Origin of the sequence: Nonomuraea sp. NPDC052634, assembly GCF_040678535.1 — a bacterium.
GTDB lineage: Bacteria > Actinomycetota > Actinomycetes > Streptosporangiales > Streptosporangiaceae > Nonomuraea > Nonomuraea fastidiosa.
The window spans coordinates 1,158,939-1,216,609 of the sequence record NZ_JBFATY010000001.1; the positions used below are offsets into that span (position 1 = coordinate 1,158,939).

The 57,671-nt window shown below is 72.8% G+C and carries 41 protein-coding genes (1 of these 41 only partly in view); 21 read left to right on the plus strand and 20 right to left on the minus strand.

Annotation, left to right across the window (positions count from 1 at the left end; all coding sequences use genetic code 11):
• Positions 1-101: 101 nt before the first annotated feature.
• The 3 genes from AB0K67_RS05445 to AB0K67_RS05455 form a co-directional block, all read right to left on the minus strand.
• Positions 102-1,166, minus strand: a complete 1,065-nt coding sequence (locus AB0K67_RS05445; protein ID WP_364053279.1) for an NAD(P)-binding domain-containing protein — start codon at positions 1,164-1,166, stop codon at positions 102-104.
• 436 nt (positions 1,167-1,602) lie between these two features.
• On the minus strand, positions 1,603-2,622 hold the full coding sequence (locus AB0K67_RS05450) for a LacI family DNA-binding transcriptional regulator (RefSeq protein WP_364053282.1): 1,020 nt from the start codon (positions 2,620-2,622) through the stop codon (positions 1,603-1,605).
• Positions 2,606-5,053, minus strand: a complete 2,448-nt coding sequence (locus AB0K67_RS05455) for a glycoside hydrolase family 3 N-terminal domain-containing protein (RefSeq protein ID WP_364053285.1) — start codon at positions 5,051-5,053, stop codon at positions 2,606-2,608. The genes AB0K67_RS05450 and AB0K67_RS05455 overlap by 17 nt, the downstream gene beginning before the upstream one ends.
• Positions 5,054-5,467: 414 nt before the next feature.
• Here AB0K67_RS05455 and AB0K67_RS05460 point away from each other — a divergent pair, with 414 nt between their 5' ends.
• From AB0K67_RS05460 to AB0K67_RS05470, 3 genes are read left to right on the plus strand one after another with little or no spacing between them, the layout of a single operon-like run.
• Positions 5,468-6,787 carry an extracellular solute-binding protein gene (locus tag AB0K67_RS05460; protein WP_364053288.1) on the plus strand — a complete coding sequence of 440 codons (1,320 nt, stop codon included), beginning with the start codon at positions 5,468-5,470 and terminating at the stop codon, positions 6,785-6,787.
• An 8-nt stretch (positions 6,788-6,795) separates the two neighbouring features.
• The gene (locus tag AB0K67_RS05465; protein ID WP_364053291.1) at positions 6,796-7,695 is read left to right on the plus strand and encodes a sugar ABC transporter permease; all 900 of its coding nucleotides are present in this window, start codon (positions 6,796-6,798) and stop codon (positions 7,693-7,695) included.
• Between the two features lie 3 nt (positions 7,696-7,698).
• Positions 7,699-8,598: a carbohydrate ABC transporter permease gene (locus AB0K67_RS05470; RefSeq protein ID WP_364053294.1), complete on the plus strand. Its 900-nt coding sequence runs from the start codon at positions 7,699-7,701 to the stop codon at positions 8,596-8,598.
• Here the strand turns inward: AB0K67_RS05470 and AB0K67_RS05475 are convergent.
• Positions 8,576-9,364 (minus strand): aminoglycoside phosphotransferase family protein, encoded by a 789-nt coding sequence (locus tag AB0K67_RS05475; RefSeq protein WP_364053297.1) that lies wholly within the window; start codon positions 9,362-9,364, stop codon positions 8,576-8,578. The two genes, AB0K67_RS05470 and AB0K67_RS05475, sit on opposite strands and share 23 nt — an antisense overlap.
• A gap of 82 nt (positions 9,365-9,446) precedes the next feature.
• Here AB0K67_RS05475 and AB0K67_RS05480 point away from each other — a divergent pair, with 82 nt between their 5' ends.
• From AB0K67_RS05480 to AB0K67_RS05500, 5 genes are all read left to right on the plus strand, one after another.
• Entirely contained in the window at positions 9,447-10,160 is a 714-nt protein-coding gene (locus tag AB0K67_RS05480) for a response regulator transcription factor (RefSeq protein WP_364053300.1), read from the plus strand.
• Positions 10,160-11,641, plus strand: a complete 1,482-nt coding sequence (locus AB0K67_RS05485) for a HAMP domain-containing sensor histidine kinase (RefSeq protein WP_364053303.1) — start codon at positions 10,160-10,162, stop codon at positions 11,639-11,641. Before AB0K67_RS05480 ends, AB0K67_RS05485 begins: the two co-directional genes overlap by 1 nt.
• Before the next feature lie 65 nt (positions 11,642-11,706).
• Complete coding sequence (locus AB0K67_RS05490; RefSeq protein WP_364053306.1) at positions 11,707-12,612, plus strand: polyphosphate polymerase domain-containing protein; 906 nt, start codon at positions 11,707-11,709, stop codon at positions 12,610-12,612.
• A gap of 5 nt (positions 12,613-12,617) precedes the next feature.
• Positions 12,618-13,295, plus strand: coding sequence for a DUF4956 domain-containing protein (locus tag AB0K67_RS05495; protein WP_364053309.1), 678 nt, complete (start codon positions 12,618-12,620; stop codon positions 13,293-13,295).
• A gap of 10 nt (positions 13,296-13,305) precedes the next feature.
• Positions 13,306-15,018, plus strand: coding sequence for a CotH kinase family protein (locus tag AB0K67_RS05500; RefSeq protein WP_364053312.1), 1,713 nt, complete (start codon positions 13,306-13,308; stop codon positions 15,016-15,018).
• A gap of 129 nt (positions 15,019-15,147) precedes the next feature.
• Here the strand turns inward: AB0K67_RS05500 and AB0K67_RS05505 are convergent, their stop codons facing one another.
• Both AB0K67_RS05505 and AB0K67_RS05510 read right to left on the minus strand, forming a co-directional pair.
• Entirely contained in the window at positions 15,148-15,831 is a 684-nt protein-coding gene (locus AB0K67_RS05505) for a hypothetical protein (protein ID WP_364053315.1), read from the minus strand.
• Between the two features lie 575 nt (positions 15,832-16,406).
• Positions 16,407-17,189 carry a hypothetical protein gene (locus AB0K67_RS05510; RefSeq protein ID WP_364053318.1) on the minus strand — a complete coding sequence of 261 codons (783 nt, stop codon included), beginning with the start codon at positions 17,187-17,189 and terminating at the stop codon, positions 16,407-16,409.
• A 651-nt stretch (positions 17,190-17,840) separates the two neighbouring features.
• Between AB0K67_RS05510 and AB0K67_RS05515 the strand changes: the two genes are divergently transcribed.
• The gene (locus AB0K67_RS05515; RefSeq protein WP_364053321.1) at positions 17,841-18,185 is read left to right on the plus strand and encodes a hypothetical protein; all 345 of its coding nucleotides are present in this window, start codon (positions 17,841-17,843) and stop codon (positions 18,183-18,185) included.
• A gap of 359 nt (positions 18,186-18,544) precedes the next feature.
• Here AB0K67_RS05515 and AB0K67_RS05520 read toward each other — a convergent pair whose 3' ends face one another.
• Positions 18,545-19,204: an Lrp/AsnC family transcriptional regulator gene (locus AB0K67_RS05520; protein WP_364053324.1), complete on the minus strand. Its 660-nt coding sequence runs from the start codon at positions 19,202-19,204 to the stop codon at positions 18,545-18,547.
• An 89-nt stretch (positions 19,205-19,293) separates the two neighbouring features.
• Between AB0K67_RS05520 and AB0K67_RS05525 the strand changes: the two genes are divergently transcribed.
• The 9 genes from AB0K67_RS05525 to menC all read left to right on the plus strand — a co-directional run bounded on the left by AB0K67_RS05525 (position 19,294) and on the right by menC (position 29,693).
• A complete protein-coding gene (locus AB0K67_RS05525) occupies positions 19,294-20,877 on the plus strand; it encodes an ABC transporter substrate-binding protein (RefSeq protein WP_364053327.1) in 1,584 nt (527 codons plus the stop codon).
• 75 nt (positions 20,878-20,952) lie between these two features.
• On the plus strand, positions 20,953-21,978 hold the full coding sequence (locus tag AB0K67_RS05530; protein WP_364053330.1) for an ABC transporter permease: 1,026 nt from the start codon (positions 20,953-20,955) through the stop codon (positions 21,976-21,978).
• Positions 21,975-22,853, plus strand: a complete 879-nt coding sequence (locus AB0K67_RS05535) for an ABC transporter permease (RefSeq protein WP_364053333.1) — start codon at positions 21,975-21,977, stop codon at positions 22,851-22,853. The genes AB0K67_RS05530 and AB0K67_RS05535 overlap by 4 nt, the downstream gene beginning before the upstream one ends.
• Positions 22,850-23,623 carry an ABC transporter ATP-binding protein gene (locus AB0K67_RS05540; protein ID WP_364053336.1) on the plus strand — a complete coding sequence of 258 codons (774 nt, stop codon included), beginning with the start codon at positions 22,850-22,852 and terminating at the stop codon, positions 23,621-23,623. The genes AB0K67_RS05535 and AB0K67_RS05540 overlap by 4 nt, the downstream gene beginning before the upstream one ends.
• A 2-nt stretch (positions 23,624-23,625) precedes the next feature.
• Positions 23,626-24,528, plus strand: a complete 903-nt coding sequence (locus AB0K67_RS05545) for an ABC transporter ATP-binding protein (protein ID WP_364053339.1) — start codon at positions 23,626-23,628, stop codon at positions 24,526-24,528.
• Positions 24,525-25,709: a M24 family metallopeptidase gene (locus tag AB0K67_RS05550; protein WP_364053342.1), complete on the plus strand. Its 1,185-nt coding sequence runs from the start codon at positions 24,525-24,527 to the stop codon at positions 25,707-25,709. The genes AB0K67_RS05545 and AB0K67_RS05550 overlap by 4 nt, the downstream gene beginning before the upstream one ends.
• A gap of 359 nt (positions 25,710-26,068) precedes the next feature.
• Entirely contained in the window at positions 26,069-27,655 is a 1,587-nt protein-coding gene (locus AB0K67_RS05555) for a Na+/H+ antiporter (RefSeq protein WP_364053345.1), read from the plus strand.
• Between the two features lie 176 nt (positions 27,656-27,831).
• Positions 27,832-28,596 (plus strand): GNAT family N-acetyltransferase, encoded by a 765-nt coding sequence (locus AB0K67_RS05560; RefSeq protein WP_364053348.1) that lies wholly within the window; start codon positions 27,832-27,834, stop codon positions 28,594-28,596.
• Positions 28,593-29,693, plus strand: coding sequence for an o-succinylbenzoate synthase (gene menC, locus AB0K67_RS05565; RefSeq protein WP_364053351.1), 1,101 nt, complete (start codon positions 28,593-28,595; stop codon positions 29,691-29,693). Before AB0K67_RS05560 ends, menC begins: the two co-directional genes overlap by 4 nt.
• Here menC and AB0K67_RS05570 read toward each other — a convergent pair.
• The 7 genes from AB0K67_RS05570 to AB0K67_RS05600 form a co-directional block, all read right to left on the minus strand.
• Positions 29,683-30,348 (minus strand): ATP-binding cassette domain-containing protein, encoded by a 666-nt coding sequence (locus tag AB0K67_RS05570; RefSeq protein ID WP_364053354.1) that lies wholly within the window; start codon positions 30,346-30,348, stop codon positions 29,683-29,685. The two genes, menC and AB0K67_RS05570, sit on opposite strands and share 11 nt — an antisense overlap.
• Positions 30,345-32,168 (minus strand): dipeptide/oligopeptide/nickel ABC transporter permease/ATP-binding protein, encoded by a 1,824-nt coding sequence (locus AB0K67_RS05575; protein ID WP_364053357.1) that lies wholly within the window; start codon positions 32,166-32,168, stop codon positions 30,345-30,347. Before AB0K67_RS05575 ends, AB0K67_RS05570 begins: the two co-directional genes overlap by 4 nt.
• A complete protein-coding gene (locus AB0K67_RS05580) occupies positions 32,168-33,109 on the minus strand; it encodes an ABC transporter permease (RefSeq protein ID WP_364053360.1) in 942 nt (313 codons plus the stop codon). The genes AB0K67_RS05575 and AB0K67_RS05580 overlap by 1 nt, the downstream gene beginning before the upstream one ends.
• A complete protein-coding gene (locus AB0K67_RS05585; RefSeq protein WP_364053363.1) occupies positions 33,106-34,680 on the minus strand; it encodes an ABC transporter substrate-binding protein in 1,575 nt (524 codons plus the stop codon). The genes AB0K67_RS05580 and AB0K67_RS05585 overlap by 4 nt, the downstream gene beginning before the upstream one ends.
• Positions 34,681-34,770: 90 nt before the next feature.
• Positions 34,771-36,405, minus strand: a complete 1,635-nt coding sequence (locus AB0K67_RS05590; protein ID WP_364053366.1) for a helix-turn-helix domain-containing protein — start codon at positions 36,403-36,405, stop codon at positions 34,771-34,773.
• 14 nt (positions 36,406-36,419) lie between these two features.
• Positions 36,420-37,748: a serine hydrolase domain-containing protein gene (locus AB0K67_RS05595; protein WP_364053369.1), complete on the minus strand. Its 1,329-nt coding sequence runs from the start codon at positions 37,746-37,748 to the stop codon at positions 36,420-36,422.
• Positions 37,709-39,577, minus strand: a complete 1,869-nt coding sequence (locus tag AB0K67_RS05600; protein ID WP_364053372.1) for a S9 family peptidase — start codon at positions 39,575-39,577, stop codon at positions 37,709-37,711. The genes AB0K67_RS05595 and AB0K67_RS05600 overlap by 40 nt, the downstream gene beginning before the upstream one ends.
• A gap of 347 nt (positions 39,578-39,924) precedes the next feature.
• Here AB0K67_RS05600 and AB0K67_RS05605 point away from each other — a divergent pair, with 347 nt between their 5' ends.
• The gene (locus AB0K67_RS05605) at positions 39,925-41,220 is read left to right on the plus strand and encodes a UDP-glucose/GDP-mannose dehydrogenase family protein (RefSeq protein ID WP_364053375.1); all 1,296 of its coding nucleotides are present in this window, start codon (positions 39,925-39,927) and stop codon (positions 41,218-41,220) included.
• Positions 41,221-41,490: 270 nt separating this feature from the next.
• Complete coding sequence (gene tuf / locus AB0K67_RS05610) at positions 41,491-42,660, plus strand: elongation factor Tu (protein ID WP_364053378.1); 1,170 nt, start codon at positions 41,491-41,493, stop codon at positions 42,658-42,660.
• Positions 42,661-42,867: 207 nt separating this feature from the next.
• On the opposite strand, the gene AB0K67_RS05615 is transcribed toward tuf, so the two are convergent.
• The 6 genes from AB0K67_RS05615 to AB0K67_RS05640 all read right to left on the minus strand — a co-directional run bounded on the left by AB0K67_RS05615 (position 42,868) and on the right by AB0K67_RS05640 (position 57,197).
• Positions 42,868-45,756, minus strand: coding sequence for a glycoside hydrolase family 2 TIM barrel-domain containing protein (locus AB0K67_RS05615; RefSeq protein ID WP_364053381.1), 2,889 nt, complete (start codon positions 45,754-45,756; stop codon positions 42,868-42,870).
• Positions 45,757-45,924: 168 nt separating this feature from the next.
• Entirely contained in the window at positions 45,925-47,298 is a 1,374-nt protein-coding gene (locus AB0K67_RS05620) for an amidohydrolase (RefSeq protein ID WP_364053384.1), read from the minus strand.
• A gap of 154 nt (positions 47,299-47,452) precedes the next feature.
• Positions 47,453-48,598, minus strand: coding sequence for an amidohydrolase family protein (locus AB0K67_RS05625; protein WP_364053386.1), 1,146 nt, complete (start codon positions 48,596-48,598; stop codon positions 47,453-47,455).
• Positions 48,599-48,848: 250 nt separating this feature from the next.
• Positions 48,849-52,241, minus strand: a complete 3,393-nt coding sequence (locus AB0K67_RS05630; RefSeq protein ID WP_364053389.1) for a phosphodiester glycosidase family protein — start codon at positions 52,239-52,241, stop codon at positions 48,849-48,851.
• Positions 52,242-52,304: 63 nt separating this feature from the next.
• Complete coding sequence (locus AB0K67_RS05635) at positions 52,305-54,542, minus strand: hypothetical protein (protein ID WP_364053392.1); 2,238 nt, start codon at positions 54,540-54,542, stop codon at positions 52,305-52,307.
• 57 nt (positions 54,543-54,599) lie between these two features.
• Positions 54,600-57,197 carry a hypothetical protein gene (locus AB0K67_RS05640; protein ID WP_364053395.1) on the minus strand — a complete coding sequence of 866 codons (2,598 nt, stop codon included), beginning with the start codon at positions 57,195-57,197 and terminating at the stop codon, positions 54,600-54,602.
• An 82-nt stretch (positions 57,198-57,279) separates the two neighbouring features.
• Here AB0K67_RS05640 and pulA point away from each other — a divergent pair, with 82 nt between their 5' ends.
• Positions 57,280-57,671: the 5' portion of a pullulanase-type alpha-1,6-glucosidase gene (pulA, locus tag AB0K67_RS05645; RefSeq protein ID WP_364053398.1), read on the plus strand. 2,479 nt of this gene lie beyond the right edge of the window; the window shows 392 of its 2,871 coding nt (coding positions 1-392); the start codon lies at positions 57,280-57,282; its stop codon lies off the right edge, out of view.

The following is a 57,671-nucleotide window of genomic DNA, read 5'->3' on the forward strand; positions in this document are numbered from 1 at the left end:
GTCGGCGGGGGCTGGTCGGCCGGGAGCGGCGGCCACAAGCGCGCTCGGACGGCGAGGCGCGTGGAATCAGCGGTCCCAAGGCCGCGATGTGGCGAGCGTGCTCAGGCGGCCGGGCGGGCGGAGGCGGCGGTCAGGAGGCGGCGGACGTTGCGGGCGGCGACGCGTCCGGCGCGGTTGGCGCCGATCGTGCTGGCCGAGGGGCCGTAGCCGACGAGCTGGATCCTGGGGTCGCGGACGACCTGGGTGCCGTCCACGCGGACGCCGCCGCCCGGCTCGCGCAGGTGCAGGGGGGTGAGGTGGTCGAGCGCCGCCCGGAATCCGGTGGCCCAGATGATGGTGTCGCAGGCCAGGAACGTGCCGTCGTCCCACTCCACGCCGGTCTCGGTGATGCGGCGGAACATCGGGCGCCGGTGCAGCGCCCCCTTGGCCAGCGCCTCACGTACGACGGCGCTGTAGGTCAGGCCCGTCACGGCGACGACGCTCTGCGGCGGCAGCCCGGCGCGTACGCGCTCCTCCACCATGGCGACGGCCTCCCGCCTGGCGTCCTCGCCGAAGTCGTCGTCCCGGAACTCGGGTGGCCGCCGCGTGACCCACGCGGTCGCGGCGGCCACCCCCGCGATCTCCGACAGCACGTGCACCGCCGACGCGCCGCCGCCCACGACGACCACCCGCCGCCCCGCGAACTCCGCCGGCCCCCGATAGTCGGCGTAGTGCAGCTGGCGGCCGGCGAAGGTGGCGGCGCCCGGGTAGTACGGCCAGTAGGGGCGGGTCCAGGTGCCGGTCGCGTTGACGAGGGCGGCGGCGGACCACTCCCCCGCGTCCGTCTCGATCAGTAACCGTCCCGCTTCGCCCTCGCGTACGGACGTGACCCGTACCGGACGTACAACGTGGAGCCCGGCGGCGCGCTCGTACGCGCCGTAGTACGCGGGAACGACCTCGGCCGCCTGCCGCGACCCGTCACCGCCGGGCGGCTTGGGGAAGCCCGGCAGGTCGAAGACCCCGTGCACCTTGTCCATCGTCAGCGAGGGCGAACGGTGCCGCCACGCCCCGCCCGGGCCCGCGCCCGCGTCCAGCACCACGGGCTCGAACCCGAACCGGCGCAGGAAGTAGGCGCTGGACAGGCCGGCCTGCCCGGCCCCGATGACGACGACCTCGGTCTCCTCCACGCTCACCCTCAACCACCAGGGCCCCGCCCCTCTTCCCACCCGCTCCTTTTGCCGTCGCGTCCATGGCCGTCAGGGCGTCCATCCCCTCTCCACGGCGGGGACGCGCCTGGGGGTGCCGTGGCCTGCGGCGGGGAGGACTCCTGTTCCCGTCCGGCCCCGCCAGGACGGAGGTGCAGCGAAGGACGGCCGCTGAGCCGCCTCCCCCTCCCCCGCCGGAAAGCGCCGACGGGAGAAAGGGCGGCCCGTGGCCGGGAGCGCCCGGTCCGGGCCGGGAACCGGCAGGAGCCCGGACGGCAGGCGGCCAGGACGAAGGGCTGGGCGGCCGGGTGCGGACGGGGACGAGAGGTCGGGGGGTGAGTAGTGGACGGCAACGAAGAGCGTGCGTGACAGACTCCGGGCCGGTACGAGGGGCGGACCCGGGGTGAGCGGTCACACCTCAGGGCTTGCGGACCGGGGCCGTGGAGCCGCGGACGACCAGCTCGGTCGCGAGCTCCACATGATGCGAGTCCACCCGCTCACCTTCCGCCAGCCGCAGCGCGGTCCGCAGCGCGGCCTGCCCCATTTCGCGCAGCGGTTGCCGGACGGTGGTGAGCGGCGGCGAGGTGACCTTGGCGATCTGGGTGTCGTCGAACCCGACGATGCTCAGATCCTCGGGGATGCGCAGCCCGCGCGCCCGCGCCGCCTCCATGATGCCGACGGCCATCTCGTCGCTGCCGGCGAAGATGGCGGTCGGGGCGTGCGGCAGGTCGAGCACGGCGGCTCCGCCTTCGACGCCGTCCTGGTAGTGGAAGTGGCTGGAGCGCACGTAGCCGGGCAGCACGGGCGCCCCTTCGGCCTCCATGGCCGCCCGGTAGCCGTGCAGCCGCGCCTGGTTGCACGCGGCGGTGGCGGGGCCGCCGATGTAGGCGATGCGCCGGTGGCCGAGGGAGAGCAGGTGCTGGGTGGCGGCCAGCCCGCCGGCGAAGTTGGTCGAGCCGATGCTGGTCACGCGGGTGCGCGGCAGGTTGAGCGGGTCGATGAGGACGAGCGGCAGCCGTGCCCTGCTGAGCGCGGCGGGCTGTCCTGCGGTCAGTTCGCTGGTGACGGCGATGAGCGCGCGCCGTCCCGCGGCGACCAGGCTGCGCGCCCAGGCGGTGGTGCGGGCCTCGCCTCTCCTGATGCTGACGACGACGCCGACGCCGGCCTCGGCCCCCGCCTCGATCACGCCTTGGATGATCTCGGTGGAGTAGGCGTTGAGGTCGGTGTCGAACTGCACCTCGACGGTGCCGAGCCCGGCCTGCTCGCGGCGCGGTGCGGGGGCGACGTAGTCGTGCTGCTGGAGCAGCTCCTGCACCAGGGAGCGAGTGGCCGGGGAGACGTCGCTGCGGCCGTTGAGCACTTTGGAGACGGTCGCGACGGACACTCCTGCGGAGGCCGCGACCGTGGCGAGTGTGGCCCGTCTAGAGCTGGGCGGCATCTGCACCCCCTTGCCGAGACTGCCCCGCGGCCGTGCCGGCGCTCACCTCGACGGGTGTGACGAGGCGCCGGTCGTGGCCGACGTGGCGGGCCTGGCCGGTCAATCGTACGACGGCGCGGCACGGCAGGTCGGCGGCCGAGGTGCCGACGAGCACCTCGATGTCGCCGGGTTCGACGACGCGGCGCAGGTCGCGCCCGGTGAAGGAGGTGCGGTCCGCGTGTATCCGGAAGGTGACCTCGGCGTCGGCGCCTGGTTCGAGCGGGACGCGGGCGTATCCGATGAGTTGTTTGACGGGTCTGGTGACCTGGGCGACGAGGTCGTTGATGTAGAGCTGGACGACCTCCGCGCCGGCCCGCGCTCCGGTGTTGCGCACGGTGACGGTGGCGGTGAACTCGCCGTCGGTGGGCACCTCGGCGGAGCTGAGCCGCAGGTCCGACACCTCGAAGGTGGTGTAGGAGGCGCCGTAACCGAAGGGGAACAGCGGGGTCGGGTCGAGGTTGCTGATGCCGTGGCTGTCGGTGCCGAGCGGCGGCTGCAGGTAGGTGGCGGGCTGGCCGCCGGGCGTGCGCGGGATCTGCACGGGCAGCTTGCCGGTGGGCTGGACGCGGCCGGTCAGCACGCCGGCGATGGCGGCGCCGCCCTCCTCGCCGGGCATGAACGCCTGGACGAGCCCGGCGGCGCGGTCGCGGACCTCGCCCAGCGCGTACGGGCGCCCGGAGACCACGACGACGACCACGGGCGTGCCCGTGCCGGCCAGTTCGGCGAGCAGGTCGGCCTGGACCCCGGGCAGCCGCAGGTCCTCGGCGTCGCAGCCCTCGCCGGACGTGCCCTGCCCGAACAGCCCGGCCAGGTCGCCGACGACGGCCACGCACACGTCCGCCTCGCGGGCGGCCGCCACGGCGGCGGCGAAGCCGGAGCGGTCGTCGCCGCGCACCTCGCAGCCCTTCTCGTAGCGCACCTCGGCGTCGGGCAGCTCGGCGGTGAGCGCGTCGAGCACGCTGGGCGCCTCGATGCCGAGGCCGAGGCCGGGGTGGCGGGGCAGCACGTGGTTGGGGAAGGCGTAGCAGCCCATGAACGTGCGCGGGTCGTGCGCGGCGGGCCCGACGACGGCGACGCGGCGGGGCGCGGTGCGGCCCTCGCCGAGCAGCGGCAGCGCGGTGCCGGCGTCGAGCAGGATGATCGAGCGTTCGGCCAGCTCTCTGGCGAGGGCGCGGTTGGCGGGCGAGTCGAGGTCGACGTCGGCGGCGCCGGCGACGGACTTCTCGGGCGTCCAGTCGTGGTCGAGCAGGCCGAGCTCGACCTTCTGGGTGAGCAGGCGGCGCACGGCCCTGTCGATGATCTCCTCGGGCACTTCGCCGCTGCGCACGCGCTCGGCGAGGTGCGCGCCGAAGCCGAGCGTGTCGGGCAGCTCGACGTCGACGCCGGCGGTGAGCGCGTGGACGCCCGCCTCCTCGGTGCCGGCGGCGATGCGGTGCATGGTGGCGAGGAACGGAACGGCCCAGTAGTCGGAGACGACGGTGCCGGTGAAGCCCCACTCATCGCGCAGCACCTCGGTCAGCAGCCACGGGTCGGCGCCCGCGGGGACGCCGTCGACCTCGGAGTAGGAGTGCATGACCGAGCGGGCGCCGCCGAGCGCGATCGCGGTCTCGAAGGGCGGCAGGATCATGTCGAGCAGCTCGCGGCGGCCCATCGGCACGGGGCCGTGGTTGCGGGCGGCGCGGGAGGCGGAGTAGCCGGCGAAGTGCTTGAGCGTGGCGATGACGCCGGCGTTCTCCAGGCCGCGGACGTAGGCGGCGCCGAGCGTCGCCACCAGGTACGGGTCTTCGCCCATGGTCTCCTCGACCCGTCCCCACCGGTAGTCGCGGACGACGTCGAGCACCGGCGACAGGCCCTGGTGCGCGCCGACGGCCCGCATGTCGCGGCCGATGGCGGCGGCCATGCGCTCGACCAGGTCGGGGTCGAACGTGGCGGCCCAGGCGATGGCGGCGGGGTAGACGGTGGCGCCGAAGGCGGTGAAGCCGGTCAGGCACTCCTCGTGCACGATGGCGGGGATGCCGAGCCTGGAGCCTTCCATCACGATCCGCTGCTGGCGGACGACCTCGGCCGCGCCCTCCTCCGGGGTGACGGGTGCGCTGCCGTGGACGCGGGTCAGGTGGCCGAGGCCGTGCCGGGCCGCCTCCTCCAGCGGGATGGTGCCGGAGGCGGCGAAGACGTCTTGCATGGGTGCCACGTTCAGCGGCTCGGCGCCCGGTTCCGGTTCCTCGGCCTGACTCATGTCGTTGCCGACCCACCGGCTGCCGAGCTGGCCGATCTTCTCCTCCAGGGTCATCTCGGCAAGGAGGGCTTCGACTCGGTCGGCCACGGCGAGCGCCGGGTCCTGCCACGGGCGCAGTGCCCGATCCGCCGTCGGGGTCCGATCTAGAGCCGTCATGTACTGCGCTCCTTAAGAAGGTGCGGTCTTCACGTAACTTTTCGAAAATGTTTCGACAGCGGTGCCGATCTCCGCGCGCGGCCTTCGCCGTCCCAGACCTCCAGCTAAGAGCACGCGCGCTGCTACCTTACACGCGCCACATCAGATAGCCAGATGTTTCCCTGATCGACAAGGTCTTGACACCACTATTTTCGAAACCTAGATTGGCGACCCCCGCGGTCATGTCGAAAATGTTTCGATGAGCTGACACTAGGAGGAGTGGAAGAGTGGCACTAGGGTGCCAATCCACGACCGCCGGTCATCGCATCCATTGATCAACGAGCCGCGACCCCCAGCCCGCGGCACTCAAGTACGGAGATCAGCGTGGAGTCCAGGACAACCACCTCTCGCCGCAACTTTCTCAGCCTCGTCTCCATGGGTGTCCCCCTAGGAGCAGCACTCGCCGCCTGCGGCGGCACAGGACCCACCCAGACCGGCGCCGGTGGCGGCACGGGCAACGCGACCACCGGTGGTGGCGGTGCCAACAGCGCCACGTACTGGTACCTGTCGACGCAGCCACAGGAGGGTGTGCGCACCCGGACGATCGAGCGCCACAACAAGGCCAACCCCAACGGGACGATCGTCGGCACGACCTTCCAGAACGACGCCTACAAGACCAAGATCAAGACGGCCATCGGCGCCGGCCAGGCCCCCACCCTCATCTGGGGCTGGGGCGGCGGCACCCTGCGCAGCTACGTGCAGGCCGGCCAGGTCGACGACCTGACCGAGTGGTTCGACCAGAACCCGGCCGTCAAGGACAAGCTGTTCCCCTCGTCCTTCGGCGCGGCGACGATCGACGGCAAGATCTACGCGATGCCGTGCGAGACCCTGCAGCCGATCGTGCTCTACTACGACAAGCGGGCCTTCGACAAGATCGGCGCCCAGCCGCCGCAGACGTGGGGCGACATCCTCGACCTGGTGCCGAAGTTCAACGCCAAGGGCATCGCGCCGTTCTCGCTGGGCGGCCAGTCGCGCTGGACGAACATGATGTGGCTGGAGTTCCTCTTCGACCGCATGGGCGGTCCGGAGATCTTCCAGGCCGTGTTCGACGGTGAGAAGGACGCCTGGTCCAACCCGACCGCGATCAAGGCGCTGGAAGAGATCCAGAAGCTGGTCAAGATGAACGGCTTCGTCAAGGGCTTCTCCTCCATCACCGCCGACTCCAACGCCGACCAGGCGCTGCTCTACACCGGCAAGGCCGCGATGATGCTGCACGGCGGCTGGACGTACGGCAGCATGAAGGCCGACGGCGGCGACTTCGTCTCCGGCGGCAACCTCGGCTACATGAACTTCCCGCCGATCGACGGCGGCAAGGGCGACCCCGGCAACACCGTGGGCAACCCCGGCCAGTACATCTCGATCTCCTCCAAGGCGACGCCCGAGCAGAAGGAGATCGCCAAGAAGTTCTTCGCCGGCGCGCTCATCGACGACACGGCCGTCAAGGAGTGGGTGGGCACCGGCGCCGTGCCGATCATCAAGGGCGCGGACAAGGAGTTCGCCAACTCCGAGGACAAGGACTTCCTGACCTTCGTCTACAACATCGCCGTCAACGCCAAGTCCTTCGCCCAGTCGTGGGACCAGGCGCTCAGCCCGACGGCCGCCGAGGTGCTGCTGGACAACATCGCCAAGCTGTTCCAGCTGAGCATCTCGCCGCAGCAGTTCGCCACCAACATGAATGCGGTCATCGGCAAGTGAGCGCTGTGATGACGACCGCCCGGCCCGCCTCCAGGGCGGGCCGGCGCGGCTCCCTCGGGTGGATGACCATCCCGGCCTTGGTGTTCTTCGTCGGTTTCGCTCTCATTCCGCTGGTGGGGGTGCTCGCCCTCAGCTTCGCGCAGTGGGACGGGCTCGGGGAGATCGGTGTCGCCGGGTTCAGCAACTGGACCGCGATCCTCTCGGATCCCGGCCTGCCGCACGCGCTGTGGATCACCTTCCTCGTCATGGCGATCTCGTGGGCGGTGCAGACGCCCGCGAGCATCCTGATGGGCACCTTCCTGGCCGGTCACCAGCGGTACCGGGCGGTGCTGTCGGTGATCTTCTTCATTCCGCTGCTGCTCAGCTCGGCGGCGCTGGCCATCACGTACAAGGCGCTGCTCGACCCGAACTTCGGTCTCGGCGCCGGCCTGGGGATCCCCTTCCTCGTGCAGGACTGGCTCGGTGAGCCGGTGCTCGCCTTCGGCGTGGTGATCTTCGTGGTGTCCTGGCAGTACATCCCGTTCCACGCGCTGATCTACCAGGGCGGCGTGCGCCAGATCCCGCGTTCGATGTACGAGGCCGCGGAGCTCGACGGCGCCGGCCGGGTGCGCAGGTTCTTCAGCATCACGCTGCCGCAGCTCAAGTACACGATCATCACGTCGTCGACGCTGATGGTGGTCGGTTCGCTGACCCTGTTCGACCTGATCTTCGTGCTGACCGCCGGCGGTCCCGGCGACGCCACCAGGGTGCTCGCGCTCGACATGTACAAGCGCGGTTTCCAGGCCAACCTCATGGGACCGGCCAGCGTGATCGCGGTCATCCTCGTCCTCGTCGGCCTCGCCCTGTCGCTGTTCCTGCGCCGGCTCGGCGGCCGAGACCAAAGCCACAGCCAGCTTGAAGGGGCCTGACGCATGACCACCGCCCCCACCAGGGCTCAAAGGCGCGAGACGCTCGCGGCGGGACCGGCTCACCGCCGCCGGGTCTCGCGCAGCCAGGAACGACCCAACTGGATGGCCGGCCTGACCAGCATCCTGTGGCTGGTGATCGTCGTCGTGCCGATCTACTGGATCGTCATCACCAGCTTCAAGTCGCAGTCGAACTACTACCAGGAGAACCCGTTCGCCCCGCCGGCCGAGCCGACGCTGGCGAACTACCGCCTGGTCATCGAGGCCGACTTCATCCAGTACTTCATCAACAGCGTCATCGCGACCGTCGGCGCCGTGGTGCCGGCCGTGCTGGTCAGCTTCATGGCGGCGTACGCGATCGTCCGCGGCGGCAGGAGCCGCCTGCTGCGCTGGACGAACTCGATGTTCCTCATGGGCCTTGCGATCCCGCTGCAGGCCGTGGTGATCCCGATCTACCTGATCATCATCCAGCTCGGCCTGTACGACTCGCTGATGGCGCTGATCCTGCCGTCGATCGCGTTCGCGATCCCGCTGTCGGTGCTCGTCCTGTCGAACTTCATCAGGGACGTGCCCAAGGAGCTGTTCGACTCCATGCGGATCGACGGCGCCACCGAGAGCGAGATGCTCTGGAAGCTCGCGTTCCCGCTCACCCGCCCCGCCGTGGTGACGGTGACGATCTACAACGCGCTGCAGATCTGGAACGGCTTCCTGCTGCCGCTCGTGCTCACCCAGAGCCCCGACAAGCGCACGCTGCCGCTGGCGCTCTGGTCGTTCCAGGGCCAGTACAGCATCAACGTGCCCGCAGTGCTCGCCTCGGTCGTGCTCACCACCCTGCCCATCCTGGTGCTGTACGTGGTGGGCCGCCGCCAGCTCCTCGCCGGCCTCACCGCCGGGTTCGGCAAGTGAGCTCGCCGGCGTGCCTGGCCAGGTGCGCCATGTCCCTCTCATAGAGACGGTCGTCCCCGCGGGCGACGTGGCCGGCGAAGGCCGCGTCGCCCGCGGCGGCGCGTTCGCGCATGAAGGCGACCAGGCGCTCCAGCCTGGTCACCGCCATATCGGGCAGCGCCTTCAGCGCGTCGTCGCCGAGCCCGTACGCGCCGGCGAACAGCCCCAGCCTGCGCGCCTGTTCCGCCACCGGCGCCCCGCCCGCGTGACCGGGATCGGTGAGCGGCACGAACCGGTAGGCGGCGTAGGCCACGTCCCACAGCCGGGGTCCCGGGTGCGCGGTGTCGAAGTCGATGAACGCGACCGGCTCGCCGTCCCTGAACACGGTGTTGTACGTCGCCACGTCGCCGTGGCAGATCACCTCGGCCGGCTCGACCGGCGGAAGGTACCAGACGGCGCCGGGCGGCGGCGTGAAACCGGCGGTGGCGTCGTGGTAGCGGCGCAGCAGCCGGGCCGCGCCGGTCAGCGCCTCGTCCGTACGCGCCCACGCCGGCAGCGGGTGGTCGGCGGTCTCCCCCGCCACGAAGCCGAGCACCTCGCGTCCTTGCTCGTCCACGCCGTGGACCCGGGGAGCGCCGGTGAAGCCGCGTCCGGCCAGGTGGCGCAGCAGCGCGTGCACGGCGGGCGTCCACGGGCCGGTGGGCCGGCGTACGGTGCCCGCGACGCGGACCACGTGGTTGACGCCGCCGCCCGTCAGGATCTCCTCGCCGTCCTCGCTTCTCCGCACGCCCTCCCTTCTACCGTCCGGCGAGTCCGCGATACCAGCGGTTTTATCCCGGTCTTCCCGGGCGCGCGGTAGAACAGGCGGCATGAACCCAGCACCGGTGGTGCTCGTCGTGGACGACGAGCCCAACATCCGCGAGCTGCTGCTCGACGCCCTGGAGGTCAACGGGTTCCGCGTCCGCACGGCCGCGTCGGGCACACAGGCGCTCAGGAGCGTCGGCAGGCAGCGGCCCGACCTGGTCCTGCTCGACGTGATGCTGCCCGACCTCGACGGCTTCGCGGTGGCGCAGCGGCTGCGCCCGGACGGCGGCGGTCCCCCGGTGCTGTTCCTGACCGCCCGCGACACGGTCGAGGACCGCATCGCGGGGCTGACGGCGGGCGGCGACGACTATGTGGCCAAGCCGTTCAGCCTGGAGGAGGTGGTGCTGCGCATCCGCGCCATCCTGCGCCGTACGGGGTCGCGCGAGGAGTCCTTCGACGACGGCCTGCTGCGCTACGCCGACCTGGAGCTGGACGAGGAGACCCACGCCGTGCGCCGCTCGGGACGGCACATCCACCTGTCGCCGACGGAGTTCGCGCTGCTGCGCTACCTGATGATCAACGCCGAGCGGGTGGTGAGCAAGTCCCAGATCCTCGACCGCGTCTGGGACCACGGCTTCGGCGCCGACAGCCGCATCGTGGAGTCGTACATCAGCTATCTGCGCCGCAAGATCGACGCCGTGGGAACGCCGCTGATCCACACGCTGCGCGGGGTGGGCTACTCGCTGCGCGACCAGGCGCTGATGGACCGGAAACGCTGATGGAAGCCTCTCACGGCGACGCTCCGCGCCGGCGCGGCCGGGCATGGCCGCTGCGGCACCGGCTGCTCGCCGCGCTGCTCGGGCTGTCGGCGGCGGCGCTGGCGGTGTTCGCGGCGGCGGGGGTGCTGCTGCTCGACCGCTCGCTGCTCGCCCGCGTGGACGCCCAGCTCACCGCGTTCGCCACCTCGTTCGGCAACGGCCCGCCGCCCGGCGCTCCGCCGCCGCCCCCGCGCCGCGGCGGCGAGGTGGAGCTGCCCACCCAGTTCCGGGTCACGGTGTTCGCCGGGTCGGGCGCGGTCGTGCGGCGGCTGCCCGGCACGGGCGACGGCCCCGACGTGCCGCCCGAGCTGCTCGAACACCCGCCCGCCGCCCCGTTCACCGTGCCCGACAGGTCGGGTGACGGCGAGTGGCGCACGATGATCGTCCGCATGCACGACGGGAACCGGGCCGCCGTCTCGCTCTCGCTCGAGTCCCACCGGAGCACCGTGCGCCAGCTCCTGCTCATCGAGGCGGCGGCGGGCGCCCTGGTGCTGGTCCTGCTGGGCGCGGTGGCGCTGGTCGTGGTACGCATCGGGCTGCGCCCGCTCACCCGGATGGAGCGCACGGCCGCCGCCATCGCGGCCGGCGAGCTGGACCGGCGGGTCTCCGACAGCGACCCGCGCACCGAGACGGGCCAGCTCGGCCACGCGCTCAACGTCATGCTCGGCCGCCTCAGCGAGGCCCTGCGCCAGCGCGAGCGCTCCGAGCAGCGGCTGCGCCGCTTCCTCGCCGACGCCTCCCACGAGCTGCGCACGCCGCTCACCTCCATTCGCGGCTTCGCCGAGCTGTACCGGCACGGCAGGCCGGACCCCGACCCCGCCGTGGCCCGCATCCTGAGCCGCATCGAGGGTGAGGCCGAGCGGATGGGCGTGCTGGTGGAGGACCTGCTGCTGCTCGCCCGCCTCGACGAGGAGCGCGCGCTCGACATGACCGAAGTGGATCTGCCCGTCATCGCGGGCGACGTGGTGCACGGGGCGCGGGCGCGCGACCCCGGGCGCGAGGTGGAGCTGGTGCTGGGCGACGGTCCGGTACGCGTGCTCGGCGACGAGCACCGGCTGCACCGCGTCCTCGCCAACCTGGTGGGCAACGCCATCACCCACACGCCGCCGGGCACGCCCGTCCACGTGGTGCTCGGTCAGGCCGGAGCATGTGATGATGCGGCGGCCGTGGTGCACGCCGGGGCCGATCACGTGCGGGAGCCGGTCGCCGTGATCGAGGTGCGCGACGAGGGGCCGGGGATCGACCCCGAGCATCTGCCGCGCATCTTCGACCGCTTCTATCGCGCCGGCCCGTCGCGCAAGCGTCGCGGCGGCGGCACCGGGCTGGGGCTCGCGATCGCGGCCGCCCTGGTGGGGGCGCACGGCGGCCGCATCGAGGCGCGCAGCCGCCCCGGCCGTGGCACGGCCTTCCGCGTGCTGCTCCCGGCCGTCCCGCAGCGGTAAGGCGGCGTTCACACATTATTCCCAGCTTGTTGCGGTCCCATATGGGCTGACACGGAAGGAGAGACATGCTGGGAAGATTCCGCAGACCTACCGTCTCCGCAGGTCAGCCCGCCAGTCCCGGCCCTCCCCACGACGAGGCGGGACACGCGCTGCGCGCCCCCAGCAAGCTGCACGCGTTCAACCGATACGAGATCAAGTACCTCGTGGACGCCGCCACGGCCGGCGAACTGCGGGCCGAGATCGAGAAGCTGCTCGACCGCGACCGGCACAGCGGTGACAACGGGTACGGCATCTGGAGCGTCTACTACGACACCCGGCATCTGCGCTTCTACTGGGAGAAGATCGAGGGCCTCAAGTTCCGCAGGAAGCTGCGCATCCGCCACTACGGCGACCGGTTCCAGGTCACCGGCGGCACCCCGGTCTTCGTGGAGATCAAGCAGCGGGTCAACCGGGTCACCCAGAAGCGCCGGGTGCGGCTGCCGTACCGTGACGCGATCGCGCTGTGCGACGGGCGCGCGATGGTCGCGCACGAGCCGTCCGAGCGGGCCTTCCTCGAAGAGGTGCTCGACCTGGTCTGCCGTCTCGACCTGCGGGCCACCGCGATGACCGGCTACCAGCGGCACGCGTACGTGGGCCGCGGCGCCGACGTGGGCCTGCGGGTGACGTTCGACCACCGGGTGCGCGGGCGCGACCGGGACTTCCACCTGGGCGCCGACGCGGAGAACCGGTTCATCATCCCGCCCGGCAAAGTGATCATGGAGGTCAAGGCCAACGAGCGGGTGCCGTACTGGCTCACCGACCTGACGGCCAAGCGGAACCTCCAGGTGGTCCGGGTCTCCAAGTACTGCCAGAGCGTGGAGGCGTACGGGCTGGCGCCCCGTTCGCTCTTCCACATCCCCGGCCACGACCTCGACCTCGACTGCCCCGCCCCCGGCCGCGCTCCGGCCATGACCATCGCCAAGGAGGCGTGACTCCCATGGACTTCTCTTTCCAGGACCTGTCGGGCACGTTCAGCGTCGCCGACATCGCGCTCGCGATGGCCCTGTCGTTCGTGCTCAGCGCCATGATCGGCTGGGTGTACCGGGCGACGCACCGCAACGTCTCCTACAGCCAGTCGTACGTGCAGACGCTCGTCATCCTCGGCATGCTGATCTCGCTCATCATGCTGGTCGTCGGCTCCAACATCGCCCGCGCGTTCGCCCTGGTCGGCGCGCTGTCGGTGGTGCGGTTCCGCAACGCGATCAAGGAGACGCGGGACGTCGGCTTCATCTTCCTGGTGATGGGCGTCGGCATGGCCGTCGGCACCCGGTTCTACCTGCTGGCCGTGGTCGCCGCCGTGGCGATCTCGCTGATCATCATGATCATGCACCGGTTCAACTGGTTCCAGCTCAACGTGCGCCGGCAGGTCGTCAAGGTGCAGGTGCCGTCCGACGACGACTACACGCACGTCATCCAGGACGTGCTCATCCGCCACACCGACGAGTTCGAGCTGGTCAGCATGGAGTCGATCAGGGGCGGCGCGCTGCTCGAGCTCATGTACACGGTCAAGATCAAGAAGGGCAGCGAGCCCGCGGACGTCATCGCCGCGCTGCGCGAGCGCAACCACGGCCAGAACGTCACCGTCCTGACCGGGTACGACCAGACCGACCTGTGAGGGCCCCGTCATGGCACAGCCGCATCGGCTCAAGCACCGCATCCCCGTCAAGCTCCGGCACAACTGGAAGCTCGTCGCGCTGTGCACGGCGTTCCTGGCGGCGTGCTGGGGGGTGTTCGGCAGCGGGACCATCCGGCCGTACGTCACCACCTCCGGCACCGTACGGACCGGCGACGTCGTCCAGGACCTCACCGGCACCCGCGAGCTGTTCGACACCTCCGTGCCGCACGAGGTGACGCTCACCTTCCGCGACGAGGGCTACCAGGACATGCTGACCGAGTACTTCAAGGACGGCGAGAAGAAGTACGTCGAGGCGGACCTGACCATCGACGGCACCAGGATCCCGAGCGTGGGGATCCGGCTCAAGGGCAACTCGACGCTGCAGGGGCTGACCTGGAAGGGGCGGACCCGCCCGCGCACCGGGCCCGGCGGCCGGCAACAGCGGAACGGCCGGCCCCCGGCCGATGGGCAGCCCCCGGCCAACGGGCAGCCCCCGGCCGATGGGCAGCCGCCCGCCGACGGACAGCCCCCGGCCAACGGCCAGCCACCCGCCGACGGACAGCCGCCCGCCGATGAGCAGCCACCGGCCGATGGGCAGACGCAGCAGAACGGCCAGGAGCAGCACAACGCGCAACCCCCGGCGAACGGGGAGGCACAGGAGAACGGGCGGGGCCGCCGCAACGACGCGCCTCCCGGCAACGGGCGGCCCCCTGAGCTGAAGGCCGAGGAGCCGGAGAACCTGCCGTGGCTGATCAGCTTCGACGAGTTCGTGGCGGGCCGCCGCTACCAGGGCCACAGCCAGATCGCCGTACGCCCGGCCATGCAGCAGTCGTCGGCCCTGCTCAACGAGGCGCTGGCCATCGCCATGGTGGGGGCGGCGGGCGAGCCCACCCAGCGCTCGGCGTACGCCTCGTTCTCCGTCAACGGCCGCGCATCGAAGCCGCGCCTGCTGGTCGAGTACCTGGACGAGGGGTACGCCGAGCGCCTCGGCGAGGGCGTCCTGTACAAGTCGCTGGCCTCCAGCCAGTTCACCTACCAGGGCGAGGACCAGACCGCGTACGTCGACGACTTCAAGCAGATCAACCTCAAGGGCCAGCGCGACCTCCAGCCGGTCATCGACTTCATCAAGTGGGTGGACGAGGCCTCGGACGAGGAGTTCTCCAAGGGATTGGCCGAGCGGATGGACGTGGAGTCGTTCGCCCGTTACGCCGCTCTGCAGAACCTGATGCTGAACTTCGACGACATGGCGGGGCCTGGGCGCAACTACTACCTCTGGTACGACCTGCGCACCTCCAAGTTCCAGGTGATCAGCTGGGACCTCAACTTCGCGTTCAGCGGCGACGCCACGGCCGGGCCGAACGACACGGTCGGCATGCGGTTCGGCGGCCGTCGCGCCCGCGCCGGTGCGCCCGACCAGCAGGAGCAGCAGGGCCGGGAGGCTCAGGTGCCCCCTGAGCGCCGAGGCGTCGGTATGCGTCCCGGGCACACGTTGAAGGACCGCTTCCTCAAGGACGCCGGTTTCCAGCGGCTCTACCTGCGCGAGTACGCCGCTCTGTACCGCGAGCTGCTGGCGGGCGGCACCGCCACGAAGCTCCTCGACGAGGCGCTGGCGGCCTACAACCGCAACGCCGGGGCCGACACCGCGAAGGCGGCCCAGGAGGCGACCGCCCTCCGCAAGACCCTCACCACCCGCACGGAGGCCCTGAAGTCGCTGATCTCCTGACCCGGTGTGTGACGTGCGGCGGGCACTCCCGCCCTGCGTGCCCACCGCACGAGCTGCGGCTGCCCGGTGCGATCACCGCTCGGCTCTTCGATGCCCGCACCCGCCGACGGGCGCGTCGAGTGAGCAGGCTCAGCGGGCTCTGAAGGCGACGGCGGTGGTCGAGGTGATCGCGGTCACCAGGGCGACCGTGAGCAGCACGGTGCCCAGCGGGTTGGGGCGCCGCTCCGCAGGCTTGATCTGCAGGGCGTGCGACCGGGCCGACGGGGTCGGGGACGGAGTGGGAGTGGGCGTTCGGGTCGGGGCGGGCGCAGGCACCCGGACCGGTGCAGGAGGAGCCGGCACGGCCCTCGGCACCGGCCCCGGCCTGCCGCGCGGGCACTCCCCGAGGTGGACGTCGCCCGCGCACAGCCCGTCCGGATAGACCGTCACCTGAGGCACCGTGACCTGCGGGGCGGCGTTCCGCTTCGCGCGCGGCATCGAGATCGACACCCTGGGACGGGGCGAGCTCTGCACCCACACGCGGGGCACCCGGACCTTCGGCCCGACGGTGACCCGCTTGGGCGGCGCCGGTGGGCGTACGGACGTCTTCGGCACCGGACGGGGCTTCATCACCGGCTGGGTGGAGGTGGGACGGGGCAGCCGCACCCGTCCAGGATCCGGAACGGGACGCGACACCCGCACAGGCTGTGCCGCCCCCGCTCGCAGCGGCACCTGCACCGCTGCGGCCGCTCTCCCCCGCACCGGCACCTGCGCGACCCCGGCTGCCCGCACCCGCGCCGCGTCGTCCGCGCCCCGCGCCGTGCCATCCGCCACTCGCGCCGCACCTTCTGCCGCTCGCACCGCGTCATCCGCGTCCCGCGCACGCCGCGAACCGCGTTCCCACGACGCCCCGCTGCCGGCTGCGACCGAGCCCTTCGCCCGAGGAACCGCGCGGGGGCCTTGTGCCTGAGGCAGCGTCCCCGCGCCTTGCGGCTGCGCAGCCGGCCGCGCACCCTGGGTGTCGGCAACCGTCCCTGCGCCCTGCACCTGGGAGACCGCCCACCCGCCCCGCGATCGAGGGGCTACCCCGGCAGCCTGCGACCCGCGACCCACCACGCCCCCCTGCGACCCGCGAGCCGCCGCCCCTGAGGCGCGAGCCGCCACAGCCTCCTGCGAGGCGTGAGCCACCGCGGCACCTTGCGGGGCGTGAGCCGCCACGGCACCTTGCGGGGCGTGAGCCGCCGCAGCGCCCTGTGAGGCGCGAGATGCCGCAACGGCATCCTGCGTCCGAGAAGTGGTGGCGGCATTCTGCGTCCGAGAGGTGTGGAGTCCGGCGGTGGCCGGGCCGGTCACGGTGGCGGTGATCAGGGCAGTGGCCAGCAGGAGCGGCGCGCGCCTGGCTCCCACGGTCACATACCTCCGGCGATCCGGGCGAACTCATCGAGCGCGCTCCTGAACGCATCAGGCCCGACCGCCAAAGGCCCGTCGAAGGCACGGGAGATGTCCCACGTCAAGTAGGTGCCGAAGCCGATCAGCGCGGCGGTCGCCACCAGGGGCAGGATCGCGAGCCCCCGCGGCCTGGCCCCGGCGAGGAACGGGAAGATGATCACCAGGACACCGGTGAGGATCGTGAGGAAGAGCAGGCCGTCCGGCGGCCGGGCGGCGGCGTCGGCGGTGCGCTGGGCGCGGGCGGTGGAGAGTGCGCTGAGGTGTTCGAGCACGTTGGCCTTGGCGTCGGTCTCTTCGTCGTCGCGGGTTTCGAGTGCGGTGACCCGGGCGCGCAGGTTGTCCAAGCGCTCGCCGCCGACCGGATGCATCCTGCCTTCCGCCATGAGCGGCCACTCGTCCCTGACCACGAAGGCGACGTACTCCCGCAGCGACCGGCGCACCTCCTCCGACGCGCTGCCGGGCAGCTCGGCGGCGGCCCAGTAGGCGTCGACGGCGGCCTGGCTCTCGGCGTGGGTGTTGAGCCTGGCGGCGTCGGCGGTCGTCCAGGGCACGATGATCGCGATGGCGAACACGAGCAGGAACATCGCCGACAGCATCGCCCCGGCGTGCGAGGCCGAAGGGCCGCCGGGATCGCGGTCCTCGCCGGCTCTCTTGACCCGCCTGAACACCAGCGCCGTGAGCGCCACAGCGCCCACTGCCGCCAAGATCGATAGCGTGTACGCCACCATGAAGATCTCCCGCACCTCTTTCGGATACGCAGTGTCACATTACTATCACACAGTGCAATGATGGCGTCAGGCGCGCAAAGGTAAAGTCCAGGGCAAGCCCATACCCCCGGCGAGCCGCCAGGAAGGGCCCACAGTAAAGGCCCCGGGGACGTGCCCCGGGGTGATCCCTGGGCCAGACCCTGAGCCGCAATCGTACGGAAAATCCGGCTAAGTGATCATCTCGGGGGTGGGGTGGAGGTGGGAGCGTCCGGGCCGTTCGCGGTGCGAGAGCGAAGTGGCCTGCGAAGGGGACACAAGGGGCGTGCGGTCGGCCGAGGTGGCGCGCGGCCGGCACCGGCCTCAGCGGAGGTACGGAGCCCGTGGGAGAGGTGACGACGGAGAGCGCAGTGGAGTGGTGGACAGGAGTGCGCGGCGAAGCGGCGGACGGAAGGTGCCGTGGATGGGCGGGCTCGAAAAGCGCCATGGAAGGGCGCGCTGGAGGGTGTGGCGGAGCGGCGGGCTTGAAAGTGCCGTGGGGTGGCGGGTTCGAAGATGCGGCGGGTGGTGGACTGGGAGTGTGGCAGGGTGGAGGTTGGTCGGGGGCGGGCTGGACGGATTGTTCGGGTGGTGACTGGATCGCTCACTAGATGTCCAGCCGGATGATGAAATTTCGGAAATCTCGGGACCATGGACCGTGTGAAGCTCAACGGTCGTAAATTCGTCATGGTCAGCTCGACGGCCAGCAAGGTCAACCCCGATGGTCCCACGCGGTTCGAGTACTGGGAGGACGACGGGCTGGTGTGGGGCAGCTACACCGGCGACACCGTGACCCAGGGCCGCTTCGTCGGGACGCGCGACGGCGACCAGGTGACGATCTCCTACGTGCACGCCCTGGTGGCCGGGGGCAAGGCGGCGGGAAAGAGCACCAGCCGCATCGAGACCGGCGATGACGGGCGGCTGCGGCTGGTGGAGGAGTTCAGCTTCGAGGGCGACGACACGCCCCATGTCAGCGTGTGCGTCGAGGTGCCCTGACGCCCTGGCTTCAGGCCATGTGATGTTTCTGGCCTACCGGAACCTGATCCGGGAGGCTCAGGCACTCACCCCGGCGGTACTTGGGTTTGTGGCGGCATCGTCGGAGCCGAGGTGGCCGGCCCGGCCCTGAAGAGGCCGGTGGACACTTCAGCGGTGCCGGCAACGGTCCCGAAGAGGCCGGTGGCCACCTCGGCAGGGCCGGCAGCGGTCCGCTCCGTGACGCGGCAGGACCGCGTAAGGAGGTGCGGGCCGGAGCGTGCGGGCCGGAGCGAGCGGGCCGGAGCGAGCGGGCCGGAGCGAGCGGGCAGGTTCGACGTGGGGCGGCCGGCGTGGGGCCGCCCCAGGCGTCCATGCGAGGGTCAGGTGTCCTTGCGGAGGGCGGCGCGGCCTTCGGCGGCGCCGACGAAGCGCATCTTGCCCAGCGGCACGTCCCCTTGCGCCTCCGGAGCGGGCCGCCGCTGGGCGCGGGCGGCGTGGTCGCGGTCGCTGGGCAGCACGTACGGCCGCTTGAGCACCTCGTCCAGGATGAACACCGTCTCGGTGGCCTTGACGGCGGGGATGTTGGCGAGCCGGTCGGTCACCATGGAGTGCACGGCGGCCACGTCGGCGACGCGCACCTGGATCATGGCGTCGTGCTGGCCGGTGGTGATCGCGCAGTACTCGACCTCGGGCATCCGTGCCAGCTCGGCCCTGAACTGCTTCCACATCTGCTGGCGTACGGTGACGAAGATCAGCGCGGTGATGCCGAGCCCGGCTCTGACGTGGTCGATCTCGGCGGTGAAGCGCTTGATGGCGCCGTCGGCGCGCAGCGCCTCGAAGCGCGTGTAGGCGTTGGCGCGGGAGATGCCGACGCGTTCGGCGAGGGCGGAGACGGAGATGCGGCCGTTCTCGCGGAGCACTTCGAGGATCTTCATGTGGATCTCGTCCAGTTCGAGACCGATTCCGATCCGTCCAGGCTGACCGCCACCGGCGACCCCATTTCTGGAAATTTCACTCATTAGTACCTCACCGCTGTTCATAGACGTCTCGCCGACCGCACAGAGCCTGGACGTTCTGCCGCACAATCCTCGACATCCTTCTGCCGAACGTCCAATCTTGGAGGACTTACATGGCGACCCGCTCGCAGACGGCGGCTGTGCTGCTCGCCGGTGCACTCGCCCTGGCCGCCTGCGGAAGCGGCGGCACCACTCCCACCTCCGGGGCCTCGGGGGCCGCCGGGGGCAAGACCCTCGTCATCGACACCTCCTTCGACCTGAAGACCGCGGACCCCGGCCGCACGTACGAGCCGACGGGGCTCATCGTGGGCAAGGCGGTCTACGAGACGCTGCTGACGTTCGACGGTGCCGATGTGACCAAGCCGGTGCCGGCGCTGGCCGAGTCGTACGAGCTGTCGAAAGACGGCAAGACGCTGACGCTCAAGCTGAAGCAGGGCGCCACGTTCGCCGACGGGTCTGCGGTGACCGCCGACGACGTGGTGTTCTCGCTCACGCGGGTGCGTGACATGAAGGGTACGCCGTCGTTCCTGCTGGACGGTGTCGAGGTGGCCAAGGAGGACGACTCGACGATCACGCTGACGTCGAAGTCACCGAACCCGGCGCTGCCGTACATCCTGCCGAACCCGGCGCTCGGCATCATCAACAGCAAGGTCGCCAAGGAGCACGGCGCGACCACGGACCCGCAGGACAAGGCCGAGCAGTACCTGAACAACTCCTCGGCCGGCTCGGGCCCGTACCAGATCGAGTCCTTCAACGTCAGCAGCCAGGTGACGCTGAAGGCGAACCCCAAGTACTACGGCGCCAAGCCCGCCTACGACCGGGTGGTCATCCGCAACGTCGAGGCCGCCACGCAGAAGCTGAACGTGCAGCGCGGCGACAGCCAGATCGCGCTCAACCTGTCGGGCGACCAGGTCACCGGCATGCCGCCGACGCTGCAGGTGAAGAAGACGCCGTCGGCGAACGTGCTGTTCCTGCTCGCCAACCAGGACCCGGCGATCAGCAAGACCACCACGAACCCGAAGTTCGTCGAGGCCGTGCGCAAGGGCGTGGACTACGCGGGCCTGCTGGAGCTGGCCGGTGAGGGCTCGGCGCAGGCGCCGGGCGTCATCCCGTCGCAGCTCCTGGGCGCGCTGCCGGCCGGCCAGGCCGCGAAGCGGGACGTCGAGGGCGCCAAGGCGGCGCTGGCCGAGAGCGGCCTGTCGAACCCGGCCGTGAAGCTGGAGTACCCGAGCGAGCTGACCGTGAACGGCCTGTCGTTCCAGCCGCTTGCCGAGCGCATCCAGGCCAACCTCAAGGAGGTCGGCATCACGGTGGACCTGCAGCCGGCCCCGGTGACGACGGCGCTGGACAACTACCGCAACGGCAAGGAGGAGATGGGGCTGTGGTACTGGGGCCCCGACTACCCCGACCCGAGCGACTACCTGGCGTTCCTGCCCGGCAAGACCGTGGGGCTGCGGGCCGGCTGGAAGGAGGGCGCGGCCAAGGAGCTGGAGTCCCTCGGTGAGAAGGCCGCCGCGGCGATCGGTGACGACGCCCGCAAGGCCGCGTACGTGGACGTGCAGACGAAGCTGAACGAGGCCGGCCCGTTCGTCCCGCTGATCCAGCCGAGCCAGAACATCGTGGCCGCCGCGTCGGTGACCGGCATCGAGTACCACCCGGTGTGGACGGTGGACATCGCCGACCTCGGCGTGAAGTAGGGGACGTCGCAGGTGTCGGAGACCCCGGAGCCGGCGGCGGGCCGAAGCGCCGCCGGCTCCAAGGAGAAAGGGCGCGTGCGGCATCCGCTGGCGCGGTTCCTCGTGCGGCGCGTGCTGCTCGCCGTGCTCATGGCGTGGGGCATCACGCTGGTGACGTTCGTGCTGACGAACCTCGTGCCGGGCGACCCCGTGGCGGCGAACCTCGGCCAGCGGGCGCTCGGCGACCCCGCCATCGTGGCGCAGTGGCGGGCCGATCACGGCCTGGACAAGCCGCTGTGGCAGCAGTACCTGCTCCACCTGCAGGGCCTGGTGCAGGGCGACCTGGGCACCAGCCAGCAGAGCCACCGCCCGGTCAGCCAGGACCTCGCCGAGTACGTCCCGGCGACGCTCGAGCTGGCGGGCGCGGCGATCCTGGTCTCGCTGGTGCTGGGCGTGGCGTTCGGGGTGATCGCGGCGCTGCGCAGGGACCGGCTGCCGGACCACACGCTGCGGGTGCTGAGCCTGATCGGCATCTCGGTGCCGACGTTCTGGCTGGCGCTGGTGGCGTTCTACGTCTTCTTCTACCGGCTGCAGCTCACCCCGGGCAGCGGCCGGGTGGACGCGGCGCTCGGCGCGGCCCCGCCGGTGACCGGCCTTGCGACCGTGGACGCGCTGCTGGCCGGACGCTGGGACATCTTCACCTCCGCCGTCGGCCACCTGATCACGCCGGCGCTGGTGCTCGCGCTCTACACGATCGGCCTGCTGACCCGCTTCACCCGCTCGGCGGTGCTGGAGGTGCTGGGCCAGGACTACGTGCGCGCGGCCAGGGCGAAGGGCCTGCCGGGGCGGACGATCCTGTTCCGTTACGTGCTGCGCTCGGCGCTCGTGCCCGTGATCACGGTGGCGGGCCTGGCGTTCGGCAGCCTGCTGTCCGGCACGGTGCTGGTGGAGGCCATCTTCGCCTGGCCCGGCATCGGCCAGTACGCGTACAAGAGCGCCACCACCCTCGACCTGCCCGCCGTGATGGGCGTCGGCCTGGTCGTGGGCGTGGTCTACCTGGTGATCAACCTGATCGTGGACGTCCTGTACGGCGTCATCGATCCCCGAGTGAGGCTGCAATGAGACGCCGTGACCCCCTGGCCCGAGGGGGACTGCTGCGGCGGCTGCCCCAGGCGTGGCGGCAGCCGCTGGCCGTGACCGGCGCCGTGCTGGCGGTGGCCTGGCTGGTGATCGCGCTCGTGGCGCCGGTGCTGGCGCCGCACGATCCGCTGGCGCAGGACCTGCCGCGGCTGGCCGCGCCCGGGCCCGGCCACTGGTTCGGCACCGACCAGCTCGGCCGCGACATCCTCAGCCGCGTCATGTACGGCGCGCGCGTGTCGATCCCGCTGACGCTGCTGCTGGTGGCGCTGTCGGTGCTGATCGGCGGGCTGCTGGGCGCGTGCGCCGGCTACTTCGGCCGCTGGGTGGACGAGACGATCATGCGGGTGGCGGACCTGGTGTTCGCGTTCCCCACGGTGATCCTGGCCATGGTGGTGGCGGCGGCGCTGGGCGCGAGCCTGACGAACGCGGTGCTGGCCGTGCTGGTCGTGGCCTGGCCGGCGTACGCGCGGGTGACGCGCGGCCTGGTGCTGGGCGTGCGGGAGCGGGAGTTCGTGCTGAGCGGGCGGCTGCTGGGCTTTTCGGTGTGGCGGTCGCTGCGCGTGGACGTGCTGCCGAACGTGACCGGCCCCGTGCTGGTGCTCGCCACCCTCGACATCGGCACGGCGTTGCTGCTGCTGTCGGGCCTGTCGTTCCTCGGCCTGGGCGCCAAGCCGCCGTCGCCGGAGTGGGGCGCGATGGTGGCGTCGGGCGTGGAGGTGTTCGACAGCTGGTGGGTGGCGACGTTCCCGGGTCTTGCGATCCTGACCGTGGTGCTGGCGTTCAACTTCCTCGGCGACACGCTGCGCGACGCGCTCGACCCCCGTACGGCCCGCGCGATCAAGGAGCGTGCCCTGTGACGCTGGACATCGCCGGCCTGAAGGTGACGATCGGCGGCAAGGACATCCTGCGCGGCGTGGACCTGCGGCTGGAGGCCGGCAAGGTGCACGGGCTGGCCGGGGAGAGCGGCTCGGGCAAGACGATGACCGGGCTGGCCGTGCTCGGCCTGCTGCCGCACGGCGCGAAGGCGTCGGGCTCCATCACGCTCGGCGAGCGCGACCTGCTGCGGCTGCCGCCCAAGGAGCTGAACCGGGTGCGCGGCGGCGAGGTCGCCATGGTGTTCCAGGACCCGGCGACCAGCCTGCACCCGATGCTGACCATCGGCACCCAGCTCACCGAGCACATGCGCCACCACCTGCGGCTGGGCAAGGCGGAGGCGCGGGAGCGGGCGATCGAGCTGCTCGGCAAGGTCCGCATCCCCGGGCCCGCCGAGGCGTACGGGCGCTTTCCGCACCAGTTCTCCGGCGGGATGCGGCAGCGCATCGCGATCGCCATCGCGCTGGCCTGCTCCCCCAAGGTGCTGATCGCGGACGAGCCGACCACGGCGCTGGACGTGACCGTGCAGGCGGGCGTGCTGCGGCTGCTGCGCGGTCTGTGCGACGAGCTGGGGCTGGCCGTGCTGCTGGTGACGCACGACCTGGGCGTCATGTCGGCGGTGGCCGACGAGGTGAGCGTGATGAAGGACGGCCTGGTGGTGGAGTCGGGCCCGCGCGGGCGGGTGCTGCGCGAGCCCGAGCACGCCTACACGCGCGCGCTGCTGGACTCGCTGCCCGACACGGAGGTGCGCTGAGCATGCTGACCATCGACGACGTGGTGGTGGAGCACCGCTCGCCCGGACGTGCCGTGGTGCGGGCCGTGGCGGGGGCCAGCCTGCAGGTGCGGCCGGGCGAGGTGGTCGGGCTCGTCGGCGAGTCCGGCTGTGGCAAGTCGACGCTGGCCCGCGCGGTCTGCGGGCTGAACCCGATCACGTCGGGCTCGGTCTCCTTCGAGGGGCAGCCGGTGACGCCGCTCGGGCTGCGCCGCAGGAGGCTGACCGGCATCCAGATGGTGTTCCAGGATCCGTACGCGTCGCTGAACCCCCGGCGGCGGGTGGGCGACCAGATCGCCGACGGGCTGCGCACCTCGGGCGACACCTCGACCACGCCCGCCGACCTGCTCGAACGCGTCGGCCTGCCGCGCGACTTCGCCGGGCGGCACCCGCACGAGTTCTCCGGCGGGCAGCGGCAGCGCATCGCGATCGCCAGGGCGCTGGCCGCGCGGCCCCGGCTGCTCATCGGCGACGAGCCGATCTCCGCGCTGGACGCCTCCGCGCAGTCGCAGGTGGCCAGGCTCATGCGGGATCTCGCCGTGGAGTCGGGCGCTGGGCTGCTGTTCATCAGCCACGACCTGTCGGTGGTGCGGCTGATCGCGGATCGGATCGCGGTCATGTACCTCGGCAAGATCGTCGAGGTGGGCGGCACGGCCGAGGTGTGGGCGCGGCCGCGGCATCCGTACACGGAGGCGCTGCTCGCGGCCGTTCCGAAGCCGGACGGGCGCGGCGTGCTGCCCGCCGAGCTGCCCGGCGACGTGCCCGATCCGGCGTCACCGCCGTCCGGGTGCCGGTTCCACCCGAGGTGTCCGAAGGTGATGGACGTGTGCAGGGAGAAGTCGCCGGACTTCGGGCCGGTCGCCTGCTGGCTGCACGAGCCGAAGTGACCCCGGCACCGTACGAGGGGCCGCCGTCCGGCGGCCGGGCGGCTTCCGGCGGGGAGCCCGCGCCCGGCGACCCGCCCGCCCTCAACTGGGAGCCCGCGCCCGGCGACCTGCCCGCTCTCGATCGGAAGCCCGCGCCCGGCCTGGGCGCTGGGCCGGTGGGCGAGTCCGGGGCCGGGGCGGCGGGCGCGCCTGCCGGCGAGGACGCGGCGCGGCTGGTGGCCGGGCGGGTGGCGGCGGTGCGGGAGCGGATGGCGGCGGCCGGGATGGACGCGCTGGTGCTGCGGCCCTCGCCCGACTACCGGTTCCTGGGCGGCGGCGAGGGGGCGTTCCTCGTGGTGACGGCCGACGTGGCGGCCGAGACCCGCGACCCGGCCCTGCTGGTGCCGCCGGACGCGCGGCGGGTCGGGGTGGACGCCGAGATGCGGGTGCGGGAGCTGTTCGGGCTGGCGATCGAGGCGGAGTTCGTACCGGCGTCGCCGGTGCTCGCACCGCTGCGGCTGCGCAAGGAGCCCGGCGAGGTGGCCGCCATCGGGCGCGCGGTGGCCGCCGCGGAGGGCGTGCTCGCGCGGGTCAAGGAGCTGTCGTGGTTCGGGGCGACCGAGCGGGAGATGGCGCGCCGGCTGCGGCTGCTGCTGGCCGAGTCGGGGTGCGAGGAGGTGGTGGCGCTGCGGGTGGCGGCGGGCGAGCACACGGCCAGGCCCTGCCACGTGCCCGGCGGGCGGATCATCAACCCCGGGGACGCGGTGACCGTGTCGGTGTGCGGGCGGTGGGGCGGCTACTGCGCGGAGGCGGCCCGGGTCTTCGTGGTGGCCGAGCCGCCCGAGGACTTCGAGGCGATGTACTCGGTGGTGCGGGAGGCGCACCGGGCGGGGCTGGCGGCCGTACGGCCCGGCGTGCCCGTGTCGGAGGTGGCGGCGGCGGTCGGCGAGGTGATCGACGGCAGCGGGTACGGCCGCTTCGCCTCCCCGCACGTCGGCCGGGGCGTCGGGCTGGGTCCCGACGAGGGGCCGCGGCCCGGCGAGGACACCGTGCTGTCGGACGGGATGACCTTCTGCTTGGAGCCGGCCATCTACGTGCCGGATCTCTTCGGGGCCCGGGTGGCCGACGTGGTCGCCTGCACCGCCTCCGGGCCCCTGCCTCTGGGGGTTCTCCCCCACACCCTCGAAACCCTCGGCCACTGACCTCCGGGGGACGGGTCGAGGTCCTTCGGGGGTGAGAGGGGTTTCGGGCCGGAGGTCCGTCGTGGGCCGAGGTGGGCGAGCGCCCTCCCTGCCGCACCGGCTGGGGTCCTTTCGGAGAGTGGGGGTTACGGGCTGAGGTCCCTCCGGAGAGCGAAGAGCGTAACGAGCCGAGGTCCCTTCGGAGAGCGAAGAGCGTAACGGACCGAGGTCCACTCGGAGAGCGGGCCGAGGTCCTCTTCGGAGTGAGGGGTCGCGTGCTGAGGCCCTCCCAGGGTGAGGGGGTGCGAGGGCGGCAGGGGGTGCGGAGTGGGCGGAAGGGACTGGATTAGGCTGGGGCGGGCGATCATTTGGGGGCGTTCGTGGACCAGTTGGTGCTGCTCATGCTGGTGCTCCTGGGGGCGCTGCTCATGGTGCCGCTCGGCGACCGCCTGGGGCTGCCGCCGCCGGTGCTGATGACGTTGCTGGGCATCCTGATGGCCGTCCTGCCGTTCGTGCCGAACGTGGACGTGCCGCCCGGCATCGTGCTGCCCCTCCTGCTGCCGCCGCTGCTCTACGCGGCCGTGCAGCGCACATCGTGGCGGCAGTTCGCGGCCAACTGGCAGCCGATCTTCCTGCTCGCGGTGGCGCTGGTGTTCGTGACGACGGCGGCAGTGGCGGCGGTGGCGCACGCGCTGGTGCCCGGGCTGCCGCTGGCGGCTGCGGTGGCGCTGGGCGCGCTGGTGGCGCCGCCCGACCCGGTGGCGGCGACGGCGGTCGCGGGCCGGCTGGGGCTGCCCCGGCGCATGGTGTCGCTGCTGGAGGGCGAGGGCCTGTTCAACGACGTGACGGCGATCGTGCTGTACCACGTGGCGATCGCGGCGGCGGTGACGGGCACGTTCTCATGGCCGGGCGCGCTGACGGAGCTCGTGCTGTCGGCCGTGGTGGCCGTGGTCGTGGGCCTGGCGCTGGGCTGGGTCGGCGGGCGGCTGATGGAGTGGCTCGGCGACGCCACGCTGCGGGTGGGGGTCTCGCTGCTGGTGCCGTTCGTGTCGTACGCGCTGGCGGACGAGCTGCGCGGCTCGGGCGTGCTGGCGGTGCTGACGACGTCGTTCTACCTGAGCGAGCGGATGGCCGACGCCGACGACGTGCTGGGCAGGTTCGCATCGACGACGTTCTGGCAGGTCGTGGACACGCTGGTGGTCGGGGTGGCGTTCGGGCTGATCGGCCTGGAGCTGCACGCGGTGTTCGGCACCGTGCACGGCCAGGTGGGCGAGGTGCTGTGGTGGAGCGCCGCCGTGGTGGGCGTCGTGGTCCTCGTACGTCTGGTGTGGCTGCTGCCCGCGGCCTGGCTGGCGAAGAAGACGCGCGGGCCCGGCCACGAGGACACCGAGATCCCGCTGAGCTGGCGGGAGACGGTGGTGATGTGGTGGTCAGGCATGCGCGGGGTGGCGTCGGTGGCGCTGGCGCTGGCCATCCCGCTTCAGACGGAGAGCGGTCAGGCGTTCCCGCAGCGGCCGATCATCGTGTTCATCGCGTTCGCGGTCATCCTGACGACGCTGATCGTGCAGGGCATGTCGCTGCCGTGGCTGGTGAACAGGCTCGGGGTGAAGGCGGACACGGCGGCCGAGCGGGCGCTGGAGAGGCGGCTGGCGACGGAGGCGGCGAAGGCGGCCAAGCGGCGGCTGCGGGAGATCAACGAGGCCGAGGAGCTGCCGGAGGAGGTGCTGGAGGCGCTGAAGCGGCGGCTGATGGACATGAACGTGCGGCTCAGCCCCGAGGCCGCCGACGAGGAGCGGCGTGAGGCGTACGAGCAGCGGGTGCGGCGGCTGAAGCTGCTGCGGCGGGTGCAGGGCGAGATGATGTCGGCGGCCCGCCAGGCGGTGCTGGAGGCGCGGCGCGACCCGAACACCGACCCGGCGATCATCTCGCGCATCCTGCGCCAGCTCGACGCCCGCAGCCTGCGCTGAACCCGGCGAGATCGCGGGCCGGCGCGGGCCGCCGGGCCTCCTCTGCCGGGCGGCGCCGGCCCGCTGAGCTTCCGCTACGAAAGACCGCTCCCCTCTTGGTGGTCCCGGACGAATCCCGGGCGGCCCCGCATGGCATAACGTCGCCATGGAACCTCAGTGAGGGGAAAGGTGAGACGTTGATCGAGGTCAGGGAGCTCCACGAGATGCCGGAGTTGGAGCGCGTCTACGCGCTGTTCGACGACATCTGGCATTTCGGCTCCGGAGACCCGCCCATCACGATGGAGCTGATGCGGGCGCTGTCGCACGCGGGCGGCTATGTCGCCGGCGCGTTCGACGGCGGGCGCATGGTCGGCGCCTCCGTGGGGTTCCTGGCGGCCGGTGGCGCCCTGCACTCCCACGTCACCGGCTCGATCGCGGGGCGGGGCATCGGGTTCGAGCTGAAGCAGCACCAGCGCCGCTGGGCGCTGGAGCGCGGCCTGACCCGCATCACCTGGACCTACGATCCGCTGGTCCGCCGCAACGCCCACTTCAACCTCGCCAAGCTGGGCGCGCGGCCGGTGGAGTACCTGCCGTGCTTCTACGGCGTCATGGAGGACGCGATCAACCAGGGCGACGAGTCGGACCGGCTGCTGGCCTCGTGGCCGCTGACCGCGCCGCACGTCGAGGCGCTGGCCAGGCGGGAGCCGGGCGAGAGGCCGTTGCCGGACGGCGCGGTGGTGGCGCTGGCCGACGAGGGCGGGCGGCCGGTGCCGGGCCCGGTGGACGCGCCGGTGGTGCTGGTCGCGGTGCCGCCCGACATCGAGGGGCTGCGCCGGGCCGATCGCGGTGCGGGCAAGGCGTGGCGGCACGCCGTCCGTGATGTGCTGGGAGGGCTGATGGCGGAGGGCCGCGAGGTGACGGGGTTCGCCGCGAAGTCGTACTACGTAGTGGAGAGACTGTGAAGATCACCGGAGTGGAGCTGCGCAGGATCGCGATGCCGCTGGTGTCGCCGTTCCGCACCTCGTTCGGCACCGAGACGGCGCGTGACGTGCTGCTGGTCAGGGTGGTGACGCCGGAGGCCGAGGGCTGGGGCGAGTGCGTGGCGATGAGCGAGCCGCTCTACTCCTCCGAGTACGTCGACGGCTCCGCCGAGGTGATCCGCCGCTTCCTGCTGCCCGCGCTGCCGCAGAACGTGGACGCCAACCAGGTGGCCCGCGCGCTGGAGCCGATCAAGGGGCACCGGATGGCCAAGGCGGCGGTGGAGACGGCGATCCTGGACGCGCAGCTGCGGGCGGCGGGCGAGTCGTTCGGCCGGTTCCTGGGAGCGTCGAAGCCGCGGGTGCCGTGCGGGGTGTCGGTCGGCATCATGGACTCGATCCCGCAGCTTCTCGACGCCGTGGCGGGCTACATCGACGAGGGGTACGTCCGGGTCAAGCTGAAGATCCAGCCCGGCTGGGACGTCGAGCCGGTGCGCGCGGTGCGCGAGCGGTTCGGCGACGACCTGCTGCTGCAGGTGGACGCGAACGCCGCGTACGCGCTGTCGGACGCGCCCCGCCTGGCCCGGCTCGACGCGTTCGACCTGCTGCTGATCGAGCAGCCGCTGGCCAACGACGACCTGGTGCAGCACGCGAAGCTGGCGCAGCGGCTGCGCACGCCGATCTGCCTGGACGAGTCGATCGAGTCGGCCGAGCACGCCGCCGCGGCGATCGCGCTCGGCTCGTGCTCGATCGTCAACATCAAGCCCGGCCGGGTCGGCGGCTACCTGGAGGCGCGGCGCATCCACGACCTGTGCCGGGCCAACGGCGTGGCGGTGTGGTGCGGCGGCATGCTGGAGACGGGCCTCGGCCGGGCGGCGAACGTGGCGCTGGCGGCGCTGCCCGGCTTCACGCTGCCCGGCGACACCTCCGGCTCGCGCCGCTACTTCGCCACCGACATCACCGAGCCGTTCGAGCTGGTGGACGGGCATCTGGAGGTGCCGACGGGGCCGGGTCTCGGGGTCGAGCCGATCGCGGACGTGCTGGACGAGGTCACCACCGCCACGGAGTGGATCACTCTCTGAGCCGCGGCACCGCGGCCAGCAGGGCGCGGGTGTAGTCGTGCGCGGGCTCGCCGACGACCTGCTCGGTGGGCCCGACCTCGACCAGCCTGCCTCGGTGCATGACGGCGACCACGTCGGCGACGTAGCGCACAACGGCCAGGTTGTGCGAGATGAACAGCATCGACAGGCCGAGCTCGTCGCGCAGCCCGCGCACGAGGTTGAGCACCGCGCCCTGCACCGACACGTCGAGCGCGCTGGTGATCTCGTCGGCCACCAGCAGCTCGGGGTCGCCGCCGAGCGCGCGGGCGATGGCGACGCGCTGCCGCTGCCCGCCGGACAGCTCGCGCGGGTAGCGGCCGGCCAGCTCGGCGGGCAGCCTGACGAGGCCGAGCAGCCGCTCCACCGCGCCGGGGCCGCAGCCCTCTGCGATGGTGCGGCCGACGGTCATGCGCGGGTTCAGGGACGCGTACGGGTCCTGGAAGACCATCTGCACCCGCCGCGCCCCCTCGATCGTCCCGGTGTGGGGGACGAGCCCGCACACGGCCCTGGCGAGCGTGGACTTGCCCGAGCCCGACTCGCCGACGAGGCCGACCACCCGGCCGTCGGGGATCTCCAGCGTGACGTCGTCCACGGCGGTGAAGGAGCCGTAGCGCACGCTCAGGTTCTTGATGATCACTTGACCTCCCAGCAGGCGGCCCTGCGGCCGGGGCCGAGGTCGGCGAGTTCGGGGCGCTCGCTTGCGCAGCGGGCGGTGGCCAGCTCGCAGCGCGGGGCGAACGCGCAGCCGGGCCCGACGTCGGCGGGGGCGGGCTGGGTGCCGGGGATGCCGGCCAGCGGCGTGTCGCGGTCTGTGTCCAGGTCCGGCAGTGACGCGATGAGCGCCTTGGTGTACGGGTGCGCGGCCCCGTCCGCGAGCCGGTCGGCGGGCAGCTCCTCGACGACGCGGCCGGCGTACATGACGACGACCCGGTCGCACAGCTCGCCCACGACCGCGATGTCGTGCGAGATGAACAGCGTGGCCGCGCCCGTCTCCTCGACGACCTCGCGCAGCAGCTTGAGTATCTGCCGCTGCACGGTGACGTCGAGCGCCGTGGTGGGCTCGTCGGCGACGATCAGGCGGGGCGTGCCCATGAGGCCCATGGCGATGACGGCGCGCTGCCGCATGCCGCCCGACAGCTCGTGCGGGTGCTGCGCGGCGCGCTTCTCCGGGCCGGGCAGGTGCACCTGGGCGAGCCGGTCCACGGCGCGGCGGCGGGCCTGCTCGCGGGTGGCGCCCTCGTGCACGATGGCCACCTCGGCGAGCTGGCCGCCGATCTTGAGCGCGGGGTTGAGCGCGGCCAGCGGGTCCTGGAACACCATCGCCAGCGTGGTGCCGAGCTCCTTGTCCGACAGGGCGGCGACGTCCTTGCCGCCGAGCCGCAGCGCCGCGTACGTGACGACGCCCGGGTAGGGCACGAGGCCGCCGATCGCGGCGGCGGTCATGCTCTTGCCGCTGCCGGACTCCCCCACCAGGCCGACGATCTCGCCGGGCGCGACGGTGAGCGACAGGTTCCGTACGGGGGACGCCCCGCCGGGGAAGGTCACGGTCAGGTCGCGCACCTCCAGCACCGCCTCGGGGTCGGGCTCGGGCGGCGGCCCGGACGGCGCGGGGGCCACGGCGCGCCCGCGCGGCACGGCGGTGCGGGCCGCGGCCTTGGCCAGGGCGTCGCCGAGCAGGTTGAAGCCGATGCCGGCCAGCGCGATGGCGGCGGCGGGCCCGAGCGCCACCTCGGGGGTGACGTAGATGCGCGGGAACCCGTCGAACAGCAGCCGTCCCCAGTCGAAGTCCGGCGGCTGCACGCCGAGCCCGAGGAACGACAGCCCGGCCAGGCCCAGCAGGGCGCTGCCGAGCGCCTGGGTGAGGTGCAGGATGAGCGGTTCTGCGATGTTGGGCAGCACGTGCCGGGTGAGGATGCGGCTGCGGGGCACGCCCAGCATGCGGGCGGCGGAGACGTAGTCGGAGCCGGCGACGGTGGCGGCGAGGTTCTGGGTGAGCCGGGCGAAGCCGGGGGCGATGGCCGCGCCGATGCCGAGCACCGCGCCGCGCGCGCCGAGCCCGGTGACGACGGCGGTGAACATGGCGAGCAGCAGCCCGGGGAAGGCGACGAGCGCGTTGACGGTGCCGGCGACCAGGCGGGCGGCGCGCCTGGGCAGCACCGAGGGCAGCGTGCCGAGCACGAGCCCGGCCAGCGCGCCGATCAGCGTGGCGGCCAGCGCCAGCAGCAGCGAGTAGCGTCCCGCGACCAGGACGCGGGCCAGCAGGTCGCGGCCGAGGTTGTCGGTGCCCAGCGGGTGGCCCGGCGAGGCGCCCTGGAGGATGGCGGCGGCGTCGATGCGCTCGGCCTCCGCGCCCCACATGATCGGCCCGATCACGGCCAGCACGGCCATGGCGGCGACGATGACGGCGCCCGCCGCGCCGGGCACGTTGCGCCGCAGCCGCCCCATCAGCGAGGTCATCAGGTCTCCTTGATCGCGGACGTCGGGTCGAGCATGCCGAGCAGCAGGTCGACGGCCAGGTTCACGACGAGCACGATCGCCCCGTAGACGAGGACCACGCCCTGCGCCACCGGGTAGTCCTTCTGCGTGACCGACTCGACGATCTTCAGGCCGAGCCCCGGCCAGGCGAAGACGTACTCGACCAGCACGCCGCCCGCGATGAGCGAGGTCAGCAGCAGGCCGCCGACGGTGAGGGTGGCCGTGAGCGTGTTGGGCAGCACGTGCCGCAGGTGCAGCCGGGCGGCGGGCAGCCGTTTGGCGCGGGCCAGCCGCACGTAGTCCTTGCCCAGCTCGCGCAGGGTCTCGACGCGGGAGATGCGGGCGATCATGGCGGCGGGCCCGATCGCGAGCGCGGCGACCGGCAGCACGTACGTGATCGCGCCCGCCTTGCCCGCGGGCGGGAACCAGCCGAGCCCGATGGCGAACACGGCCACCAGACCGATCGAGTACAGGAACTCCGGCACCGCCACCGCCGCCCCTGTGGTGGCGCTGAAGGTGAGCTCGGTGCCCCGGTTGCGGCCGTTCTCGGTGCGGATGGCGGTCCACATGCCGAGCGGCACCGCGACCAGCATGGCGACGAGGACGGCGAGCAGGGCCAGGCTGAGCGTGTTGGGCAGGCGGGCCATGATGACCTCGCCGACCGGCTCGCCGGTGACGAACGAGGTGCCGAAGTCGCCGGAGAAGACGTTCGCGACGTAGGTGAGGAGCTGTTCTGGCAGCGGCCGGTCCAGGCCGAGCGCCGCCCACCGCGCCTCCACCAGCTCCACCGGCGCGGCGGGGCCGAGCGCGGAGCGCACGGGGTCGCCGGGGATGAGGTGGATCATCGCGAACGTCGCCACCACGAGCACGGCCAGCGAGACCAGGAAGCGGACCAGCCGCCGCAGGCCGGTGCGACGGCTCATTCAGCCCCCTGGGTGAGGCGGATGGAGGTGGTCACGAACATCCCGGCGACCATCTCGTACGTGGCGCCCTTGGCGGCCTCCAGCACGGTCGTCTCGACCACCGGCACCATGTCGGCGGCCTCGAACAGCGCCGACTCGGCCTGCAGCCACTTGTCGCAGCCCTCGGCGGCGGGCACCTGCGAGGCCTCGTCGACGAGCGACTGGTACTGCTTGTTCGACAGGTGCGCGAAGTTGGCGCCCTTGGGCGCGGCGGGGCCGGACAGGAAGCCGACGAGCTGGCTGGGCAGGGTGACGCCGATGGGCAGCCAGACGACGTCCCAGTCCTGGGTGGTGTTGAGCGACTCCGACAGCTTGGTGTCGATGGCGCCGTTCAGCTTCACCTCGGCGCCGATCGCGCCCCAGGCGGTGGCCAGGTATTCGGCGGCGGCCTGGACGCCGGCGCCGCGCGTGGTGGCGTACAGGTAGCGCAGGGTGAGCCGCTTGCCGTCCTTGACGCGCACCCCGTCGGGGCCCGGCTTCCACCCGGCCGCGTCCAGCGCGGCTGCGGCGGCCGCCGGGTCGTGGGCGGGCACGTGGCCGGTGACGGTGTCGCCCTGGCAGGGGCGCGGGTGCAGGACGAGGCCGGTGGGCGGCTTGCCGGTGCCGCTGGAGGCGATGCCGGCCAGCTCCTTGAGATCGACGGCCTGGGTGAGCGCCTTGCGGACGGCGGGGTCGTGGGTGGGCCGGTCCTCGCCCTGGTGGTAGAAGAACTGGCCGTTGGCGACCGGCGTGATCGTCTTGGTGACGCCGGGCGCGGCCTCGACGCGGGTGCGGTCGGGGCCGTAGAGGGTGATGCCGTTGAGCGCGCCGGAGACGAGCAGGTTGGCGGCGGTCTGCTCGTTCGGCACGATCTTCAGTACGACGGTCTCGGGCGCGTCCTTGATGGAGGTGCCGGGCGCGCCCCAGGCGTACTCCCTGCGCACCTTGAACGTGTAGTGGTCGCCGGGCACCGCCTCGGTGAGCCGGTACGCGCCGCTGCCGGAGGTGGAGCGGGCGAGGATCGAGCGGTCCTCGACGCCCTTGCCGCAGACGACGAAGATCGCCCGGCCGGTCTCCAGGATGAAGCTGAACGGCTTCGGCATCGACAGCGTGACGGTGCCCGCCGCGTCGTCGGCCTCGGCCTTCATGCCGGTGGGGATGAGCACGCCGTAGATGGGCGACTTGGTGTCCGGGTCGGTGATGTGGTTGACGCTGGCGGCCACGTCGGAGGGGGTGACGGGGGCTCCGTCGGAGCAGGTGGCGTCCTTGCGCAGGGTGAAGGTGACCTTGTCGGGCTCGACCGTCCAGCGCTCGGCGAGGGCGGGGACGATCTCGCCTTGCGCGTCGATGCCGACGAGCGTGTCGTAGGCGAGCGAGAGCGTGGTGTTGGTGACGTTGAGTACGCCCATGGCGGGGTCGAGCACGCCCGGGTCGGCGGGGAGCGCGTAGGTGAACGTGCCGCCCCCGGCCGTCCCGCCCTCCGCCCCCGTCCCTCCGCAGCCGGCCGCGAGCAGGGCGAGCGCGGCGAGGCCCGCCGCTAATGGTGTTCTCATGGGTACTCCAGACGAGCGTGGGGGTGAGCTCCACCTTCGCGGCTCGCCGGTGCCCGTTCTTCGGCGCCGGGCACGAAAAAGCGCGGCCGTCTAGTGCCGTCGTCCGAAGATGCGCATCTGGAGTTGGACGGTGAGCCGGGCGTCGGGGTCGCTCAGGTCGAGGCCGCCGATCTCGGTCAGCCGCTTGAGCCGGTAGCGGAAGGTGTTGGGGTGCACGTGGACGCGGGCGGCGGCCAGGTTGACGTCGCCGAACGCGTCGAGGTACGCGCCCAGCGTGGCGGCCAGCTCGGTGCCGTGTTCGGCGTCGTGCTCGAGCAGCCGCTGGTAGGGGCCGGTGGGCGCCTGCTCCTCGGCGGCGGCCACGTCGGCGACCTGGAGCAGCAGCGACTCGAAGTGCACGGCGGTGTAGCCGGCGGCCTGCCCGGTGACGCCCCGGTGGCGCAGCACGCGCAGGGCGCGGTCGGCGTCGGCGCGGGAGCGGGCGACCTGGGCGAGGTTGTGCGCGAGGCGGCCGACGCCGACGTTGGCGGCGTGGCGGGGCCCGACCCTGGCGAGGAAGCTCTCGGCGACGCGGACGGCGCGCTCCTCCTCACCGCCTCCGGGGGTGAGGGGCAGCACGGCGTAGGCGACGGAGCCGGCGAGCGCGGCGGCGGCCTTGGGGTGGATGGCGGCGACGTGCAGGGCGAGCGCGTCGCAGAAGCGCTGCCGCTCGCTCTCGCTGCGCACGTGGTCGGCCGCGTGATCCGTGGCGGCGTTTGCTGCGCGGCCGCCGGGATCGGCTGCCGGGCCGGTCAGCTCGGCGGCGAGCACGCACAGCCTGCCGGTCGCGATGCCCAGCCGGCCCGCGGCCTCGGCGGCGTCGGCGCCGCCGGCGAGGACGGTGGACAGCAGGTCGGCGCGCAGCCGCCGCTGGGTGTCGGCGCCGGCCCGCTCGTGCAGCAGCCGCAGCGCGACGACCTTGGCGGCGTCGGCGAGCGCGCGCTGCCGCTGCGGGGTGAGCGGCTCGCGCACGGCGACCCAGATGGAGCCGAGGATATCGTCGCCCGCGCGGACCGCCACGGCGACCCTGTTGATCACGCTGTCGTCGGGGAGCTCGATGTAGACGGGCTCGCGGCTCTGGTAGAGCCGTTTGAACGCGCCCTGCTCGTCGAGCAGGCGCAGGTAGCGCTCGGGCACCTGGCGGCCGAGCACGGTCTCGACGCGGCCCTGGTCGGCCTCCTCCTGCCGGCCGGAGAACGCGAGCACCCGCGAGGACCTGTCCTCGATGGTGACGGGCGCGTCGAGCAGCGCGCACACGGCGTTGGCCAGGGCGAACAGGTCGCCGTGCCCCCCTTCCCCGGGTTCGGCCAGGTCGCCTTCCGCCAGCAGCGAGCGCAGCAGCGCCGCCACCTGCGCCCAGGAGGCGGCCCTGGTCAGGCCGAGCACGGCCACGCCGGTCTCCAGCACGGCGGCGCGTACCCGCTCGTCCACGTCGACGGGCAGCTTGACCACGACGCCCGCCGCGTGGGGGACGCGGGCGAGCAGCGCGCGGATCTCGGCCGCGCCCTGCACCCCGACCGCGAGCACCATCGCGCCCTCGGCCACGATCAGCTCGTCGAGGGGGTCGTAGATGTGCACGCCCGTGACCTCGGCGTCGAGATGCCCTGGCGAGGCGGCGACGTCGAGCACGGTGGTGCCGAGATCGTCGAGGATCCGCCCGAGGCTGGCGCGCGGGCGGATTCTCATGGGGTCACGATAGTTCACTCCGTCTTGGGGGTGGCGCGGGCGCCCACGTGGACGTACGGGGAGCCGTCGGCCAGCGTGTAGAAGACGACCGTGACCCAGTCGGGGGCGTCGGGCGCCTTGCAGACGAACAACGGCCGGTCGCCGCCGTGCACGGCGATGAGGCGGTGCTCCTCCGCCTCCGGCTGGAGGGCGGCGAGCGCGCCGGTGGCCTCCATCCTGATCCACGGCCCGTCGTCCTTGGCCGTGACCGTGATGCGGGCGCCGGCCCGCTCGTAGACGCCGGCGTACGGGGTGGCGTCCACCTCGACCGGGGTCTCCGGCGGCGTGGGCATCTGCGGCACGGCCAGGCCGTCGAGCTCGGCGAACAGCTCGGTGGCCACGGCGCGGGTGAAGGCGCCGGAGTGGCCGCCGTTGGCGGCGACGCAGACGACGGTGCCGGTTCCGGGCACGGCCCAGAGCATGGCGTGCTGGCCGATGGTGTTGCCGCCGTGCGAGAGCACGCGTTGCCCGCTCCACTCGTCGAGGATCCAGCCGATTCCCCACTGGCGGCCGAGTCCGTGCGGGTTGGGCACGTCCACCTGCGGCTCCCACATGGCCTGCGGGTCGTCGAGCAGGCCGCCCTCCAGGTGGGCCCGCGCGAACGCGACCACGTCGGCGGGGCGGGCGCAGATGAGCCCGGCGGGGCCCATGCCGCGCATCAGCCCCCACACCGGGGCCGGCGCGCCGCCCTCCACGTGGCCCATCGCGGCGCGGAAGCGCAACACGTCCTCGGGCAGCGTCCAGGTGTGGGTGAGGCCGAGCGGTTCGGCGATCTCCTCGCGCAGCAGGTCGTCCCAGCGCTTGCCGCCCAGCCGTTCGGCGACGCGGCCGGCGATGACGAAGCCGGAGTTGCAGTAGGACTGGGTGACGCCGATGGGGTGGTTCTGCGCCAGGTCGGCGCAGGCCTCGACGTACTTGGCCACGCAGTCGTCGCCACGGCCGGTGTCGAGGAACAGGTCGCCGTCGATGCCGCTGGTGTGGGAGAGCAGGTGGCGGATCGTGACGGCCTTGGTGACCTCGGGGTCGGCCACCTTGAACTCCGGCAGCACCTCGGACACCGGGGTGTCCGGCGTCAGCCTGCCCCGCTCGACCTGCAGCATGAGCAGGGTGGCCGTCCATACCTTGGTGACCGAGCCGATCTGGAAGAGCGAGTCGGGGGTGGCCTCGACGCCGGTGGCGGTGTTGAGCGTGCCCGCGGCGGCCTCGTGCAGCTCTCCGTCGTGCAGGTACGCCAGCGCCGCGCCGGGCACCTCGAACCGGGCGATCAGCTCGGCGAGCCGCCGCTGATCCATTGCTCCAGCCACGCGATGATCCTTTCGTTGTAGTCGTACCGGTGTGAGGGCCGGCCGTTCAGGATGAACAGGTGGGAGGCCCCCGGGTAGCGCACGAGCCGGACCGGCACGCGGCGCTCGCGCAGCGCGGCGAACCACTGCTCGGCCTGCCCGACGGGGCAGCGGTCGTCGTCCTCGCCGTGCAGCAGGAGTGTGGGGGCGGTGACCTCGCCGGCGCGGGTGATCGGCGACTGGGCGGCGAGGTCGCCCGCGCACTCGTACGTCTTGATCAGCATCCCCAGGTCGGAGGTGCCCGACAGGCTGGTCAGGTCGGTGACCGCGCCGCCGGCGATCGCCGCCTTGAACCTTCCTGTCGCCCCGGTCAGCCAGCACGTCATGTAGCCGCCGTAGCTGTAGCCGGTGACGGCGAGCCGTTCGCGGTCGGCGAGGCCCGCCGCGACCAGGTCGTCCACGGCGGCCAGGAAGTCCTGGGCGTCGGACAGGCCCCACGCGCCGGCCGTCGCCGTGTAGAACGCCTCCCCGTAGCCGTCGCTGGCGCGCGGGTTGAGCGTGAGCACCGTCCAGCCGCGCGCGGCCAGCACCTGGTGGTAGAGGTGGAAGCCGTCGAGCACGGGCGCCCAGGCGTTGTGCGGGCCGCCGTGCACGTCGAGCAGCAGCGGGCCCGGCTCCGTGACGCTCTCGTCGCGCAGCACGAAGCCCTCGACCTCGGTGCCGTCGGGGGCGGTGAAGGTGCGGCTGACCGGCACGTACGGGTCGATGTCCGCCGGCGTGTGCCGGGTCAGCCGCTCGGGGGCGGATCCGGCGAGGTCCAGGAGGAAGACCTCGCCGGGGCTGCGGGGCGTGGCGGCGACGTACGCCACCTTGCCCGCCGCGACGCTCGCGCCCGCCACGCTGACGTCGTCCGGCACGAGCTTGTGCGCGGGGGCGCGGTAGAGGCGGGTCAGGCCGCGGTCGCGGGCGCAGAACAGCAGGTCGCCGCCGTGCACGGCGGGGTTCGCCCCGGGGTAGCCGGGGTGGCCGAGCATGACGTTGCGGTCGAGCCCGGTCTCCACCTCGGCGGCGCCGCCGGAGCCGAGCGTGAACAGCCGGACGTGCCCGACCGGCTCGCCCTTCTGCGCGGCCACCACCAGCCGGTCGCCGAGCCACCAGGCTCCGGCGCAGAGCAGCTCGGGGTCGGTCAGCCGCTCCGGGGTGCCGCCGGCGGCGGGCACCTCGTACACTCCGGCGTCCGGCCGCAGGTCGCGCTCGGGGTCCGTGGACGCGACGAACGCCAGGCGGGTGCCGTCGGGCCGCCATGACGGCTCGCCCGCGTGGAAGTCGCCTTCGGTGAGCCGCGTCGCCTCCCCCGATGCGACGTCCACGACGAACACGTGCGCGGTGACCCCGCGCAGCAGCCCCGCGCCGTCTGCCTTGTAGTCGAGCCGCTCGGCCACCACGGGCGCGTGCGGGTCGGGCGGCCCGCCGTCGCCGGGCCCGACCGGCCCCGCGTACGCGATCGTGGTGCCGTCGGGAGACCAGACGGCCGGGCCCGCGCCGAGCGGCGCGGAGGTGAGCTTCACCGGCTCGCCGCCGTCCATGGGCAGCAGGTGGAGCTGCGGCACACCGTCCACCGGGCGCAGGAACGCCAGCGTGCGCCCGTCGGGCGACCAGCGCGGCGCGCTCCCCTCGGCCAGGCGGCGCGGCTCCGCCCCCGGCGCGGCCAGCCACACCTCGGAGCGGTTCGCGTCGGACTCGCGGTCGGCGGTGGTCAGCGTGTACGCCACCGCGCCGCCGTCGGGGCGCAGGGCCGGGCCGGAGGGGACGGCGAAGCCGTACAGATCGTCCAGGGTGAGACGTCGCATATGCGAACCGTAGGGCACCGGCATCGGCCCTGCTTCGGCCGCCTGGACGAACGCCGGGCCCGCCGTTGTGCCCCGACACAACTGCGCCTGACATAGCCGCGCCTGACATGACTGGGCCCGACAGGACTGGGCCCGACATGACCGCGCCTGACTTGACCGGGCCCGACATGACCGCGCCTGACTTGACCGGCCCGGCACGACTGCGCCCGGCAATAGTGGGCCTGACACGACCGGGCCGGGCTCCAGGCCGCCTCGCCCGTCCGGGAGAATGACCCGCGGACGTTAAGGTGAAGGTCCCCCCGCCGGTCCCCGGCATGTCATCTCCCCCGAGAAATGGATGGTCAAGCATGGTACGCACGCCGGAACGGCAGGTGGCCGTGTTCGGTGCCGGATACATCGGTCTGGTGACCGGTGCCTGTCTCGCGGAGCTCGGTCATCGGGTCGTGGTCCGCGACATCGACCCCGACAAGGTCGCCCTGCTGCGCTCCGGAGACGTGCCGATCTACGAGCCCGACCTGGGCGACATGATCGCCAGGAACAAGGAGCGCCTCTCCTTCACCACCGACCTCGCCGAGACGCTCGACGGCGCCGAGATCGTGTACGTGTGCGTCGACACCCCGCCGTCCGCCTCCGGCGACGCCGACCTGTCGCGCGTGTGGTCGGTCGTGCGCTCCCTTGAGGGCGCCACCCACCTGCGGGCGGTCGTCATGAAGTCCACCGTGCCCGTCGGCACCGGCAGCCGCGTGCGCGCCGCGCTCGACGAGGCGGGCCTGTCCCATGTCGGGTACGCCGCCAACCCCGAGTTCACCGCCGAGGGCACCGCGGTGCGCGACTTCATGCACCCCGACCGCATCGTCATCGGCGCCGAGGACGACGCCACCGCCAACCTGGTCGCCGAGCTGCACCACGGCATCGAGGGCCCGGTCGTCGTCATGGACGTGCGCTCGGCCGAGATGGTCAAGCTGGCGTCCAACGCGCTGCTCGCCACGAAGATCAGCTTCATCAACGAGATCGCCACACTGTGCGAGAAGACCGGCGCCGACGTCGAGGAGGTCGCCCGCGCCGTCGGCCTCGACCACCGGCTCGGCCCCCACTTCCTGCGGCCCGGCATCGGCTGGGGCGGCTCCTGCTTCCCGAAGGACTCCGAGGCACTGCGCCAGCTCGCCAGCAACACCGGCTACCACCTGCAGCTGCTGTCGGCCGTCATCGAGGTCAACAACCTGCAGAAGCGCCGCGCGATCCAGAAGCTGAAGGACGAGCTGGGCACGCTCACCGGCATGCGGGTGGCGCTGCTCGGGCTGACGTTCAAGCCCGGCACCGACGACATGCGCGAGGCCACCAGCACCGTGCTGGCCGGGCGGCTGCTCGCCGAGGGCGCCGAGGTGCGCTGCTGGGACCCGATGGCCAGGCCCGCCGAGGTCGAGCCGTGGATCTCCACCACCCGCCACGCCACTCCCGAGGAGGCCGTCGAGGGCGCCGACGCGGCCATCGTGGTCACCGAGTGGCCGCAGCTCAAGGAGGCCGACTGGGCGGGCATGGCCGCCTCCATGCGGCGGCCGGTGCTGTTCGACGGGCGCAACCTGCTCGACCCGAAGGAGATGCGCCGGCTCGGCTACACGTACATGGGGGTCGGGCGCCCCTGACCTGAGGGCCGGCCGCCCCCATGTCAGGGGCGGCCTCCGCCCTGGCCCCTGGGGAATAATCCGTTGCGGCGCGGTGCTGATCACCGCACTATGGTCGTCATGTTCCCGCTCGCCCACCTCGCGACGCCCGCACTGCCGGGCGCGTTCGGGCGTGCCTGCGACGGCCTGGAGCGCTGACCTCTTCCCGTTAGTTCCTGAAGTGACCCGGCGGGGGGAGGTCGAACCGGCCCTGACGGGTCACTGAGTCTCCAGGTTCTAGGGAAGGGAACCATGGCCAAGCAGGCCTACGTACGCAACAAGCCGCATCTCAACATCGGCACGATGGGCCACGTCGACCACGGCAAGACGACGCTGACCGCCGCGATCACGAAGGTGCTGGCGCAGCGCGGGCAGGCGACGTACACGCCGTTCGAGCGGATCGACCGCACCCCGGAGGAGGCCGCCAGGGGCATCACGATCAACATTTCGCACGTCGAGTACGAGACCGGCACCCGGCACTACGCCCACGTCGACATGCCGGGCCACGCCGACTACGTGAAGAACATGATCACGGGGGCGGCGCAGCTCGACGGCGCGATCCTGGTCGTGTCCGCGCACGACGGCATCATGCCGCAGACCAGGGAGCACGTGCTGCTGGCCAAGCGGGTCGGCGTCGAGCACCTGGTCGTCGCGGTCAACAAGGCCGACGGCGCCGACCCGGAGCTGATCGACCTGGTCGAGCTGGAGCTGCAGGAGCTGCTCGCCGAGCACGGCTACCGCGACGTGCCGATGGTGCGGGTGTCCGGGCTGCGCGCCCTGGAGGGCGACCCGGCCTGGACGGCCTCCATCGACGAGCTGCTGCGGGCGGTGGACGAGCACATCCCCGTGCCCATCAGGTACGTGGACGCGCCGTTCCTCATGCCGGTCGAGAACGTGCTCACGGTCACCGGCCGGGGCACGGTCGTCACCGGCGCCATCGAGCGCGGCACCGTCCGGGTCGGCGACACCGTCGAGGTGGTCGGGTTCGGCGACGGGTTCACCACCGTCGTCACCGGCGTCGAGACGTTCGGCAAGACGATGGAGCGGGGCGAGGCCGGCGACAACGCCGCCGTGCTGCTGCGCGGGGTCCGCCGCGAGCAGGTGCGGCGCGGGATGGTGCTGGCCGCGCCGGGCAGCCAGCGGGCGCTCGGTGCGTTCACCGCCCGGGTCTACCTGCTGACCCCGGAGGAGGGCGGCCGGCGCAAGCCGATCTCCTCCGGCTACCGGCCGCAGTTCTACCTGCGCACGACGGACGTGCCGGGCGAGCTGGTCCTGCCGGACGGCGTCGAGAGCGCCGCGCCCGGCGAGACGGTGGAGGTGTCGGTGAGGCTGGGCAAGGCGGTCGCGCTGGAGGAGGGGCTCGGCTTCGCCATCCGCGAGGGCGGCCTCACGGTCGGCGCCGGCACCGTACTCGCGGCCTGACCACCGCCGATCCGTGGGGGCCTCCCCTCACGGATCGGCACCGGCGCCGCACTCGCCCTCCGGCCGTCCCGGTCCGGCCGGGGCGGCCGTCGAGGTGTCCGCTGCGGGGCGGTCCCCCACCTGAGAGGTGTAGGGACCGTGCCCGTCACGACGCCCGCGACCGGGGCTCACCCGGCGGCGCTCACCCGGCGCGCGGGGCCGGGCTCCTCACGCCGGAGTGAAGCGGAGGCGGAGGGTGGCCGGGCGGGCGAGGAGGTGGTAGGCGGGCAGCGGGCCTGGGCCGCAGGTGGCGGTGCCGATGCCCTGGTGTGCGAGGTCGAGGTGGAGGTGGAGCCGGTCGCCCGGCACCAGGTCGGGGCGGTGCCTGGCGGCGGTCAGCTCGGCGGTGCTCCAGCGACGGGCGGTCAGCCCGAACGCCGGCTCGCCCGACACTCTGATCCCGCCCCGCGCGCCGGTGAGCGTGGCCCATCGGACGTTCGCGCGGTGGCCGTTCTCCTGCGGGTAGACGTACGGCGTCTGAAGCTCCTCCACCGTGGCCGACCAGCGGCCGATGCGGGCGGCCATCCCGGTATCCGGGTACGACTCCCCCGGGCCCGGGCCGAACCAGGTCACCCGGTCCACGGCTTCTCCAGGCAGCGTCATGTCCACCCCGAGCCTCGGGATGGGATCGGGCCACTCGCCCTCCGGTTCGATGTCCAGCTCCAGGCGCAGCCCGCCGTCGTACGTCCACCGGTACGTCGCCCGCATCCCGAGGTCGGTCGCGGCCGGCGCGACCCGGGTCCGCACGACCAGCTCGTCACCCACGCTGACCTCGTCCACCCGGTGGGTGAGCCGGTACAGGCCGAGCGCGCGCCAGCGGCCTTCGAGCCCGCCGTACCGTTCGTTGTCGGTGGGCGCCCGCCACAGGTCGAGCCTGGGCCCCTCCACCTCCAGCCCGAACAGCCGCACCAGCCGCCCGGAGGCGTCGAACGCGCACTCGCCGGCGATGATCAGCCCGTCCTCGCCGCGGGTGAACGCCTGCGGTCCGCCCGCGACGCCGGGCGCTGGGTCCTGCGGGGCAGCGGTCGTTGCGGCGGTCGCGAGGCCCTGAGCGACAGCGGTCGTTGCGGCGGTCGCCGGATCCTGAGGGACAGCGGTCCCAGGGGCGGGGGCGAGTTGCGTCTGGCCCCAGGCGACCTCGTGCCCGGCCGGAGCCCACGGCTGGTCCTCGGCCAGCTCGGCCCGTACGGTGAGCCACCGCTCGCCCTCGGGCCCACCGTCCGTGACGGGCAGCGCGACCTCGCCGCCGCCCGGCGGCACGTCGAGGACGTGCTCGGTCACCGTCTCGCCCGCCACCTGCACGGTCGCCACGAACCGCAGGTGGGACAGGTCGCGGAAGCCGTAACCGTTCACGATCCGGACGGAGCCGCCGTCGAAGTCGAAGCGGACCGGCTCGAACACCTTCTTCAGGTCGATCAGGCCGGGCGACGGCGTCCTGTCGGGGAAGACCAGCCCGTCGATGACGAAGTTCGAGTCGTGCACGGGCTCGCCGAAGTCGCCGCCGTAGGCGTACTCGAACTCCGGGTGGGCGATGCCGTGGTCGATCCACTCCCAGACGAACCCGCCGGCCAGCCGGGGGTAGCGCTCGAACAGCTCCTGGTACTCGGCCAGCCCGCCGGGCCCGTTGCCCATGGCGTGGGCGTACTCGCACTGCAGGAACGGCATGCCGCGCCGCCGCGCGTCCAGCTCGGGGTCGTCGAGCGGGTCCTCCTCGCGCTTGCCGATGGCCTCGACCTCGGCGTGTGATGCGTACATGCGCGAGTAGACGTCGGTGTGGGCGCAGGAGCGGTCGCCCTCGTAGTGCAGCGGCCTGGACGGGTCGCGCTCGCGCGTCCAGCCGGCCATGACGGCCAGGTTACGGCCGACGCCGGCCTCGTTGCCGAGCGACCACATGATGACGCTGGGGTGGTTCTTGTCGCGTTCGACCATGCGGCGCATACGGTCGAGCAGCGCGTCGGCGTAGCGGGGGTCGTCGGTGGGGTTGCCGCGCCAGCCGACCTCGCCGAAGCCGTGCGTCTCCAGGTCGCACTCGTCGATGACCCACAGGCCCAGTTCGTCGCACAGGTCGAGGAAGCGCGGGTGCGGCGGATAGTGGCTGGTCCTGACCGCGTTGACGTTGTGCCGCTTCATCAGCAGCACGTCCTCGCGCATGGTCTCGTACGGCACCGCCCGGCCGTGCTCCGGGTGGAACTCGTGCCTGTTGACGCCCTTGAGCAGCAGCGGCCTGCCGTTGGCCAGCAGCACGCCGTCCTCGATGGAGATGGTCCTGAACCCGATCCGCAGCCGCACGGTCTCGCCGTCACCGGTTATGACGGCCTGGTACAGGCGGGGCGTCTCGGCCGTCCACGGCTCCACCTCGGCCGTGATCTCGGAGCCCGGCTCCAGGCCGGTCACGCCCAGCTCGGGGACGCTCAGCGGGCCGGGGCCTTCGAGGTAGGCGAGGGTGCCGCGGCCGTCCCGGTAGTCCGCGCGGACGTACACGTCGGCGGTGGATCGGGTGAGCGTGACGTCGCGGAAGATGCCGGGCAGCCACCACATGTCCTGGTCCTCCAGGTACGTGGCGGCCGACCACTGGTGCACCCGCACGGCCAGCACGTTGCGTCCCGGCCGCAGGTAGGGAGCGGCGTCGTACTCGACCGGCAGCCGGCTGCCGGTGGAGAAGCCCAGCTCGTGGCCGTTGAGCCAGACGCGGGCGAACGACTCGGCGCCCTCGAACCGCAGCCGCCCGCCCTGCCAGCCCTCGGGCAGGTCGAAGACGCGGCGGTAGTCGCCGGTCGGGTTCTCGTCCGGCACGTGGGGCGGGTCGATCGGGATGGGGAAGGCCACGTTGGTGTAGGCGGGGGCGCCGTGGCCGTGCAGGTTCCAGTGGGACGGGACGGGCAGCTCGTCCCAGCCGGAGTCGTCGTAGCCGGGGTCGGCGAAGTCCTCTGGGATACCGGCGGTGGGTGACAGGCGGAAGCGCCACGTGCCGTTGAGGCTGAGCGCGGGGGCGTCGGACTGGAGGGCCGCGCGCGGGGCGAGCCGGCCCGAGCCGGGGGTGAATGTTTCGAGATCCATCGCCGCTGAGCCTAGAGGTTCGCACCTGTTTCGTCAGCGATGCGTCCATTGTCCGGACTGTACGCTGACGCGCCGTCTTCCTGACCTGACCGACACCCGTCCGCCCAGCCGTCCAGCGCCGCTTCCCGGTCCTGGAGCGCGGCCCTTCAGAGCATCGTTCGCGGCCGCTCAGGGGTGCGAGGCGGCCAGGTAGCCCGCCAGCAGCGCCTCCGCGACCGCCGCCACCGCCTCGTCGTCCGGCAGGAAGCGAGGGCTGTGCAGCCCGGCCTCGGTGTCCACGCCCACGAACATCATCAGCGACGCCGCCACGCTGCCGTACCTGGCGAAGTCGTCGGCCCCGCAGGAGCGCAGCTCGTCCGACACCGTCCAGCCCTGCTCGCGCAGCCGCTCCCCCGCCCGCAGCGCCAGGTCGTGGTCGTTGATGAGGATCGGCTCGCCGGGCAGGATCTCGACGTCGGCCGTGCAGCCGTACGCGCGGGCGGTGTCCCTGACCACCTGCCTGAACCGGCCGTGCAGCTCCTCGCGCCAGCGCTGCGACATCGTCCGCAGCGTGCCGGTGGCCACCGCCTCGCCGGGGACCGCGTTGGGGGTGGTGCCCGCCGCGACCGTGCCGAACGTGACCACGGTCGGCACCATCGGGTCTGCGGCGCGGCTGACGAGCTGCTGCGCCGCCACGATCACCTGCGCCATCGCCAGGACGGGGTCGCGGGTGAGATGCGGGTACGCCGCGTGCCCCTCGGCCCCGGTGACGACCACCCGGAACTCGTCGGAGGACGCGTTGACCGGCCCCGGCGTGCAGGCGATCGTGCCCTCAGCCAGCACCGGCTGCACGTGCGCGCCGACCATCGCCCGCAGGCCGTGCCGGGTCAGCACGCCCGACCGTACGACGTCCTGCGCCCCGGACGGGAACGTCTCCTCGCGCGGCTGCAGCACCACGAGCAGCGGCGCCGGCGATGGCGGCCCGCCCGCCACCTCCGCCACCGCCTCAGTGACGGTCCCAGCGGCGGCCCCAGCGGCGGCTTCAGCGGCGGCCCCAGCGGCGGCTTCAGTGGCGGCTTCAGTGGCGGCGGCCGCGGCGCCTTGGGCGGCGGCCTCGGCCACGACCTCTCCCGCCGTCTCGTCCGCGCCGCCCGAGGCGACGGCGGTGACGGCGGCGACCGCGCGGGCCAGCGCGACCACCGCCGCCAGGTGCACGTCGTGGCCGCAGGCGTGCATGGCGCCGTTCGTGGCGGCCCACGGCACGCCGGTGCGCTCGACGATCGGCAGTGCGTCCAGCTCACCCCGTACGCCTATGGCGGCTCCTGGACCGCCGACGCGAAGCACGGCCCCGGTGCCGGCCACGTACTCGACGTGCCCGGCGGGCAGCGCGTCGAGCATCCGTTTGAGCGTCGGCTCCTCATGCCCGGATACGCGGGGCATCGCGTGCAGCTCGCGGCGCAGCACGACGGCGGAGGGCAGCTCTTTCCGCAGGGCGGCGCGCAGCGCGGCCTCCATCCCGGCCGTTCGATGCCCGTCTCCGCCCGCTCGTACTGCCCCCGTCACCGTCTCTCCTCACCTGCGACTCACCTGCGACACACCTGCGACACTGACGACCCTTGCCTGCGGCGTTCCCTCGGAGGCCCGTCCCGGGGCAACGTCCGCATGCGTCCCTTACGGACGTCCCATATGAGACCCGTCCACGCGGAGATCCCGGCGATCATCCGCCGAGTCCGTAGACGCGGCGCGCGTTCTCCGCGCCGATCATGGTGGCGACGCGTACCGCCTGCGGCACCGACCACTCCTCCTCGGCCACGAACTCGCCGAGCACCCGCGCCATCCCCCGCCGCCACAGCAGCGCGCCGAGGTAGTGCAGCTCGGCCGGTCCCCACGCGTCGGACGAGTAGAGGATCTTGGCGAACGGCGCCACCTCCAGGCTCTCGGCCAGCAGCGCCGCGGCGCGCGCCCCTGCGTGGTTGACCGCCAGCCCCACGTCGAAGAAGACGGTCGGGTACGCCTGCGCCAGGTACCCCGCGTTCCGGTGGAACGGGTAGCAGTGCAGCAGCAGCAACGGCACCCCGGTCGGTTCGGCCAGCTCGATGAGGCCGCGCAGCAGCAGCGGGTCGGAGCGCCTGAGATCGACGTCGGGGTCGCCGTAGCCGATGTGGAACTGCAGCGGCAGCCCCCGGTCGATCCCGGTCCAGATGAGGTGCCTGACGAGCACGGGGTCGCGCAGCCGCCCGCCCTCCTCGAACCACCGCCCGGCCGCCTCCGCCACCTCGGTGGCTGTCGGCCGCGCCGGGTCGAAGTCGAGCCCGCACCGGTAGGCGGCGACGGTCTTGAGCCCGCGAGCCGAGCGCGTACGCTCCCACAGGGCCTCGGCGAACCGCTCAGCGAAGTCGGCCGCCGCGCACCCCGACCCGGCGAGCTGCTCGGCCACCATCTCCAGCCGCACGATCTCGTCGGCGGGCGCCCCGCTCGCCTGCGCCATCCCGGACGGCCCCAGCAGCTCCTCGGCGCGGTAGCCGGTCTCCACCAGGAAGTGGCCGACGCCGCAGGCGCCGAGCAGCAGCCTGTTGACCTCCTTCGCGCCGATCCTGGCCCGCCTGGCGAGGTACTCCTCCGGCGGGCAGAACGGTTCGAGGCCGAGCACCGGCGCGCAGTGACGCAGCACGGCGAACCCGAGCTGGGAGTCGAAGCGGGTCATCCAGTCGGGCACCGGCCGGTCGGACTCGCCGAGCAGGTCCTCGAACGCGGTGCGCGACAGGTCGTGCGAGGTGGCCCCGTGCACGTGGTGATCGACCAGCAGCAGGTCCTCAAGGGCATGGGCCAGCCCGGCGGGCACGAGTTCGAGCTCCATCGACATCGGCGGTCCTCTCGATCAGACGGCGCCAAAACGATCTCGTACCCGCTCTGCGCAGGCGGACACGCGGACACGCACGACCGCGAGCCGGGCGCGGGCCGGACGGGTGGGCGGACCCCGAGGTCCGGCACAGCCCCGCCGCCGGACGCGGGCAGGCCCTGCCCGGTGTGCAGAACTCGTCGCCACCCCGCTCCCGGACGCGGGGCAGGCCCCCGGGAGCGGGTTCCCAGGGGCCTGCGGAGCGGGAAAAGGGTCAGGCGGCGGCCCTGGCGGTCAGCGCCACCTCGGCCTTCTTGGTGACGCCGTTGACGGTGACGGCGACCGTCACCTTGCCCGGCCGCAGCGCGGTGAGCGTTCCGGTGTCCGGGTCGAGGACGGCGACGTGCCGGGGCTTGGCCGACGTACGGTCGCCGATGTGCAGGTTGGGCGAGCCCGACCAGGCGACCGAGACCGGGTAGGCGGCGGGGACGGTCCGCCCCGCCTGGACGACGGACGCGCTGACGGTGGCCGGCCTGCCGACCGCGACGCTCGCCGGGGCGGTGAGCGTCAGCTCGTCCACGTGCGGGCGCACCTGCGTGCCGATCCAGGTGGGCGCGTCGGTGAACCAGTTCCGCTTGACCTGCTCGGCCTCGGCCTTGCTGACCGGGTCGACGCCCCACAGCGACCAGCCGGTGAAGCCGCCGTCGCCGGGCGCGGTGGCGGGGTTCTTGCCGGAGTTGCCGTTGATGAAGTACGGCACCGCGTCCACGTGCTCGGCGTGGAACGTCCCGACGTGCCCGCCGATGAACGCGGCCCCCTTGCCGGTCTCCCGCTGGAAGGCGGCCAGCCAGTCCTCGACGAGCGCGGCCTCCTTGCGGTCGCCGAGCTGGCTGCCCTTGCCCGGGGTGGGGTCGCGGGGCGGCACGTGGAACACCACGGCGACGGACCCGATGGAGGGGTCCTTGGCGGCCTTGTCGAGCTGGTCGCGCAGCATCGCCACCTGGTCGAAGCCGCCGCCCCTGAGCGTCAGGCGCGAGGTGTCCAGGGTGATGAAGCGGGTGCCCTTGTGGTCGAAGGTGCGGTACGTGTCGCCGAAGACGGCCTTGAAGTTGTCGATCTGGCCGCCCATCACCTCGTGGTTGCCGGGGATGTAGTGGTACGTCAGCTTCCCTTCCAGCTCCTCGTCGAGGATCTTCTTCGCCAGCGCGAAGTCCTCAGGCGACGCCTCGTCCACGAGGTCGCCGTTGATGAGCAGGAAGTCCGGCTTGGCGGCCTTGATCTCGCGGAGCGTGCGGCGCGCGTTCTTCACCAGGTCGCTGTCCGGGTCCCTGGCGACGAACTGCGCGTCCGACATGACCGCGAACCGCCACGGCATGTCCGCCACGTCCGCCTTGACCACGGGGTCGGTGATCTTGGGTGCGGGCGGCGTCTCCACCGCGGGCGGCACCTTGGCCACCAGGCCGTCGATCGTGATCTCGTTGGTGTACTGCGCGTCGGCCTTGGTCTCGGCCACGTAGAAGCGGCGCAGCTTGAGCGGGTAGTTGACGCCGGGCGGCACGGTGAACTCGACGTAGCGCCAGCCGGTCCACGTCATGTACGGCCCGCGCAGGATCTGCGACTGGCCGAGCGCGTCGTAGAACTCCAGGCTGGGCCACTCGCCCTTGCCGGTGGAGTTGATCCACAGCCCGAACGCCTGCGGCTGCCCCTCGATCACCAGGTCGCCCGGAGGGCTGGCGTAGGCGGCCCTGGTGGCGGTGGAGGTGGTGAAGTCGTACGACAGCTTCAGCCCGCCGCCGTCGTGGCCGGGCCCGGCCGACAGCGAGCCGGTGGCGCGGGCGGCGGAGAACGTCCAGCTCGCCGCGTCCTCGAAGTCGGCGACCTGCTTGTCCTCCATCCCGACGGTCACCGGCACGGCGGTGGTGAGCTTGCCGACCTTGGCGGTGATCAGCCCGGAGCCGCCGGCCTGCCGCGCCTTGACGGTGAAGTAGCCGTGCTCGGCGGCGGTGACCTCGAAGAGGTTCTTGTCGTAGCTGAGGGTGAGGTCGGCGGGCTCGATGGGCGCCGAGTTGCCGTTGCGGTCGTAGCCGACGACGCCGAACGCGGCGGTGCCGTCCTGGCCGGCGATGCCGAGGCGGTCGGCGGTGGCGCCGAGCCGCTCCAGCGGCTGGAGCACGGTCAGCTCGATGCTGCCCTGGGCCTTGCCCCGGGAGGCGGTGACCGTGGTCTGGCCGGGCACCAGGGCGTGGAACCTGCCGTCGCGTACGACGCCGTGCACGGCGGGCTTGGCGCGCCAGGACGGGGTGCCGGCGGCGGGTCCGTACGTCTCGTCGTAACCGGCGGCGGTCAGCCGCCTGGTGAGGCCGGGGAAGACGCGGTCCGGACGGCCGCCCGCGACCGGTCCGACGCCGGGCGCCTTGGCCGGGTCGGAGGCGGTCTCCACCCAGAAGCCCTTGAGCTTGCCGCTGCCCTCGGGCGCGTAGAGCGCGAGCCCGTTGGGCACGTGGCGCTCGCCGCCGTCGGACGGGCTGTTCTCGACCTGTACCTCGGCGGAGCCGGGCTCGCGGGCCAGCATCGTGGACGAGCCGCCGCCGTCGAGGTTGAGCGCGTTGGCCGCGCCCAGCTCCTTCATCATGGCGGCCAGCTCGTTCAGCGTCACGCCGCGGCTGTCGGCCTGGCGGCCGTCCACGGTGAGCAGGTACATCTTCCTGCCGTCGGCGGAGAAGCCGACCGCGGTGCGCGGGTGGGCGGCGGGGTCGCTGGAGTTCTGCACGACGCCGTCCTTGACCAGCACCCAGTTGCCGCCGACGGCCGCCTTGACCGGGCCGCCGTCGGAGGGCCTGGGCCGGTAGGTCACGTCCACCGTGTCGCCCGGCTTGAGCGCGGCCACGGCGGCGGCGCCCTTGTCGCGGCCCAGCAGGATCGTGCTGCCCGCGGGGATGGGGCCGCTGCCGGCGGCGTCGCGTACCTCGGAGACGACGCCGTTCACCAGCACGGCCTCGGCAACGGCGGTGGCGCCCTCGACGGCGCGGGCCCGCGTGTACGAGCCCCACAGCGGGGTGAACAGCCCGACGCCGTCCTTCTGGATGATCTGGTTGAACTGGGTCAGCGTGATCGGCTCGCCGCCGGATGGGGTGGCGGTGCCTTCGAAGTACATCTCGATGACCCGGCCCACGCCGTCGGCCGAGATCGCGACGGCCTTCTCGTGGCCGGCGATCGGCGACTGGATGAGCGTGCCGTTCTGCACGCCGATGCCCTGGGCCGCGCCGGAGTTGTTGATGTCGAAGAAGTCGCCGTTGACGGCGGCGACCGCGCGGCTGCGCTTGGCCGGGCCGGACAGCGGCTCGGTCTTCGACACCTCGCCGGAGAACACGTAGTCGGCCTTGGCGCTGCCGAGGTCGGCGGTGAGGGCGTCGGCGCGCAGCCAGCCGAGCTCGTCGAAGGTGTCGAACGAGGTCAGCGAGATGCCGGGCGCGACCGGCCGGGTGGTCTTAGCGGTCTCCAGCCGCCGGTTCCCGGTGGCCTTGGCGAGCAGTGTGGAGGAAGCGGGGTAGGACGACGCCTGGAGCGCGTCCTCTGCGGGAGAGACGGGATCGGCCTGCGCGGGCGTGCCGATGGCCACGGGGCCTAACACGAGCGCGGCGGCGGCCAGCAATCGGAGGGTCTGCACGACCCGAATGCAATCGCTCGTGGTTATAAGTTTCAAGACTTTGGCATGAACTAAAAGAAAATTTCAGATCTTGAGGCCGACCCGCTCCCCCACCGCGTCTTCAGGAGGCTCCTCCTGTCCGGCCACCTCCGGCAGCCGGACGCCGACGTGCAGCACGAGCGGCACCGCCAGCGCCACCACCATCGACAGCACCGCCGTGCCGGAGTCGTTGACCAGCATGCCGATGACGCCGCTGGCCAGTGCCCCGAGCAGCCCGGCCCGCAGCATCGGCGCCCACGCGAACGCCGCGGGCACCACGCCCGCGCTCACCTTGCCCGGCCGCAGCACGGCGAAGACCAGGAAGATCAGCCCGGCCAGCACGATCGGCATGAGGTTGGGCGAGAGCAGGGTGTTGAGCATCGCGCCCAGCTTGCGCCCGATCACCGGCAGGAACGTGCCGTCGAGCACCTGACCCACGAACTTGCCGAGGTGCGTCTGCGCCTCCTGCGGGCGCAGGTGGTCGAGCACGGCGATGACCGTCACCGCCACACCGCCGAGCACGCAGAACCCGGCCAGCTTCAGCAGCGACACCCTGCGTCCCGCGACCAGCAGCGCGGTCACCGCGATGCCCGGCACGAACGCGATCACGCCGCCGAAGTCGCTGCCCACGCCAGGCCAGCCGGCCAGCAGCATCGCCACCACGCCGAGCACGACCACCCCGGCCACGGCGGCGCGCCGCCGCCCGGCCCGTACGAGGTGCTCGGCCGCCACCGCCGAGCCCATGAGCACGGAGGTGACGAGCAGCGCGAACGGGATGTTCGCCAGCCCGTAGTAGCGGCCGCCGACCACGGCGGTGTAGCCCATGAGGCTGTTGAACTGCAGCGTCGTGCCGGTCAGCAGGTCGGCGACGAGCACCCCCGCGGTGATCGCGGTGACCGCGGCGGGCGGGCCGAGCGGGTCGCGCCGCCACGGGCCGAGCAGCGCCACGGCGGCGATGACCGCCGTCACGGCCAGTACCGCGCCGATCAGCGTCGCCACCGGGTAGGGGCTGCGGTCCCATGGCAGCACGTTCACCGCGTACGTGGCGACGGGCACGCAGGCAGGGACCACCGCGGCCGTCCCGATCAGGCGCAGGTGCCGCCGCCGCGACAGCAGCAGGTACGCCGCGACGTAGAAGGCCACCTGGACCACCGCGAAGGCGGTGAAGAACCAGCCGGTCATGCCGCGCACGCTGGTGCCCGCCACGTCGGCCCTGACCAGGTCGGCGGGCGTGACAGGCTCGCCGAGCCGCCATGACACCCCGACGACGCCGGGCGGCGGCGCGATGCCGGCCGCGTTCAGGATCGTGGGCGTGATGTCGGGCAGCACCACGAGGTCGTCGCGCATGGTGGAGCCCGCCCCGATCGACGGCCCCGCCTCGCCGGCGACGGCCTCGGTGCCCGGCCGTTGCCACATCGCCACGCGCAGGTGCGGCACCGAGCCGTGGTCGCCGATGCCGGCCAGCACGATCTCGGTGTCCGGGGGCAGCCGGTCGAGCACCGCGCCCACCTCGGTGTCGGCCTGCCTGGCCAGCTCGCGGCGCTGCTCGGGCGAGATCACCTCGGGTTCGCGGGGCAGCCTGCCGTCCACCAGGTACGGCTGCACGAGCGCGGCCACGTCCGCGGCCAGCACCCGGCAGCGCGACCAGTCGGGCAGCCTGGCGGGCTCCGATGCGTACAGATCGACCCGGCCCTCCCGGTCGGCGAGCGCCACCGCCGCGCCCCTGCCGATCGCCGCCGTGCAGCCGCCCGCGGCGTGCACGGCGCTGCCCAGCGTGCCGGCGAACGCGCCGTTGGTGGTGCCGATCAGCTCGGGCAGCTCGGGCACGATCGCGCCCGGACCCGTGGAGATCGGCTCCGGCGGCAGCCCGCAGTGGCGGCCGACGGCCGAGCGCACGCCCGCCGACACGCTCAGCCAGCCGTCGTACGGGCAGGTGACGGTGCCGACGGCCTTGACCGAGAGCGAGCCGAGCGCGCTCTGCCCGGCCAGCTCCCACAGGCGCGGGGTGTCGCGCGGGTCGAGGTCGTCCCACATGAGGCCGGGCACGCCGATGAAGGCCACCCGGCCGCCCGGCGCGACCCCTCCGGTGGGCGCCGCTGCGGCCCAGGTGGGCGCGACCGCTCCGGTGGGCGCAGCCGCTCCGATGGGCGCCTCCCGCTCGTAACGCCGGGCCTGCTCACCGGACTCCACGGCGGGACCAGCCACGGTCTGCGCCGCCGCCTCCCCCGCCGGAGGCACCACCCACGACCCCGCGACCAGCACGAGTAACAGGACCCACCGCACCGTCAGCCCCCATGGCTCACCGACTCGGACCGCGGGCCACCCTACAGCGCGGGACGCTCAGACGGCGGGAGTGACGGTGATCAAGCTGTCCAGGGCCTCGTCGTACAGCGGATCCAGCCAGTACGCGGTGTGCCAGCGCGTCTCCGGCAGCGGCTCGCCGGGGCCTGGACGGCGCGGGTCCCAGCAGAACCGGTCGACGCCGTCCGGCCGCCCGCCCGCCAGGGGATCGACGCGGCGGAACGCCGGGCCGCCGATCGGGTCGCTGAGCCGGTAGAGGTTGCACCACGTCACCGCCTCGCGTACCGCCGCAAGACCCGCAGGACCGAAGTAGGCGGGGAAGTACGCGGCGTAGAGCCGGCGCAGCGGCGAGCCGTGCGTGAGCAGCCGCACGCGCGCCCGGGTCGCCGGGTCGAGCTGCAGCACCACGGCGGCGGCGATGACGCTGCCCTGGCTGTGCCCGGACAGCACGACCTGGTCGCGGTCGGTCGCGGCCAGCCTGCGCACCCTGGAGACCAGCTCGGGGACCACCCGCTCGGTGTAGCAGGGCGGCGCGAGCGGGTGGATGGCGCGCGGCCAGAACGTGCAGATGTCCCACAGCACGCCGATCGCCCTGCGCAGCCGCGAGTCGCGGTACGTACGCCGCGCCACCAGCACCAGCGCCGCCACGGCCGCCACCATGGTCCAGCTGCCCGCCGACGCGAGCATTCCGGCCACCCCGCCGCCCGGCGTGAACGGCCCGAGCCAGTGCAGCACGGCCACCACCGCGGAGCCCGCCGCGCCGACGGCGGTGAGCACGCCGAGCACCAGCCCGGCCCGGTCGGTGAGCGCGGCGAGCGCCCACGCGGCGGCGACCCGCTCGGCGTCGTCGCGCTGGTCGTAGTACGCCTTCAGCTCGGGTGCCAGCCGGGCCGCCGCCGCCTTTCGCATCAGCCACAGCACGCCCGTGAGCGCGAGCAGGCCGAACGCGAGCAGCGGCACCAGCGCGGCCGTCCACCAGGCCGAGTCGTCGATGAGCAGCGCCCGCTCCCGCGGGCCGGGCTCGGCGGCGGTGCCGGGGACGCCGAAGAACGCGGCGGTCCAGAACAGCAGGCCGAGCGCCAGCACGTTCGCACTGCCCACGGCCACCATGAGCACGAACCAGGCGGCCATGCCCATCATCGCCCGCGGCTCCCCGTCGCTCGGAGACCCCGGCTCGGGAGGGGATCGGCGGTCGGCGCGGACCAGGACGAACGTGGTGATCAGGAGGAAGGTGCCGAGTCCGACGGTGAGCGCGTACTGGAAGGCTCCGATGCCGACGCCGGGAAGCTGCCAGGCGAGCGTGCCGCCGTCGCCCGGCGGCAGGCCCGCGAGCGCGGCCCCGGCCGTGGCGAGGAACACCACCGGCGCCGCCACCCGCAGCGCCCGGCAGGCGACGTCGAGCAGGACGGGCGTACGGCGTCCCGAGTGCGGATCGACCCGGCGCGCGATGCACGGCAGCGTGACCAGCACCGCGGCGACCACCAGGACCGCCGCGTTGGCGACGGTGAGCACGAGCCCGACCGCCGTCCCGGCGAACGGCGCGGCCACCGCGACCCCGATCGAGGCCACGGCGAACGCCACGTGCACCACCCGCAGCCGCCACACCGGCGCCCCGCCGTGCCACAGCCGCGGCCGTCCCAGCAACAGCCCGCCACCCGCCCGCTCCCCCGCGCCCGCCGCGACCCCGCCCGCCCGCGCGCCCACTCCGGCCGCGACACTCGCCCGCCCCGCGGAAACGCCCGGACCCGACGCGACCCCACTCCCCCGCACACCCGTTCCCGCCGCGCCGCTCCCCGGTCCGGTGGAGACGCCCGTGCCTGGAGCGCCCTTCACGCGTGCGCTCGTGGCCGCGGCGCTCGTCGTGCGTGCGGCCGGGACCGCGGCCCCGCCCCCGCCCGGTGCGGCGGATGGGGGCGGGGCGTCGTCCGCCTGGGCGCGCGGGGCCGGGACGCCACCCGCAGGGGGGACCGCCGCCGCGGGCCCACCGGCCGGTACGGGCGTCGCGGGCCCGCCAGGCGGAAGCGTGTTCTCGTCGCGCCGCCAGGTGCGCCGGGCGAGCCACCACAGCAGCACCACGACCAGCAGCGGCACCAGCGACGTGACCGCCAGCCGCCTGGACGGCTCGTCACCCCACATGACCGCGAGCCACCGCACCCAGGAGGGCGCGGTCTCGGCGGCGCAGGCGCGACCGGCGGCGGTGCACTGCCAGCCGATGACGTCGACGGCGGTCCTGGTGACCGCGCCGATCAGGGTGCCGGTGAGCAGCAGGGCGAACAGCCGCTGCCCCGCCTCGGTCACGTGGCGCAGCCGGCGGGCGCGGGCGGGCCTGGGCAGCATGAAGTAGGCGAGGTTGGCGAGCGAGAACGGCAGCAGGAGCAGCCACAGCGCGATGGCCCGCCCGCCTGAGGTGAGGTTGCCCCAGGCGTAGGCCTCGCGGTGGCGTACGCCCGGCACGTCGGCGTGGTCTCCCGAGGGCGGACCGCCCTCCCACCAGCGGCGGTAGAAACCGGTGGTGCCGTCGCCCGCGACGAGCCTGGGGTGGGGGTGGGCGAGGATGCCGGACGGCGGCGTGCCCGAGACGCCGTGCACGCGCAGCTCGGTCACACCCTCGCGGGTCTCGTCGATGAATCCGTCCATCAACCCAGCATCTAATCACTTTAGGTAATCGGTCAAATACACAAAGTGATCGATCTGGCGCGATCGCGCGCGCTCATCCCGCGTGCCACCGGGCTTGGCGGACCTTGCAGGCGGGAAGAGCGCGGAGTGCGAAAGACCAGGTCAACGTTACTTTTTTCGAAACTTCCGGCAAGCGGCCCTAAGGAGAGGTTTTCCGGACGCTTCGCTTCGCTTTCACTCAGGTGGGAACGACGACCCGCAGAGGCGTCCACACGCGAGGGGGACGTGGAGAAGCGCGGGATGCCTGTTCACCGAGGGGGCGGGGAGCCTGAGGAACATCATTCGCAGACGTGACGACGCGGAGGCGCCGCAGGAGCGGCCGGCCGGCAGGGACGGCGAGTGCCTGCGTGAGGCCCGGGCGCACTGGATCGACCGTGACACGGTGGTGTGGCCGGGCGACCCGAACTCGCAGGAGGGCGCGTTCCTGGTCTTCCA

Excerpts from the sequence above, each read along its gene's own strand:
- AB0K67_RS05450 (WP_364053282.1), bottom strand. The coding sequence starts at position 2,622 with ATGCCGCCCAGCTCTAGACGGGCCACACTCGCCACGGTCGCGGCCTCC.
- AB0K67_RS05455 (WP_364053285.1), bottom strand. The coding sequence starts at position 5,053 with ATGACGGCTCTAGATCGGACCCCGACGGCGGATCGGGCACTGCGCCCG.
- AB0K67_RS05460 (WP_364053288.1), top strand. The coding sequence starts at position 5,468 with ATGGGTGTCCCCCTAGGAGCAGCACTCGCCGCCTGCGGCGGCACAGGA.
- AB0K67_RS05465 (WP_364053291.1), top strand. The coding sequence starts at position 6,796 with ATGACGACCGCCCGGCCCGCCTCCAGGGCGGGCCGGCGCGGCTCCCTC.
- AB0K67_RS05470 (WP_364053294.1), top strand. The coding sequence starts at position 7,699 with ATGACCACCGCCCCCACCAGGGCTCAAAGGCGCGAGACGCTCGCGGCG.
- AB0K67_RS05480 (WP_364053300.1), top strand. The coding sequence starts at position 9,447 with ATGAACCCAGCACCGGTGGTGCTCGTCGTGGACGACGAGCCCAACATC.
- AB0K67_RS05485 (WP_364053303.1), top strand. The coding sequence starts at position 10,160 with ATGGAAGCCTCTCACGGCGACGCTCCGCGCCGGCGCGGCCGGGCATGG.
- AB0K67_RS05490 (WP_364053306.1), top strand. The coding sequence starts at position 11,707 with ATGCTGGGAAGATTCCGCAGACCTACCGTCTCCGCAGGTCAGCCCGCC.
- AB0K67_RS05495 (WP_364053309.1), top strand. The coding sequence starts at position 12,618 with ATGGACTTCTCTTTCCAGGACCTGTCGGGCACGTTCAGCGTCGCCGAC.
- AB0K67_RS05500 (WP_364053312.1), top strand. The coding sequence starts at position 13,306 with ATGGCACAGCCGCATCGGCTCAAGCACCGCATCCCCGTCAAGCTCCGG.
- AB0K67_RS05515 (WP_364053321.1), top strand. The coding sequence starts at position 17,841 with ATGGACCGTGTGAAGCTCAACGGTCGTAAATTCGTCATGGTCAGCTCG.
- AB0K67_RS05520 (WP_364053324.1), bottom strand. The coding sequence starts at position 19,204 with ATGAACAGCGGTGAGGTACTAATGAGTGAAATTTCCAGAAATGGGGTC.
- AB0K67_RS05525 (WP_364053327.1), top strand. The coding sequence starts at position 19,294 with ATGGCGACCCGCTCGCAGACGGCGGCTGTGCTGCTCGCCGGTGCACTC.
- AB0K67_RS05535 (WP_364053333.1), top strand. The coding sequence starts at position 21,975 with ATGAGACGCCGTGACCCCCTGGCCCGAGGGGGACTGCTGCGGCGGCTG.
- AB0K67_RS05545 (WP_364053339.1), top strand. The coding sequence starts at position 23,626 with ATGCTGACCATCGACGACGTGGTGGTGGAGCACCGCTCGCCCGGACGT.
- AB0K67_RS05575 (WP_364053357.1), bottom strand. The coding sequence starts at position 32,168 with ATGACCTCGCTGATGGGGCGGCTGCGGCGCAACGTGCCCGGCGCGGCG.
- AB0K67_RS05580 (WP_364053360.1), bottom strand. The coding sequence starts at position 33,109 with ATGAGCCGTCGCACCGGCCTGCGGCGGCTGGTCCGCTTCCTGGTCTCG.
- AB0K67_RS05585 (WP_364053363.1), bottom strand. The coding sequence starts at position 34,680 with ATGAGAACACCATTAGCGGCGGGCCTCGCCGCGCTCGCCCTGCTCGCG.
- AB0K67_RS05590 (WP_364053366.1), bottom strand. The coding sequence starts at position 36,405 with ATGAGAATCCGCCCGCGCGCCAGCCTCGGGCGGATCCTCGACGATCTC.
- AB0K67_RS05600 (WP_364053372.1), bottom strand. The coding sequence starts at position 39,577 with ATGCGACGTCTCACCCTGGACGATCTGTACGGCTTCGCCGTCCCCTCC.
- AB0K67_RS05605 (WP_364053375.1), top strand. The coding sequence starts at position 39,925 with ATGGTACGCACGCCGGAACGGCAGGTGGCCGTGTTCGGTGCCGGATAC.
- tuf (WP_364053378.1), top strand. The coding sequence starts at position 41,491 with ATGGCCAAGCAGGCCTACGTACGCAACAAGCCGCATCTCAACATCGGC.
- AB0K67_RS05615 (WP_364053381.1), bottom strand. The coding sequence starts at position 45,756 with ATGGATCTCGAAACATTCACCCCCGGCTCGGGCCGGCTCGCCCCGCGC.
- AB0K67_RS05625 (WP_364053386.1), bottom strand. The coding sequence starts at position 48,598 with ATGTCGATGGAGCTCGAACTCGTGCCCGCCGGGCTGGCCCATGCCCTT.
- AB0K67_RS05640 (WP_364053395.1), bottom strand. The coding sequence starts at position 57,197 with ATGGACGGATTCATCGACGAGACCCGCGAGGGTGTGACCGAGCTGCGC.